The sequence below is a fragment of the Pauljensenia sp. UMB9872 genome, assembly GCF_030212665.1.
Lineage (GTDB): Bacteria > Actinomycetota > Actinomycetes > Actinomycetales > Actinomycetaceae > Pauljensenia > Pauljensenia turicensis_B.
In genome coordinates, this window is the sequence record NZ_JASOER010000004.1 from 1 (window position 1) to 57,671 (window position 57,671).

Annotated in this window: 49 protein-coding genes, 1 tRNA gene and 1 pseudogene (1 of these 51 running past the window's edge); 36 read left to right on the forward strand and 15 right to left on the reverse strand. The window is 56.0% G+C overall.

The window, feature by feature from the left end; all coding sequences use genetic code 11:
• Positions 1–78: 78 nt before the first annotated feature.
• From QP109_RS02400 to QP109_RS02435, 8 genes are all read right to left on the reverse strand, one after another.
• The gene (locus tag QP109_RS02400) at positions 79–1,212 is read right to left on the reverse strand and encodes a GIY-YIG nuclease family protein (RefSeq protein WP_285023093.1); all 1,134 of its coding nucleotides are present in this window, start codon (positions 1,210–1,212) and stop codon (positions 79–81) included.
• Positions 1,213–1,607: 395 nt separating this feature from the next.
• Complete coding sequence (locus QP109_RS02405; RefSeq protein WP_285023094.1) at positions 1,608–3,545, reverse strand: Rib/alpha-like domain-containing protein; 1,938 nt, start codon at positions 3,543–3,545, stop codon at positions 1,608–1,610.
• An 879-nt stretch (positions 3,546–4,424) separates the two neighbouring features.
• Entirely contained in the window at positions 4,425–7,067 is a 2,643-nt protein-coding gene (locus tag QP109_RS02410) for a DEAD/DEAH box helicase (protein ID WP_285023095.1), read from the reverse strand.
• A complete protein-coding gene (locus QP109_RS02415; RefSeq protein WP_285023097.1) occupies positions 7,060–7,995 on the reverse strand; it encodes a HamA C-terminal domain-containing protein in 936 nt (311 codons plus the stop codon). Before QP109_RS02415 ends, QP109_RS02410 begins: the two co-directional genes overlap by 8 nt.
• Positions 7,996–8,011: 16 nt before the next feature.
• On the reverse strand, positions 8,012–10,654 hold the full coding sequence (locus QP109_RS02420; RefSeq protein ID WP_285023099.1) for a DEAD/DEAH box helicase family protein: 2,643 nt from the start codon (positions 10,652–10,654) through the stop codon (positions 8,012–8,014).
• Between the two features lie 12 nt (positions 10,655–10,666).
• Positions 10,667–12,319: a site-specific DNA-methyltransferase gene (locus tag QP109_RS02425; protein WP_285023101.1), complete on the reverse strand. Its 1,653-nt coding sequence runs from the start codon at positions 12,317–12,319 to the stop codon at positions 10,667–10,669.
• Complete coding sequence (locus QP109_RS02430; RefSeq protein ID WP_058237393.1) at positions 12,319–12,549, reverse strand: helix-turn-helix domain-containing protein; 231 nt, start codon at positions 12,547–12,549, stop codon at positions 12,319–12,321. Before QP109_RS02430 ends, QP109_RS02425 begins: the two co-directional genes overlap by 1 nt.
• Positions 12,546–13,403 carry an NBR1-Ig-like domain-containing protein gene (locus QP109_RS02435; protein ID WP_058237394.1) on the reverse strand — a complete coding sequence of 286 codons (858 nt, stop codon included), beginning with the start codon at positions 13,401–13,403 and terminating at the stop codon, positions 12,546–12,548. The genes QP109_RS02430 and QP109_RS02435 overlap by 4 nt, the downstream gene beginning before the upstream one ends.
• 234 nt (positions 13,404–13,637) lie before the next feature.
• On the opposite strand from QP109_RS02435, the gene QP109_RS02440 reads away from it, so the two are divergent.
• From QP109_RS02440 to QP109_RS02470, 7 genes are all read left to right on the forward strand, one after another.
• A complete protein-coding gene (locus QP109_RS02440) occupies positions 13,638–13,781 on the forward strand; it encodes a hypothetical protein (RefSeq protein ID WP_257525579.1) in 144 nt (47 codons plus the stop codon).
• Positions 13,782–14,132: 351 nt separating this feature from the next.
• Positions 14,133–14,822 (forward strand): sigma factor-like helix-turn-helix DNA-binding protein, encoded by a 690-nt coding sequence (locus tag QP109_RS02445; protein ID WP_285023103.1) that lies wholly within the window; start codon positions 14,133–14,135, stop codon positions 14,820–14,822.
• A gap of 5 nt (positions 14,823–14,827) precedes the next feature.
• Complete coding sequence (locus tag QP109_RS02450) at positions 14,828–15,064, forward strand: hypothetical protein (protein WP_024330645.1); 237 nt, start codon at positions 14,828–14,830, stop codon at positions 15,062–15,064.
• Positions 15,061–15,474: a hypothetical protein gene (locus QP109_RS02455; RefSeq protein WP_024330644.1), complete on the forward strand. Its 414-nt coding sequence runs from the start codon at positions 15,061–15,063 to the stop codon at positions 15,472–15,474. Before QP109_RS02450 ends, QP109_RS02455 begins: the two co-directional genes overlap by 4 nt.
• Positions 15,461–16,597 (forward strand): DUF2800 domain-containing protein, encoded by a 1,137-nt coding sequence (locus tag QP109_RS02460; RefSeq protein ID WP_024330643.1) that lies wholly within the window; start codon positions 15,461–15,463, stop codon positions 16,595–16,597. Before QP109_RS02455 ends, QP109_RS02460 begins: the two co-directional genes overlap by 14 nt.
• 15 nt (positions 16,598–16,612) lie before the next feature.
• Positions 16,613–17,170, forward strand: coding sequence for a DUF2815 family protein (locus tag QP109_RS02465; RefSeq protein ID WP_081638866.1), 558 nt, complete (start codon positions 16,613–16,615; stop codon positions 17,168–17,170).
• 77 nt (positions 17,171–17,247) lie between these two features.
• Positions 17,248–19,215: a DNA polymerase gene (locus QP109_RS02470; RefSeq protein WP_285023107.1), complete on the forward strand. Its 1,968-nt coding sequence runs from the start codon at positions 17,248–17,250 to the stop codon at positions 19,213–19,215.
• Between the two features lie 3 nt (positions 19,216–19,218).
• Here the strand turns inward: QP109_RS02470 and QP109_RS02475 are convergent, their stop codons facing one another.
• Complete coding sequence (locus tag QP109_RS02475) at positions 19,219–19,401, reverse strand: hypothetical protein (RefSeq protein WP_256756088.1); 183 nt, start codon at positions 19,399–19,401, stop codon at positions 19,219–19,221.
• A gap of 156 nt (positions 19,402–19,557) precedes the next feature.
• Here QP109_RS02475 and QP109_RS02480 point away from each other — a divergent pair, with 156 nt between their 5' ends.
• From QP109_RS02480 to QP109_RS02515, 9 genes are all read left to right on the forward strand, one after another.
• Entirely contained in the window at positions 19,558–20,322 is a 765-nt protein-coding gene (locus QP109_RS02480; protein WP_285023110.1) for a phage antirepressor, read from the forward strand.
• On the forward strand, positions 20,319–20,573 hold the full coding sequence (locus QP109_RS09380; protein WP_502929268.1) for a DUF7768 domain-containing protein: 255 nt from the start codon (positions 20,319–20,321) through the stop codon (positions 20,571–20,573). The genes QP109_RS02480 and QP109_RS09380 overlap by 4 nt, the downstream gene beginning before the upstream one ends.
• The gene (locus QP109_RS09385; protein WP_502929269.1) at positions 20,566–20,757 is read left to right on the forward strand and encodes a DUF7768 domain-containing protein; all 192 of its coding nucleotides are present in this window, start codon (positions 20,566–20,568) and stop codon (positions 20,755–20,757) included. The genes QP109_RS09380 and QP109_RS09385 overlap by 8 nt, the downstream gene beginning before the upstream one ends.
• Complete coding sequence (locus QP109_RS02490; protein ID WP_062613126.1) at positions 20,754–23,015, forward strand: phage/plasmid primase, P4 family; 2,262 nt, start codon at positions 20,754–20,756, stop codon at positions 23,013–23,015. Before QP109_RS09385 ends, QP109_RS02490 begins: the two co-directional genes overlap by 4 nt.
• A gap of 135 nt (positions 23,016–23,150) precedes the next feature.
• Positions 23,151–23,429, forward strand: coding sequence for a VRR-NUC domain-containing protein (locus QP109_RS02495; protein WP_285023112.1), 279 nt, complete (start codon positions 23,151–23,153; stop codon positions 23,427–23,429).
• Positions 23,410–24,786, forward strand: a complete 1,377-nt coding sequence (locus tag QP109_RS02500; RefSeq protein ID WP_071129493.1) for an SNF2-related protein — start codon at positions 23,410–23,412, stop codon at positions 24,784–24,786. The genes QP109_RS02495 and QP109_RS02500 overlap by 20 nt, the downstream gene beginning before the upstream one ends.
• Positions 24,777–25,235, forward strand: a complete 459-nt coding sequence (locus QP109_RS02505) for a hypothetical protein (protein WP_062613131.1) — start codon at positions 24,777–24,779, stop codon at positions 25,233–25,235. Before QP109_RS02500 ends, QP109_RS02505 begins: the two co-directional genes overlap by 10 nt.
• A 136-nt stretch (positions 25,236–25,371) precedes the next feature.
• The gene (locus QP109_RS02510) at positions 25,372–25,749 is read left to right on the forward strand and encodes an HNH endonuclease (protein WP_285023113.1); all 378 of its coding nucleotides are present in this window, start codon (positions 25,372–25,374) and stop codon (positions 25,747–25,749) included.
• A gap of 404 nt (positions 25,750–26,153) precedes the next feature.
• Positions 26,154–28,640 carry a glycoside hydrolase domain-containing protein gene (locus tag QP109_RS02515; RefSeq protein ID WP_285023114.1) on the forward strand — a complete coding sequence of 829 codons (2,487 nt, stop codon included), beginning with the start codon at positions 26,154–26,156 and terminating at the stop codon, positions 28,638–28,640.
• Here the strand turns inward: QP109_RS02515 and QP109_RS02520 are convergent.
• Complete coding sequence (locus tag QP109_RS02520) at positions 28,634–29,068, reverse strand: hypothetical protein (protein WP_285023116.1); 435 nt, start codon at positions 29,066–29,068, stop codon at positions 28,634–28,636. The two genes, QP109_RS02515 and QP109_RS02520, sit on opposite strands and share 7 nt — an antisense overlap.
• Before the next feature lie 310 nt (positions 29,069–29,378).
• Here QP109_RS02520 and QP109_RS02525 point away from each other — a divergent pair.
• A pseudogene (locus tag QP109_RS02525) lies at positions 29,379–30,275 on the forward strand (terminase TerL endonuclease subunit); the annotation flags it as partial.
• On the opposite strand, the gene QP109_RS02530 reads toward QP109_RS02525, so the two are convergent.
• On the reverse strand, positions 30,261–30,890 hold the full coding sequence (locus QP109_RS02530; protein ID WP_285023121.1) for a DUF1643 domain-containing protein: 630 nt from the start codon (positions 30,888–30,890) through the stop codon (positions 30,261–30,263). The pseudogene QP109_RS02525 and the gene QP109_RS02530 sit on opposite strands and share 15 nt — an antisense overlap.
• A gap of 29 nt (positions 30,891–30,919) precedes the next feature.
• Here QP109_RS02530 and QP109_RS02535 point away from each other — a divergent pair, with 29 nt between their 5' ends.
• The 6 genes from QP109_RS02535 (at position 30,920) to QP109_RS02560 (ending at position 37,576) form a co-directional block, all read left to right on the forward strand.
• Entirely contained in the window at positions 30,920–31,258 is a 339-nt protein-coding gene (locus tag QP109_RS02535) for a phage portal protein (RefSeq protein WP_285023123.1), read from the forward strand.
• 100 nt (positions 31,259–31,358) lie between these two features.
• Complete coding sequence (locus tag QP109_RS02540; RefSeq protein WP_285023124.1) at positions 31,359–33,131, forward strand: ABC transporter ATP-binding protein; 1,773 nt, start codon at positions 31,359–31,361, stop codon at positions 33,129–33,131.
• Entirely contained in the window at positions 33,128–34,876 is a 1,749-nt protein-coding gene (locus tag QP109_RS02545) for an ABC transporter ATP-binding protein (protein WP_285023126.1), read from the forward strand. The genes QP109_RS02540 and QP109_RS02545 overlap by 4 nt, the downstream gene beginning before the upstream one ends.
• Positions 34,877–34,912: 36 nt before the next feature.
• Entirely contained in the window at positions 34,913–35,509 is a 597-nt protein-coding gene (locus tag QP109_RS02550) for an MptD family putative ECF transporter S component (RefSeq protein ID WP_285023128.1), read from the forward strand.
• A complete protein-coding gene (locus QP109_RS02555; RefSeq protein ID WP_005395771.1) occupies positions 35,502–36,188 on the forward strand; it encodes an energy-coupling factor transporter transmembrane component T family protein in 687 nt (228 codons plus the stop codon). The genes QP109_RS02550 and QP109_RS02555 overlap by 8 nt, the downstream gene beginning before the upstream one ends.
• Positions 36,185–37,576: an ABC transporter ATP-binding protein gene (locus QP109_RS02560; protein ID WP_048707901.1), complete on the forward strand. Its 1,392-nt coding sequence runs from the start codon at positions 36,185–36,187 to the stop codon at positions 37,574–37,576. Before QP109_RS02555 ends, QP109_RS02560 begins: the two co-directional genes overlap by 4 nt.
• A 149-nt stretch (positions 37,577–37,725) precedes the next feature.
• On the opposite strand, the gene QP109_RS02565 is transcribed toward QP109_RS02560, so the two are convergent.
• Positions 37,726–37,799 (reverse strand) — tRNA-Gly (locus tag QP109_RS02565).
• Positions 37,800–37,962: 163 nt separating this feature from the next.
• Positions 37,963–40,755, reverse strand: a complete 2,793-nt coding sequence (locus tag QP109_RS02570; RefSeq protein WP_285023133.1) for an Ig-like domain-containing protein — start codon at positions 40,753–40,755, stop codon at positions 37,963–37,965.
• Positions 40,756–40,960: 205 nt separating this feature from the next.
• Here QP109_RS02570 and QP109_RS02575 point away from each other — a divergent pair, with 205 nt between their 5' ends.
• The 8 genes from QP109_RS02575 to QP109_RS02610 all read left to right on the forward strand — a co-directional run bounded on the left by QP109_RS02575 (position 40,961) and on the right by QP109_RS02610 (position 49,635).
• Positions 40,961–41,395 carry an NUDIX domain-containing protein gene (locus QP109_RS02575; protein WP_195225126.1) on the forward strand — a complete coding sequence of 145 codons (435 nt, stop codon included), beginning with the start codon at positions 40,961–40,963 and terminating at the stop codon, positions 41,393–41,395.
• Between the two features lie 70 nt (positions 41,396–41,465).
• Entirely contained in the window at positions 41,466–42,152 is a 687-nt protein-coding gene (locus tag QP109_RS02580; RefSeq protein WP_285023136.1) for a TetR/AcrR family transcriptional regulator, read from the forward strand.
• 212 nt (positions 42,153–42,364) lie between these two features.
• A complete protein-coding gene (trxA, locus tag QP109_RS02585; protein ID WP_195225124.1) occupies positions 42,365–42,727 on the forward strand; it encodes a thioredoxin in 363 nt (120 codons plus the stop codon).
• Positions 42,728–42,787: 60 nt separating this feature from the next.
• The gene (locus tag QP109_RS02590; protein ID WP_243381288.1) at positions 42,788–43,612 is read left to right on the forward strand and encodes a sensor histidine kinase; all 825 of its coding nucleotides are present in this window, start codon (positions 42,788–42,790) and stop codon (positions 43,610–43,612) included.
• Positions 43,612–44,304 carry a response regulator transcription factor gene (locus tag QP109_RS02595; protein WP_101628521.1) on the forward strand — a complete coding sequence of 231 codons (693 nt, stop codon included), beginning with the start codon at positions 43,612–43,614 and terminating at the stop codon, positions 44,302–44,304. The genes QP109_RS02590 and QP109_RS02595 overlap by 1 nt, the downstream gene beginning before the upstream one ends.
• A gap of 210 nt (positions 44,305–44,514) precedes the next feature.
• Positions 44,515–45,897, forward strand: coding sequence for an MFS transporter (locus QP109_RS02600; protein WP_285023138.1), 1,383 nt, complete (start codon positions 44,515–44,517; stop codon positions 45,895–45,897).
• 82 nt (positions 45,898–45,979) lie between these two features.
• Complete coding sequence (locus tag QP109_RS02605; protein ID WP_285023140.1) at positions 45,980–48,526, forward strand: extracellular solute-binding protein; 2,547 nt, start codon at positions 45,980–45,982, stop codon at positions 48,524–48,526.
• On the forward strand, positions 48,523–49,635 hold the full coding sequence (locus QP109_RS02610; protein WP_285023141.1) for an ABC transporter ATP-binding protein: 1,113 nt from the start codon (positions 48,523–48,525) through the stop codon (positions 49,633–49,635). The genes QP109_RS02605 and QP109_RS02610 overlap by 4 nt, the downstream gene beginning before the upstream one ends.
• Before the next feature lie 67 nt (positions 49,636–49,702).
• Here QP109_RS02610 and QP109_RS02615 read toward each other — a convergent pair whose 3' ends face one another.
• Positions 49,703–50,752: an aspartate-semialdehyde dehydrogenase gene (locus tag QP109_RS02615; protein ID WP_285023143.1), complete on the reverse strand. Its 1,050-nt coding sequence runs from the start codon at positions 50,750–50,752 to the stop codon at positions 49,703–49,705.
• A gap of 152 nt (positions 50,753–50,904) precedes the next feature.
• Positions 50,905–52,221, reverse strand: a complete 1,317-nt coding sequence (locus tag QP109_RS02620) for an aspartate kinase (protein ID WP_285023145.1) — start codon at positions 52,219–52,221, stop codon at positions 50,905–50,907.
• 238 nt (positions 52,222–52,459) lie between these two features.
• Between QP109_RS02620 and ptsP the strand changes: the two genes are divergently transcribed.
• The 5 genes from ptsP to QP109_RS02645 form a co-directional block, all read left to right on the forward strand.
• The gene (ptsP, locus tag QP109_RS02625; protein WP_285023147.1) at positions 52,460–54,154 is read left to right on the forward strand and encodes a phosphoenolpyruvate--protein phosphotransferase; all 1,695 of its coding nucleotides are present in this window, start codon (positions 52,460–52,462) and stop codon (positions 54,152–54,154) included.
• A 141-nt stretch (positions 54,155–54,295) separates the two neighbouring features.
• On the forward strand, positions 54,296–55,381 hold the full coding sequence (locus QP109_RS02630; protein ID WP_285023148.1) for an ABC transporter substrate-binding protein: 1,086 nt from the start codon (positions 54,296–54,298) through the stop codon (positions 55,379–55,381).
• A 98-nt stretch (positions 55,382–55,479) separates the two neighbouring features.
• Complete coding sequence (locus QP109_RS02635) at positions 55,480–56,427, forward strand: ABC transporter permease (RefSeq protein ID WP_285023149.1); 948 nt, start codon at positions 55,480–55,482, stop codon at positions 56,425–56,427.
• Positions 56,427–57,227 carry an ABC transporter ATP-binding protein gene (locus QP109_RS02640; RefSeq protein ID WP_285023151.1) on the forward strand — a complete coding sequence of 267 codons (801 nt, stop codon included), beginning with the start codon at positions 56,427–56,429 and terminating at the stop codon, positions 57,225–57,227. The genes QP109_RS02635 and QP109_RS02640 overlap by 1 nt, the downstream gene beginning before the upstream one ends.
• Before the next feature lie 367 nt (positions 57,228–57,594).
• Positions 57,595–57,671, forward strand: partial view of a TM2 domain-containing protein gene (locus QP109_RS02645; RefSeq protein WP_243381284.1) — the 5' end (the start) only. 283 nt of this gene lie beyond the right edge of the window; the window shows 77 of its 360 coding nt (coding positions 1–77); the start codon lies at positions 57,595–57,597; the stop codon falls past the right edge of the window.

Sequence of the window (57,671 nt, forward strand, 5' to 3'; positions counted from 1 at the left end):
CTAGGCCAGCAAGTTCTCAGACGACCAGTTCAGCGCGAGCTCGCCCCATGAAACATCTACGGATAAGTAGCGCTACGCTTACAGCTGTCCCTTGAATCCCCCACTTTGTTGATTAATCGCGTATTGGTAAACATCGCGAACCAGCGGCTTAGAATGCCAGCGCTTGAACATTCCTGAAGTATTTTGCCGCATAGCTTGCAACGCGAATTTTCTAGCTCCTTCAAGAACCTCGGGATATTGGTTACAAAACTGTTCGAGGTCTCCTACCGCGTAGCTAATCGCATCCGAATTCGCTGACGGATACGTAGCGGTGAACGCCCAGGCATCCAAGAACCCTCTATACGAAGACTCATATTCAAACGCCCAAAAACCGGTTGTCTTGCCTTGCAAGATCGTTCCTGGAACCGTGTTCAACCAGCCGACACCCTCAACGGATTCCAGCTTTATCGCCTTCTGGTCTGGAATCTCACAAGTGCGAGGGAAGAACAAGAGCTCAATAAAGCCCGTACTCAACGTGGCCCAACGGCCCCCACTTGTGCTTGGACAATCCGTTAGAGTCCAGTACTTCCCCTCAAGCTCAACAGCGCTTGGAACTAGCTCCTTCAAGGCAAAAGCAATATCACGCAAAATTGGCTCCTGATACTCGTTAGGAACTAGCCTGGCGAATTTCGTGGGTTCACTCCCGAAGCCTTCCAAACGTTGCCGCGCCCCTCGTAAATCATAAGGACCATCACCTAGGGCCCAGGCCTGCTGATCTTCAACAGGAATCTCCAGATCTAGACTGGAAGGCTGGTCATGCCCGACATTCCCCAGACGGTTGCGCAAGCGTTTAGCATCTGCGCGGAAGCGTTGGATCTCTTGATACTCAATCGAGTCCAAACTCATCACCGCAGGCACCGGCATAAACCAAAGCTTCTCCACGTCTGTCCACGGATCCACATGATTAGTATTTCCATGTCGATGCTGAGCAAAACGCGTCACCACATTCTTTGCCTGGCCAACATAGAACTCGCCGTTAGAAAACTCGAGCACGTAAATTCCTCGCCGGTTATGCGGGATAAGAGCTGAAATGGAATCCAGTTCTCTTACTGGAAACCGAGCGTATTTGAGTTCGGAGGATGTCTTGTTAACGTCCGAAGCGACCTTGGCAATCGGCATTGTTTCAAGCTCTTCCAAAGACGTGCGCGAAGCACTCTCCCGCTCGGGTTCCATCTTGTTTTACCTTTATAACGCTAAATAAACCAAACAACTCCCGTATTTGAAAGCACTGTAACCCATTTTTGCCACAAGCTAGGCAGGTTTCAAAAGGTTGCGCATATTTCGCGATCCTTGCGCACATCGCAGATAGTATTTGCCAGAACATCAATTGAGGTGCCCGCTTACAAGACTGCCTGCTTCAGCGTTACGGGGACGCTGGCATTGGCTGCCAAAATGGTCTGACGCAACCTATCAGCAGAAGCAGAACACCTACGGTAGCACGGTGAGGAAGAGGCTCACGCAACGGCCCCTTGTGAATTCTTCAGTGTCTGGGATTAAATACGCGCGCGCCGTACCTCATCATGAGATTGAGGCACGGCGCGCTATGTGATGACACGTTACATGCGATTTTACATGTGACGACGTTTGAGCAAGTAGCCACCCGCCAGCAGAAGCAGGGCACTAGCACCAAGCAGAGTCATATCCGCTGAACCTGTCTTGGATAGCCCACCGTGACCGTGCTGTGCCTTTGACGTAGCTGACGGCTTCTTCGAAGGCTCTGCCCCCCTCGGCTCCTCCGAAGGCCCTGGCTCCCCCGGCTCGTCAGGGGACTCTGGCTTGGGCTTGAATGCTAGATCAACTGTGAACACTACGTTCCCGTCGCCATTCACCTCACAAGCAGCACCCTCTGGACACTTAAGTGACGTGTAGCTTTCCTTACCTTTGTCGGTAAGCGACACAGTCACAACAGCTTTCTTCCCGCGACTAACAGGATCATCCGGGTTGAAGGGCTCGCCATCATTGTTCACATACGTCACATCATATTTAAACACCCCATCAAACGGGTTAGGAGTACCAGCCCCATCCGGACCGTAAGACGGAATCACCACCTCTTGCCAAGAGCCTTCCGGGACGTCTTTCATATCTTGCACGGTTGGTGGCTGCGGAGCAGCAGTCGCTTCAGATATAACAACCGGTGCGATAGCTTCACGCGTCTTTACTTTGGAATCAGCTTGATAATAAGTCACAGTAACTGGAATCTCGGCCCTATCCCCCTTGACTGCATCAGCAGCTGGAGTCACCGTCAGCTGGCCAGTGGAAGCGTCAATCCCTACCTGCCACGTCTTTCCGTTAACCGTAACCGTTTCCGGGGCTGAGTACTCGTGTCGGATGCCTTGTTTCACGTACTCTTCACCCTTCATAGGCGACTCCACTGCCTTAGCAGGAGATGTTTCAACCAACTCATAGAGTGGTTTCAAAATGGACAACTGCCATTCGTTTACTCTCTCGCCGTCAGCGTTAATGACGCCAGGATTATTCACCTTGCCAGATTCGGGCGCAAAAACACCATAGCCCTTAGCCATAGTTACGTCGCCGGCGGCTTGCAATGACAACTCCGGGTTGCCCTCGCCGTTTACGTCGCCGGGACCTTCAAATATTGCTGCACCTCCAGCGCGCAAAACGCGCCCACCAGGAGCCTTGATATTGGCATCTTCAGTTGAAGAGAACTTCAAGTTCCTATCCGCTCGAACACCATTCAGTAGTTGCTTATCCGCCGATACTGCCTGCACATTCAGGGTAGCCTGCTCAGTTACGGCAATATCCTTACGGCTATACATGCCCATAGCCCAGCCACGAGTAGCACCTTGCACATCGATATTGAGATGGGAGTTGCCCGCAAGTACGGCAGATCCATATGTGCCTAGGACGCCGAACTCCGTTGATGTTGTCTCGGGATTGGCTATTTGACTCTTAATGTTGACTTTTACATCATCTGTGATGGTGAAAGGGCTGGCAGAAATACCCATAGCACCAGTAAATCCTTTATCACCGCTATATCCGGGGTTAAGGTTGATCGTCCCTTGCCCGCCGATTGTGAGCGCGCCACCCCAGCTTTCAATAGCCGTTGAGTAGTTAGGGTCGGAGTTGGAGATATCTGTATTAATTGTGAGAGTCGCATCGGCAGACTCACCAATCAAATTAACCTTCGGATTAAGACCATCTTGCTTGCTATTAACTCCGCCGCTCTTCATAGTAAACGTCAGAGCGAGTGCATCTGAGTGTCCCTTTGACTGTTGATCGATGACATTGTTACCACGGAATTTGACATTCAGTTCTTCCACGCCAACTTTTGAGCGATCGAATACCACCTCAACGAATGTGCCTGCACCGTAAGATCCGGTAAAGTCCTTGCGCTCGAGGACAAAATTATCGAACGTAAGAGTTTTCTCTGCATCATTCCAATACCATGATCCAGAATCGCCTTTACCTTTGACGTTGCCGTCCAAGCAATAGGTCCACTCCGCAACATGGATGTAATGCAAATTCGGACACGTGTCCCAATCCATATGCCTAAGCTGAGGGGCATCAGCGTAACTATCCTCGGGCGCAGCCTGAGCGCTAGGGACAGTAGCGAACCCGGCCACTACGGCCGCTGCTACCGTAAGCGTTGAAAGCGCGACCCTCACAATTCTTTGCATGGTAATCCAATCAATCGTTAATGGGACTTCAGCTACATGCGTGCAGTACAGAAGCTATGCGTACATTATACTATGCGTACATTATATATATTTTTCCCGTAATTACTGAGAAATGAGATCCTTCCTATTTGCAGGACTAAGAAATGGGCTATCGCCAGTGAGGGGTGGTTTGCGCGAGTCTTGTAGTTCGTTGAGTCACATTTATCGTGAGCAATCAGTTGCTCTTTTCGAACTGGAAACCAACGATGCGACGACATCCATTCGAGATTAAAGAAGAGGCACAACAGTATGTTCCAATCACCGGCCACACCGCGCTCAACACCTTCTTATAAGAGCACCAAGAACACCAATTAGCAGTAGCCCAAATACCCTAACAACCCGCCCGGCATCAATCATGCTCCGGGCTGCTACTTCTAGCTAAAACTAAATGGAGCGGGCGACGGGATCCCCCGTGCCACACCGTGGCACAGTGGGCCCATTTCGATTCCCGGCCCGACACTAAAACCGACCACAAGGGAACAACCTTGTGGCCGGTTACAAGATACTTAGACGTCGAAAATGATAAAAGCCGCTTGAGCCCTTGAACCCCTTTTGAACAGGGGTTTTGCTGTTTCTGGGGCTGCTCGCTACTTCGCTGGAGGTTTGGCGATCCGACGGTCGTCGCTGTAACGCCCACTGGGGTGGCGTCCGTTTGAAGCCAAGGGGGTCTGGGCGAGTGCTTGCGTTAGCGGGTACCTAGTGCGGGGGCTAGAACATAGAATCTGGCATCGAGAAGGCTTCTGGCACGTTGTATCTGATTTCGTTGGCTTCTTTGCGGACGTTGATGTTCGAGCTTTCGAGAAGAATCGGGTTCAGGTGGGGCTTTCCTTCGTGAAGGAAGATTGCATTGGAAACGTTGGTTCGAATGTAGGTGGCGCTCTCGCGGGTGAATCCCAGCCGTTGGAGAAGGATGGTTTTCTGTTTCGTCGTGCCGTACTCGACGTATTCGTACCAGTCGTTGTCGAACTGCTCTACTCCGTGGACCTTCTTGTATTCGTTGGAGAATTTGAGGAAGTAGTTCGACAGGCTGAAGAGGATGACGTCTTCAAGAACTTTCAGGATTTCACTGATGACGATGTTGCGGTGCTGGAGCGTGTTCTCGTAACGGATCTCTCCTTGCCCTTTGATGTAGAGCGTTCCTTGTTGCAGGCGGTACTGGAGGGCACGGTTCATGATCGAACGGAGTCCGTGACCTTCCATCCATTGTGTAAGCAATACGGTGTACCAGCGCAGCATCGTGAGCTGGTTGCCGTACTTATCTGTTTTTCCGAGTGTTTCGGGGTCGTAGACGCGCCATTTGAAGATTGAGGCGAGCCTTTCGAGAAACGCGAGAGTTTCGTCGTAGTTGAACTTCCCGTCTGGAGAGATGCGCGGGTATTTGAGTCCGGCTCGGACAGCTTGAGTTAAGGATTCTGCTTGGTCGACAGATACGTTGATGTCGTCGTCTTGTTGCCCTTCTCTTTGCGCGAAGGACTCTCGGATTCGGCTGATGGTTTGGTCGTCGAGGTAGTCGGAGAATTCTTCACGCACCAGGCTTTGACGTCCTGTGGTGATGTCGCGTAAGAGCATGAGTCCGAATTTGCGCTTCATGTTGTAGCGCTCGTAGCTTTCATCTCCCTTGGCGAACTCGATCTGTCCTTCTTGAAGATCAGCAACGACTCCTTGCTTCATTTTCTTGCTGATAATTTGTGAGTCGGTTTGCACGGATAGCGTCTGTGCAGGAACGTTCGCTTGCAGGAGTTCCTTTGCCTTTTGCTCGGATGCAAGTTGGTTGCCCACGATGATGAATACGTTGCCGTAGAGGTTGAACTCGATACGTCCGACTCGGCCGATCAGGTTCTTGAAGTCGACTGTTGTCATTCCTGCTCTGCCGATTTTGTTGGTTGTGATGACGAGGTTGTCGGCGGGAAGGTTGACTCCTTCTAGAAGCGTGCTGGTACAAAATAGTGTCGAGATTTTGCCTTCGCGGAACAGACCTTCGATGCGTTCGCGGATTGCTGGTGGAAGGTAGCCGATATGGTAGCTGACGCCTCTACGGATGAGACCGCTAAGGTAGTAGTCCTCGTGGACGTCGCGTTCTATATCTTTTGCGAGAGCGTCCAAGTCTTTATCGTTGAGGTCTGCCAAACCCTGGGCATAGTCACGCGCCGCTTGCACTGCGTGATGTCGGGCAGCATGAAACACGATGGTTTGCCCACGATGATCTGAACCTCGTGATGATTCACTAACAAATCGGGTTACATCCTGTGCGGTAGCGTCCTGAGCTTGAAGCGAGGCTAGGTGCGTGAATTCTTGGGTGTGGTCGTTGTAACTGGAAATGGTGTTCTCGTGCAGGTTGACGAGGTATTTGAACTGCGCGACTGGCGAATACTGCGTTGCGACCGCGTTGGTCTCATTCTCGTCAGAGTTAGGATCAACCAGCCTTAGGAATACCTCTGGGTTGGGAATGTTGGGTGAAGCGAAGACGAAGTGCGGTGGCCTGTGGCGGTGTTGAAGGATTGTCACGGTTTGGTAGTAGAACGGGGCGCGGCTGTTCTTGCATGAGAGTTTGTGTGATTCGTCGAAAAAGACGTACTCGAATTCGATCGCAGGTTTGCCGATCAGAAGGTAAAGCAGACGTTCTGGGGTGAGTACGAAGATGAAGTTGTGATCGCCTTCGAGCACGATGTCACCGGCGGCACTGACGATTCGGTAGTCGTGTCGTTCTAGGTCTTCGCCAAGGTCAGCGATCAGTTTCGATCGGGTCTCGTTAATCAGCGCTTTTGACGGCACGATGATCGCAAAGTTGGCTGTCACCCCGGATTTGATCTGGTTGGTGATGAAGGTGCGCATGATGAAGGACTTGCCCAAGGATGTTGGGGCTGAGAAGGAAAACTTGCCGTCGGTGAGGCGGTCGTAGATTTTCTTTTGCGGCGCGAAGAACTTCATCGTTTTGTCACCGGGCACGGTGAGGTATTCGGCTTGGTAGGCGTTGAATGCGGCGTCGAGGATGCCTGCATCGGAAGTCACGCCCAACTGCTTCAGGCCTGGGTAGTTGCCTAGTGTGGTGAAGATTGCAGGAACGTATGCTTTCGTTTGTGCATCTTGTGGGTAGAGAATGTGGCAGAGGAGTGCGATTTCTTGCGCCCATACCCTATGCTGGTCACGGTTGGTGGGGTGGGTTGATTTCGAGAGCAGGTCTGCGAACCGCAGGGCGGCTTCAAGATCCACGTCGTATGGTTGACGATTCGCCAGCCCTAATCGATGTAAGCCGTAGTTGTAGAGCAGGTTTGCGTACAGCTGTTTGAGGAATTCGTTGGAGTCGATATCGGCAAATACGAGATCGCCGACTGTTACTTGCTTGTCAGACATGGCTACCACCTGGCTCGCCCACGAGCCCATCCATGATTGCGACCGCGTCAACGTCTACTTCATTGAGGGGCAAAACGTAAATGTAGAACGAGTAGTTATCCAAGTTTCGGGTGTTGATCTCGTTGGCGATCATTTGGGCGTGCGCGGCGATATCACCCTGCATTTTCTGATCGAGCGCAGACCGATACTGCTGGTTGCTGTAGTTCTTCGGATCGAGACCGATGTCATAGCCCAGAAACATCGAATAAGCGGTATCAAACTCGGGTGCCCCACCCGGCTTCGGGATTAGCAGATCTTTGACGTAGTTTGCTGTTGCTGGGTCGAGGGTCTTGGTGAACACAGTTTGCTCGGCGAGCTGAACCTCGTCTGAGCGATTCTGTTCTATATCTACGACGCGGTCGAATGCTGCAGTGATGGCATCCCCAATGTTGCCGACCACGCTGGAGGTTCCAAACACGATGCTGCTGGTGGTTCGCTGACCGTCTGGTGTGAGTAGGTGGATGGCGTCGCAGCGGCTGTGGATCTGGCCTCGGGCCTGGTTGAGCTCGATCTTGCTCATCACTTTGGGTGCTTCGAGGATTTGTTCGAGCAGGACGTAGAGCAAGATTTCGCCCAGCCCCATGCCGTCTTGTTGTGAACGCATCCGGTTTACCGCGTCGAGAGCGACTTCTTCGAGATCGTCTCGCTGTTTGTAGCCTTCGTATTCGGCGCGGGAGAAGACGTAGCGTCCAACGTTGCGTTTGAGGAACTTGATGAGGGCTGTGTGGTCGAAGCGGTTGTTTTGGATAGACAGATGGAACAGGCGTAACTGTTCGTCGTTTCGAAGACCTAACGTGTTCGAATGGGCCACTTCGGTGAACGTGGACGCGAATGTGTCGCCGCGCAGCGTTGATGTGATTGTCGCCTGTGCCATCTCGTCTTCTCCCAAGAGGTGTCCTTCCCGCCTACAGCTTTTCGAGGATACGTACGAGCTCCGACAAAGTGACCGCCCCGTCAGGTGGAGTGACGCCATCTTCGAAGACCATGTAGTAGCGGTAGTCATTGCCGGACATGTTCGCCCACGCCCGCCCGAGCCTGATCTTGCGGTTAGAATCGTCGTTCTTCAAATGCTCGCCCTTGGTCTCGACAACCACGATGGTGCCGCTGGTGGTCATCACGACGAAATCTGGGTAGTGGTTGAACGGACCGTTGAGGCAAAAGCCCTTGCGTTCAATGACGCGGTGCCACCAGCGAACGTTGTTCATGCCGGAGAAGCGACCAGCGAGTTCGAGCTCAAAGCCGTTCATCTTGTCTTCGGCCTCATACAGGGAGCCACCAATGAGGGAGGAGGCATGAATGGGCTGGATCGCTTTCGGGAACGCATAGAGTTGTTGAACATCAACGCGGCGGGTCTCGATGTCCTCATAGAATCTCTTGATTTTGTGCGCTTCTAAAAGACCGTCAATTTTCTGTTTGACCTTGCTTGCTACCGCATGTGGGTGTTCTTGATAGGTCAGCAGTTGCTCGGTGCCGAAGGTTTCAACCGTCCGCACGATGTATGCGCGCAGGTCAGAGTCAGTGATCGAATTGATCGGTTTGATCCGTTGGTAGATCGCTTCAGCCGTGTTACGTTTTTGTCCTTCGATGCTCAGTTTCGAGAAGTGTTCGCGCATGAATTTCTGGTCGGTACTCGACATCCGGAAGGCTTTAGGAACCTCTGAGTCTTTTCGCACGTCAATCTTGTACATCTGCTCATCGGCCGTCGACAAGTCGATATCGATGTCTTTCGTAGCCAAGTCGAAGTCACCGGCTAGTGCCTCGTGCTTGAGCTCGTTGTATCCCTCATGAGCTGTCGGGAACAATGCTGATCCAGGCTCTTGGATGACGAATTGGGGAAGGCGAAGGGTTTCGATCTCGTCAGCGAATTCGGGGTTCACGAAGCTCGTGTCCACAGCATCCTCCAAATCCGAAGGCACGAAGCCCTCACCCATCTGGGCGGCTTCTTCGGCCTCCTGCTCATAGTCCGCACCCTGCTGAGCCGCCTGCTCGATCATCGAAGCAACCGTCAGATCCGGCGAAGGCTCTGGTGAACTAGCGGATTCTTCTCGCGCATCTAAATCCGCTGCAACCTGTTCTTCATCGAACTCCAGAAACTCTTCAACGTCCATACCTTCCACTGAGTCTGACGACGTAGGGGCAGGTTTGCTGGACTGGTTCGCACCAGTGAAGTCGAAAGCTACTTGATCGGCTGTACGGAAGTCGCGCTTGGAGAATCCGGCACTGTTGAGCCCTGCAACGATCTGTTTGAGCGTGACGCCGAAATCGTTCGAGGAGGTCAACACGTAACTCATGTTTAACAACGTATTCGGCTGCTTCTTCGCGTGGGGTTGGCGCAGAACACGGCCAAGGATCTGTTCAACATCAACCTGGCTGGTTTTGTTCGCCAACGACGCCAGAATGTAGGCGAAGGGGCAGTCCCAACCTTCCTTCAACGCGTTCACGGTGATGATGAACCTGATCGGACACTCCTCGCTGAGCAGATCCACGCCCTTGAGCTCGTTTACGTCGGCGGTCTTGATCGCGATCTGCTCTGCAGGAATACCAGCCTTAACCAGCTTGTCACGCAGCCGCTCAAACGAAGTCGCATCCTCGCTCGTCTTCGGCTGAGCCTGGAACAACACGATCGGGCGAATATAAGCGCCACCATTCTCATACTGCTGTGTAGCGGCGACCTCTAGAGAACGGCGAAGATCGATCGCATCCGTAACAACATCCTTTTGCGAGGACCGGTTATACGCAATGACCGGAAGTTTAACCATGCTCTCGTTCTTGAGCGAGAGCGCATCCACATACGAGATCACGTTCGCTTGCCGCTTCGGGGTCGCGGTCAAATCAAGAATGAACGCTGGGTTAAAATTCGTGAGCATCTCTTGGCTTAACGTGCTCGTCGCGTGATGCGACTCATCCACGATCACCACCGGATTCAACTGGTTAATCACCTGAAACAAAGCCGTCTCATCCGCGTTCTCGATCAGCTGCTCCGGGGCACCAAACGCAGTCGAGAACGACGCCAGATTCCCATTGGCCTGGTATGCCTTGCGCCCGTCCTTTGTCCGTGAGCGGAACGAGTCATACGAGAGCACCATCACCGACAACTGCTCAGCCACCGTCGACGGGCTGAAATTCTGCCCCGCCAGCAGCTCTTCCTTCGAATACACCTCAACCCGGCCACCAAAATCAGTATTCAACTTCTGCCGATACGGGTGCGAGGAATTCTTCAACGCCGCCAACGTCTGCGTCAAAATCGAATCCGACGGCACCAGCCACACCACAGCCTGTTTCCGCGTCGGCGGCAAAGCCTCAAAAATCGGCTTCACCGACGCACACGCCAAAAACGTCTTCCCACCACCAGTTGGGACCTTGTAACACACGTGCGGAACACCATCGATCACATTCTGGTAGCCCGGCATCTGCAGGGTGCCAACCTCAATCTGGCGAGACTCCCAAAACATCTTGAAAGCCTCGCTCAGAGTGGGCTGCTCGTTAAGCTGGGTGAGGTAATCCTCCAGATCGGCAATCACCCGGTTTTGATACTTCTTCAACTCCATGACCAACACTCCTTAGAGACGGGTGATATCCCGAGGGATCTTCTTGAACGTGATATTCAGCGAGCGCAGCTCCTCATCCGACAACAAACAGGTATCGGCATAAATCACATACGAACTAGCCGCACACTCGATCGGGATAGAAGCCAGATAGCCACGATCCAAACTCGTCACACGATCCGGCTCATACACGAAAAACAACGACGCATCCTCATGCCGACCCAGGAAATACGGATGGGCACTGGGCGGATTCGAAAACGGCTGCCCCGTTTCGGTGAACCACACATACTCACGGACCCGCTCAAGAGGAACATTGGGATTCAAATCGCCCTCAACAAGAAGCGGCGCGCCAAGCTCATAGAAGGAGAAGTCACCTCCCGTACCTCCTGTCCTATTCTTGCCAGAGCCGTACCCCTCGATGGCTCGCTTTACGCGTTCAGCTGTGACTTCGTTTGCGTAGTCTCCAAGTTCGACCAGAATAAACTTTCGGCTTCCATTGTCTGCTTGATTTGTGGCAAGCACTGCATGGGCGGTTGTTCCCGATCCAGCAAAGGAATCCAAGACTATGGAATCTTTGTTTGTTGCCTGTTCGAGGCAAAGCTGAATCAGCTCAATTGGCTTAGGTGTGTCAAAATCACGCCGCCCAAATATCTTTTTGACCTGAAGTGTGCCGGTCTCTGCCGAAAACTCGGAACCCATCCAAACAGATTTAGGCTTGGCGCGTCTCACTCCACCAAGATCTAGATAATCCTTTTGGAAAACGTCGAACTCGTCACGACCGCGAACCTTCTTTACCGTCAACTCGCCGATTCGTTCTCGGGCAGTTTCCCGACCCCAGCGCCATCGCCCGTCGGTTCCATCGGACAAGCGTGGATAAATTTCGATTTCTTCTTTTGACTGCGAGTTACCCAATTTGAGTTCACCAGTTTTGCGGTTATATGAAAACGGGTAGTACATGTTGGGTCGATCTTCGCGTTTTGCCCCTGCGCCGCGTTTCCTGAGACCTAGTTCACGATACCTTCCATGTTCATCTTCATGCCGGTAATCCTTGACGTACTCCTCGGGCAATGGAACGCCACGAGTGATGAAATCGACTCCACGATAGAAGAGGAGATGTTCATGGGCGGTAGCGACATACTTAGCGTCGCTACGACCCTTCCAGTTGTTCACCACGGCTATATCGGCAACAAAGCATGCGAGACCAAAGATCTCGTCGCAGATGAGGCGGAGGTTGGCTGCTTCATTGTCATCGACCGAGATGAAGATGGCTCCGGTTGGTGCGAGCAGGCGTTGGAGCAGGCGAAGCCTTGGATACATCATGCATAGCCATTTGTCATGGCGGGAGAGGTCTTCGCCTTCTTTGCCGACGACTTCGCCAAGCCATTTCTTGATTCGTGGGTCGTTGACGGCGTCGTTGTAGATCCAGCCTTCGTTGCCTGTGTTATAGGGAGGATCGATATAAATGCAGTCAACCTTGCCTTCGTACTTTGGTAGTAGAGCTTTGAGGGCTTCGAGGTTGTCACCATGAATAATCATGTTCTGTGAGCCGTTGTCCCCATCGTGTTGGCCGTGCTCGTCATATGAGTATTGGCGGTCGAGGACGCGGTAGGGAACGTCGAGGTGGTGGGTGATCACCTTGTCTTTGCCGACCCAGTTCAGTTCTGGCATTAGCGTTCCTCCTTAGGCTCGTGAGGGTTGTTGGGATGTGGTTCTTCTGCGGCTTGACCGGTGCGGACCCATTCGTCGATTTCTGAGAGTTTGAACTTCCAGACCCTGCCGACTTTATAGGCAGGGAGATTATGGGTTGTTATCCATTTCGTGATGGTTTCCCGGCGCACCCCGAGGTGAGTTTGCGCTTCTTTCATGGTGACCCAGTTTTCTAATTCAGCTTCGCTCATCGTTCCTGCCTTATCGCTTGAAGATCCGGGTTAATAACTGTGACATCGACATTGAAGGTCGCGCTTTCACGAGGGAAGCAGTTCTCGCCTTCCTGGTTGCGCATTTCCCAGTGGCTTGAGGCTGCTCCTTCGTAGCCTTGCGCCCGAAACGTGCAAGAAATCTTGATGAACCTCGCTGTCGCTGGTGGGCTGTCAGGAATGGCGATCTGTGTGGTGCCGACGGGTCGTAGTCGCGGGTCTGTTGGATTCGTACAGACGAGTGTCCGACTGGTCCAGTCGATGCTGCCCACGTTGCGCAGTGTCCAGGTGTGAGTGAACTCGGCCCAAAATCCTGGCTTGTGTTTTTGCAGTGCGGGCGGTTCCGTGACGTCGACGCGATCTCCTTGATAGAGCGGCTGCGGCACGGGGTTTATTTCTTCTGGTTCCTGGTCTTCAAGGCGAAGTCGGTAGCAGTGTTCAAGGACATCGCAATGGTTTGGATCGTGGATGATCGCGTCGAACCAATCTGTGAGTGCCCAAATGAATGCTTCTGGTTCGATAGTGAGGGTTGAGGGCAGTCCGGTGTCTTTGCCGACTTCTTGGCAGCGGTCGTCCAATGTGGCCCGTGTGCTTGGGAGGGGCGTCAGGTGGGTAAGAAGGAAATCATGCAACGATTTCTTGCTCACCTGTGTAGGAAATGATTCGTATTGCGGTTCGGAGATCGGTTTCGCTCCGGTAAAGATCTTTCGCGCGTACTCGTCGTCTAACCGCTCTGCACTGCCAGCGTGTTGGAATACGGCTTGGACAAATTTTGCCTGGTTAGTGATGGGACTCTTCCGCTTGTAAACAGCGCGACAAAACTCGGGCAAACCCATGTGCGTCACGCTCCTCTATGCCGAGTCCCAAACTAGTCCCAGAAGTCCCAGTTTTTGCTTCTCTCAACGATCTGAAGTCCCAAAACCACAGCGTTTGATGAGTATGTGAGCAAAACACGAGCCGACGAGACGAACAACTTCTATCTCATTATCGCACGCCGACTCGCGCTAACGCTCATGAACACGCATCAAGTGATGGTGGGTGTCGTAGCAAGAGCGAAGGAGGTGAAGCACATGGGGAGGAACCGTAAGCAGACGTCCGCGAAGGTGGCGTCCAAGGCGTCGAAGATTCTGACCAATGGCCGTTATGGCAAGGACTCGAAGTCTGTTGCCGCTTCGGCGTTGGCGCAGACTAAGCCGCTCAAGCGCGGCAAGTAGCCGTACACAGCCCACTCGGTTTCGACACAGTGCGGGCCGGGTGGGTGGGGACGGTAGCGCTGGTGGCCACCGGTACTGACGTTCTCCAAGCCTGAGCGTGATTGTTCGGGAGCTCATCTGGCGGATGAGCAAGCCCTATGGCGGGTGCAGGCCGTGGGGTTAGACAAACAAATCACTAGTGAGACCTGCTCTGGGAGCGCTCGGCGGGTCACCTCACCCAACCCTTCTTCACTGAGGGGTATGTGGGGTGGCTCGCCTTTGTCGTCTTCCAAGTAGTTCTCACCAGTGATCTGAGCCAAACAGATCAGGTCTCCAAATCACCGGGATTCCCGGAGAAATGGAGATCCTTCGATGAAGGTCACCTTCAGGCACGAAGCAGATAACAACAAGAACGAGTCCATCACTGACACTTTCGACATTGACCCTGGCGAGTTCGCTCTCATGATCGCAACCGACCGCCAGCAACGCGGCGCCGCTACTGGTGTTCCGCTCGACCAGGTTAAGCCCTGCACGCCGCAGAAGATTCTGGACGAGTTGTGGAACGCAGAGGAAGCGGCCACGCATCAGGCGGTTCGCGCCGATCGCGGCAAGGGTAAGAAGAAATGTACGTGTGGGGCTGGGTGCGGTCCTCGACGTGGATGCCGCGTCCCGAATAACAAGCCGTTTTCGTATGAGCAGATGCTCGAGATCGATCTTGACCCTGCTTCACCGGGTATCAGCGCTGAAGACCAGGTCATCGAACGCGAGGACAGTGTCGAGCGTGCCTGTGATCTCGAGGTGATGCGTGACGTCATCGCTGGTTTGGATTCGCAGCATCGTGAGGTGATGACGCGTCTGCTTGCAACCGACAAGCTCAATCAGGCGCAGGTGGCGCGCGATATGGGGTTGACCCGTGCTCGGGTATCGCAGCTGGTGGCAGAGGTAAAACCGCTGATCCGGCAGGCGGTTGAGGAGGCCCGATTTAACACTTCGAGCGGTGTCGGCAGTGGGGTGAAGGGAGAAGCCAACCGGGCTGCTCCCGCAAATGAGGAAGAAAGGTAAGCCCGATGGCTCGACATAGTCTCAAGCTTCATATTGCCCGGCATATCCCTGACAACCCCGGAATCGTCGCCACCAAGAATGTGACGCTGCGTGAACGGCTCATGCGCCTACTGCTTGGTACCCCACGCAAAGTCATGATTCTCGTTCCCGGTGACTCGGTCAAGCAGATCGACATCACCGAAAACACCGATGACGACCTCATGGCCCTGGCCGATGCTCTCAAGGCGGGTGAATCCAAATGATGATGCCGGAAATTAACGCCTTCATTCGTGATGGAAACCAGACGATGCGATCGCTCGCCGATTTGCTTGCGCGGGCTCAGCAGATCGTTGAGGAGAGCTTCGAAGACCACGCAGGAATGCCTGGTGAACGCCCGGAGCTTGCCCTGCAGATCAAGGAACCCTTCGAAACCATCCCAGCCACGCACGCCCAGCCAGAACTACTTGCGGACGAGCCAGAGGTTGAACCTGAACCGACGGTGACGTTGGAAGAAGTACGTGCTTTTCTTTCCGAGCTCTCAGCGCAAGGTCACACGGCAAAGGTTCGTGAGCTGATCGTCGAGGCTGGTGCGGACAAGCTCTCAGCGGTGGATCCGGCGAAGTTCGGCTGGCTGCTGGATCGAGCGAAGGAGATTGCTGATGGCACCGTCTGATCACGCACTCCTCTCAGCTTCTGGTGCTTACAGGTGGCTCAACTGCACACCCTCAGCGTGCCTCGAATCCGATGAGCCAGAATCCACGTCTGCGGCTGCCGAGCAAGGCACCGCCGCCCATGCACTGGCTGAGCACAAGCTCCGTCGCGCTTTGAAGCAGCGCTCGAAGCGGCCAGTCTCAACTTGGGTTGATGACGAGATGGAAATCCTCACGGACGACTATGTGGCGTTCGTCCAAGAACGCATCTCCATCGCCCAAGAATCCTGTGGTGATCCGCAGGTGCTGATCGAGCAACGCCTAGATTTCAGCCATGTGGTTCCGGGAGGTTTTGGCACCGGGGATTGCGTGATCATCGCCGAACCCACCTTGCAGATCATTGATCTCAAATACGGGCAAGGTGTGTTGGTTGAGGCTGAGCGTAATCCCCAGTTGATGCTCTACGCTCTCGGAGCCCTTCACACTTTCGGCGACCTGTACGACATCGAGCGCGTAGCGGTGACGATCTACCAACCGCGCCGGGGCAACGTCGACACCTGGGAAATCCCCGTCGCCGACCTCGAAGCGTGGGCTGAGGCAGAGGTGAAGCCGAAGGCTGAGCTGGCAGCGGCTGGCGAGGGCGAGTTTTGTCCGGGCTCGTGGTGTCAGTTCTGCAAGATTGCACCCACGTGTCGGGCGCGAGCGGAAGCCAACCTCGCCCTTGCAAAGCACGAGTTCGTCCCACCAGCAGAACTGTCCGACAGCGAGATTGCCGACGTGCTCACGCGGATTCCACAGCTCAAAACCTGGGCGTCGGACGTGGAAGCCTACGCCCTTTCCAAGGCCGTCAACCAGGGCGTGGTCTTTGAGGGGTTCAAGCTCGTAGCCGGACGGTCGATACGCAAATACACCTCCGAAACCGATGTCGCTGCAGCGGCTGAGGCGGCTGGCTATAGGGACATCTATGACCGCAAGCTCATCACCCTCACAGCGATGGAACGCCTCATGGGTAAACCCGCCTTCAACGAGATCCTCGGTGACCTCGTGACCAAGCCTGCAGGAAAACCCACGTTGGTTCCTGCATCCGATAAGCGGCCAGCGCTTGACCTGGTGAGTGCGGCCACCGATTTTCAACCAAACAAGTAACTAGTAGAAAGAAGAATGATTATGTCAACGACTAACACAACTCGTATTGTGACCGGCGAAGTCCGGCTGTCCTACGCACACGTGTGGGAGCCGAACTCCATCCAGGGAGGCAAACCGAAGTACTCCGTCTCCCTAATTATCCCGAAGTCCGATACTGCCACGATTGCGGCGATCGAGAAGGCCGTGGATGTAGCCATCGAAGCAGGTATCGGGAAGTTTGGTGGCAAGCGCCCCAACAAGGCCGCCCTCAAGTTGCCGCTGCGCGATGGGGATATTGAGCGTGACGACGAAGCCTACAAGGGTGCCTACTTCCTCAACGCCAACTCCCTGACCGCTCCGCAGATCGTCGATCAGAGCGTCGCCCCGATCCTCGACCGCGCCGAAGTGTACTCGGGCTGCTACGCACGCGTATCCCTGTCCTTCTATGCGTTCAACACAAACGGCAACCGAGGCATCGCCTGCGCACTGGGCAATATCCAAAAGACCCGTGACGGCGAGAGCCTTGGCGGTGGACGAGTTTCCGCTGAGACCGACTTCGGTGTCTTCGCCGCTGATGACGATTTCCTGAACTAACCATCCCCACACGTGGAGGGAATCAGCACATCTTGTTGGTTCCCTCCACTTTTCCTCTATGTGAAAGGAACCTCGTCATGCGAACACTCTTCTGCGATATTGAATCTTTCAGTCCCGTCCAGCTCGCTAAGACGGGTCTTTACCCGTATGCCGAGCACCCAGACTTCGAGCTGCTCCTGTTCGGCTATTCGATTGACGGCGGTCCAGTCGAAATGGTGGATCTCGCCAACGGACAATCAATGCCCGACGAGGTTCTGGCGGCTTTAGTTGATCCATCCGTCGTGAAGTGGGCGCATAACGCCGCCTTCGAACGAGTCTGCCTGTCCGCTTGGCTACGAGCGCATCATCCAGAGCTTCTCGCTGATGGGTTTCTTGGCCCAAGGCAGTGGCGCTGCACCATGATCTGGTCGGCTTATCTCGGTCTGCCGATGAGCCTCGACGCAGTAGCCACCGTCCTCAAACTCGACGTCCAAAAAGACACAGTAGGCAAGAAGCTGATCAAGCAGTTCTGCACACCCGCCACACCCTCAGTTCTGAACGGCGGCAAACACAGGAATCCACCATCAGCTGACCCAACCGGGTGGGCACGGTTCATCGACTACAACCGGCGTGACGTCGAAGTCGAGCTCGCCATCCACGACAGACTGGCGTCTTTTCCGATGCCCGAGGCCGAATGGGACACCTACGCTCTTGACCAACGCATTAATGATGCCGGGATTCTTCTCGACCACACGCTCGTCGATAATGCCGTTGCCGTGGACGAGCACCACCGCAACGCCACACTCGCTCGGGCACAGACATTGACTGGGTTGGAGAATCCGAACTCGCCCATCCAACTCAAACAATGGCTCGCATCGCGCGGCTGCGAACTCGAATCACTAGCGAAAGCCGAGGTCGATGCCGCCCTCGATACCGCCACTGGCGAGGTGAAAGAAGTCCTCGAACTGCGCGGCGATCTAGCAAAATCAAGCGTCAAGAAATACCAAGCCATGCAAAACGTCGCCGGAACCGATGGCCGTGCGCGCGGTCTTATCCAGTTCTACGGAGCAGGACGCACCGGACGCTTCGCCGGACGCCTCGTCCAAGTCCAAAACCTCCCAAGAAACTATCTATCTGACCTCGACCAAGCACGAACGCTCGTCAGAACAGGCAACCTCGACGCACTTGAGCTGCTCTACGAATCTGTACCAGACACCTTGAGTCAGTTGATTCGCACGGCGTTCATTCCCAGCCCTGAGTGCCGGTTTATTGTGGCGGACTTTTCTGCGATTGAGGCGCGCGTCATCGCCTGGCTAGCAGGAGAAACAACCACCCTCCAGGCCTTCCGCGCGGGCAAAGACCTCTATTGCGAAACCGCTTCCCGCATGTTCGGCGTCCCAGTAGAGAAGCACGGCGTTAATGGTGAGCTTCGTCAGAAGGGGAAGATTGCGGTGCTCGCCTGTGGTTATGGCGGATCTGTTGGTGCGCTGAAAGCCATGGGAGCACTGGGTATGGGACTCGCAGAACACGAGCTCAAACCCATCGTTGACGCATGGCGAGCCGCGAACCCACACATCGTCCAGCTCTGGGCAGATGTTGAAGAAGCCGTGATTGCTGCGATCATGTCGCGCCAGCCGCTTCGCCTGCGGAACCTGCGCTTTAGCGTTGAGTCTGGGATTCTCTTCATCGAACTGCCCTCCGGTAGACGGCTTGCCTACGTCCAGCCGCGTCTGGGTGAGAACAGGTGGGGTGGCACATCCATCACCTACACAGGCACCACCGCAGCCAGACGTTGGGGACAGTTAGAAACCTACGGTGGAAAACTTGTCGAGAATATCGTGCAGGCGATCGCTCGTGATCTGCTCGTCACCGGCATGCACGCCGTCGCTAAGGCTGGGCATCGGATTGTGATGCATGTGCACGACGAGATCGTTATCGACGAGCCCTTGGGCTCGGGCTTCACTGTTACGGACGCCTGCCAGCTCATGTCCACACTCCCTACCTGGGCTGAAGGTCTACCGCTGGATGCGGACGGCTACGAATGCGGCTACTACCGCAAGGACTAACCCTTATTGGTCGCCGAGAAGAACGTTCGGATCGGTTGTCATGAACTCCCGAAGATACGCAGCAATTTGCTGATCCGCAGCGCTCGGAGCCGGGTCGTTATCGAGGTCGCGCAGATATTCCATGAAGGCGAATAGGCGCATGTTTTTCGCCATCGCCCACACCGTTCCCTTATCAATCTCACTCATGCCATCCATGCTCGCTCGCGCAGCACTGTTTGTCTGCGGGGTATACGCGGGACGGATTTAACACTTTCGGGTTCGTCGGCAGTGGGGTGAGGCCCTTAACCCTTGTGCCGACCGGCACGACTTTTTCTCGACGGGGTCTCGGGAAGGAACCCCGCCATGGGAAACCAGATTCAAACATTCACCAACGACGTGTTCGGCACGATCCGAACCATCACCAATGATGGTCAGATCCTTTTCTGCGGGAAGGATGTCGCCGTCGCGCTCGGCTACCAGGATCCGACGAACGCGGTGAAGCTGCACTGCAAGGGGGTGGCAAATTACCACCCCCTTGAGACCGCTGGTGGAATCCAGCAGGTCCGCTTCATTACCGAAGGTGACCTCTATCGCCTCATCATCTCCTCAAAGCTCCCGGCAGCGCAGAAGTTCGAAGCCTGGGTGTTCGATGAAGTGCTACCGACGATTCGCCGCCACGGCCTGTACGCATACGACGAGCTGCTGGCTGACGATGAATTCTTGGAGCATGCCATCGCCACGCTGCGGGCCGAGCGAGTCAAGCGCCTCGCCGCAGAGCAAGCCTTGCTCGAAGCGGCACCGAAAGTCTCGTACTACGACGTCGTGTTGCAGTCCGATTCGTTGTTGACGACGACGGCGATTGCGAAGGACTACGGACTCTCCGCGAAGAAGCTCAACCGGATCCTGCGTGATGCTCACGTGCAGTTCCATCAGTCGGGCCGGTGGTTCCTCTACGCCCGCTTCGCCGAGCAGGGATACACCCAGTCCAAGACTCACGAATACGGCGAAGGCCAGACCCGCACCCACATGTACTGGACCCAGAAGGGACGTCTGTTCATCTACGACCTACTCAAGAACAAGCTCGGCATCCTCCCGGTCATTGAGCGTGAAGGTCAGGTGCAAGCATGAGCGCCACGATACTCGATATTGGGTTTTCGAAGAAAAATACCGAAGGCTATCTGGACCTGACGAGCTATCACGCGCTCAAGAAGCTGCAGCGCGAACAGTTTGGCTACCGGCCCTTGGTTTATATCTGCTCGCCCTACTCGGGCGACACGGAAGCGAACGTTGAGCTCGCCCGCCAATTCTGTGGATTTGCAGTGGGCGCGGGCAAGATCCCCTTCGCCCCCACACCTGCTGTTCCCGCAGTTTATGGATGACGCCAATCCCGATCAGCGGGAGCTGGCGATGTTTTTCAACCGAGTGCTGCTCGCCAAATGCGAAGCCCTATGGGCATACGTCGGACACGTATCTCCCGGTATGCGCCTAGAAATCGGCTGGGCACGCGACCTCGAGTTGCCGATTAAGTTTTTCGATTCTGATTTCAAGGAGGTCACCCCATGACCACGCCCTTCACTCTGTTTGCTGCCACGGTTACCGGCGTGCAGAACAATAACCACTACCCAAACAGGCACCGGGTTACTGACGCGGCCTTGCTATCGGCAGCCGCTGCCTTTGATCATGTGGCCGCAACCTATGCGAATGATCGCCGCTCAACTGCAGCCTTCATAGCCTCGGACTGCGTGGTGATGGATATCGACAACGATCACACCGAAACTCCGGCCGAGTGGGTCACGCCTGAGAAGCTTGGCGAGGTGATGGCGGGTGTGGAGTTCATGGCCGCCACGTCTCGTAATCACATGAAGGCGAAGGGTGTGTTGTCTGCGCGGCCGCGTTTCCACGTTTATTTCCCAATCCGAGAAGTACAAGGCGCAGACGAATACGCAGGATTGAAACACCGCCTCGCGTCGCGGTTTGCTTTCTTCGATCGCAACGCTCTTGACGCAGGACGCTTCATCTACGGCACCTCTAACCCACAAGTTACGGTGCATGAGGGCGATCAGCTCCTCAATGCATGGTTGGACGACGCTGACGAGATCGACGTGTTCGCCGCATTTGATGCCTCCACACTCGTGATTGGTGAAGGCTCGCGCAACGCTACGTTGTCGCGCTTCGCAGGCAGGGTCCTCATCCGCTACGGCGATACCGACCAAGCACGAGACCTCTTCGATCGCAAAGCCAACCTTTGCGAACCACCGCTCAGCGAGGGCGAATTACAGGCGATTTGGAATAGCGCGTGCAGGTTTGCTTCGAAGGTCGCTGCTGATCCAGGCTATCTGCCGCCAGAGGCTTATGAGGCGTTGGCGGGTTTGCGTCCGGATGATTTTTCCGATGTCGGTCAGGCAGACACATTAGCTGGCGAGTATGCGAACAAGATCCGCTACTCGCTCGCCACCAAGTGGCTCGTCTACGACCATGGCGTGTGGGACGAGAACGACTTATCCGCACAAGGCGTCGTTCAAGAACTGACCTCCCGCCAGCTCGAGGAAGCCGACCGCTTGATCGCGTCCACGTGGGAGACCATGACAGCAACCGGCGCAGATATCGTCATGGCCTCCGCCTCGTCGAAAGCACGCGGCATCGCCAAGCTCACGCCTGTGCAAGCGACCGCGTTCCGGGCGTGGGATGAGGCAAAGAACTACCACAAGTTCGTTCTATCTCGGCGTTTGTCACGCAACATCACGGCCACGTTGAAAGAAGCCGGGCCGATCTTGCAGGTGCGTATCCGTGACCTTGACGTCGACCCCTACCTGCTCAACACCCCGGCAGGTACCTGGGATCTGCGCGACGGTAGTAGTCACAGGCACAACCCAGCCGATCTGCTGACCAAGCAGACCGCTGTCAGCCCCGGCGATGAGGGCGCACAGATTTGGGCCGACGCGCTCGACGTGTTCTTCCAAGGAGATCCTGAGTTGATTGGTTATGTGCAGCGCATTGTGGGGTTGGCGGCTATCGGTCAGGTTTTCGTCGAAGCCCTCGTCATCGCCTACGGGGACGGACGAAACGGCAAATCCACGTTTTGGAACACGATCGCCCGCGTGTTGGGGACGTATTCGGGCACGATCTCAGCTGACGCGCTCACGGTCGGGGTACGCCGCAACGTCAAACCCGAACTCGCAGAAGCCAGAGGCAAACGTCTCTTGATCGCGGCTGAAACCGAAGAAGGCATGCGCCTATCAACCTCGAACGTCAAACAGCTGGCCTCAACCGATCAGATCTCGGCAGAGAAAAAGTTCAAGGACCCCTTCGCCTTCACCCCCTCCCACACGCTCGTGCTCTACACGAACCATCTACCGCGTGTGGGAGCCATGGACGCAGGCATCTGGCGCAGGCTCATCGTCATCCCGTTCAACGCCACCATCGAAGGCGATACGGACGTGAAGAACTACGCCGACCACCTCTACGAACACGCTGGCGGGGCGATCCTTTCCTGGATCATGGAGGGAGCGCACCTCATTCACAGTGAGGGCTACAAGCTCACTCCGCCGCCTCAGGTCGTTCAAGCCTCACAGGCCTATAAGGAAGACAACGACTGGTTCTCCCAGTTCCTTGAAGACTCATGCGACGTCGAGAACGGCTTATCAGAGCGTGCCGGTGACCTCTACCAGACGTATCGAGCGTGGGCACAAAACACCTCAGGATGGGCGCGCCCGATGGTCGACTTCAACGCTGCTGTCGAACAAGCCGGATTCGTGCGGAAAAAGACCAAACACGGCATGTACGTCTACGGGCTCGCGATCGCATCCGAGTTCGGCAGCTAACCCCATGATGACGAGCTGTGACGAGCCATTCCCTACCTTACGCATGTGAAATTACATTGTGTTTTTCTCTATATAAAAGGTTAGGAACGACTCGTCACATGCCGTCACCCCTACAAGCGAACTCAAGGAGTGACCATGAACGAACGAACCATAGAACACCAACTGAAGAAAGCCGTCGAAGCCTCTGGCGGCTTGTGCTGGAAGCTCGTCTGCCCTGGAACCAGCGGCGTACCTGACCGGATATGCCTGATGGACAGCCGGGCTGTTTTCGTCGAGCTCAAAGCAGCAGGCAAACAACCCAGGCCAATCCAGCAGCGTCGGATGAACCAACTGCGCGAGCAAGGCTTCACCGCATTGGTTGTCGATTCGGTGGACGGCATACAGGAGGCGCTTGATGCACTATCAGCCGCATAACTACCAAACCACCGCAACCCAATACATCATCGACCACGACGAGGCAGCAATCTTTCTCGGGATGGGCTTGGGCAAATCGGTGATCACGTTGACGGCGATCTGGCAGCTCATGCTCGACTACTTCACCATCCACCGCGTATTGGTCGTCGCTCCGTTGCGAGTTGCCCGCGATACGTGGCCTGCAGAAGTAGCCAAGTGGGATCACCTTGAAGGGCTCACCGTAGCAGTCGCTGTCGGAACCAAGCGAGATCGGCTGAACGCTCTTGCGGCGTCTGCGATGGTGACCGTCATCAACCGGGAAAACATTCCATGGTTGGTGAACCAACTCGGGGGTAGCTGGCCGTTCGACATGGTCATCATCGACGAACTCTCCAGCTTCAAAAACCACCGGGCGAAGCGGTTCACGGCGCTGGTGAAAATGCGGCCGCACGTTAAGCGCTGGGTTGGCCTGACCGGCACGCCTGCAGCAAATGGACTGATGGATGTGTGGGCGCAGTTCCGGCTCCTCGACGGCGGTCAGCGTTTGGGCCGGTTTATCACTCGTTATCGCGAGCGTTGGTTCGTGCCCGATAAGCGCAACGGGATGCAGGTGTTCACCTATAAGCCCCGCGCGGGCGCTGAGGATGAGATCTACGGTGCGATTGGTGACATGACGTTGTCGATGCGAACCACCGACCACCTTCAGCTACCGGAATTGACGGTGACGACAATGCCTGTGGTGCTGGAGCCGAAAGAACGACGCGTGTATGAGCAGTTGAAATCTGATCTTGTCCTCGACCTTGATGGGGCGACGATTGACGCTGCGAACGCTGCTGCGTTGTCGGGCAAGCTCCTGCAGTTAGCGTCGGGCGCGATCTACACCAGCGACGGTCAATGGACTGCGGCTCATGATCGCAAGCTCGACGCTCTCGAAGACCTTGTTGAGGCAGCCAACGGCAGCCCGTTGCTGGCGGCGTACTGGTTCGCCCATGACCGCGAGCGTATCACCGCCCGCTTCCCGCAGGCTCGCGAACTGAAAACAAGCGCGGAGATCGAGGCATGGAACAAAGGTGAGATCACCCTCGGCTTGATCCACCCCGCGAGCGCTGGCCACGGATTGAACCTCCAGTCAGGTGGGCATCTGTTGGTGTGGTTCTCACTGACCTGGAGCCTGGAGCTCTATCAACAGACGAACGCTCGCTTGTATCGGCAAGGACAGTTAGAGCCGGTCACGATCACGCATCTTGTTGCGGAAGGGACGCTCGATGAAGCCGTGCTCAAAGCCCTTGATACGAAAGATGCTACGCAGGCTGCGTTGATTGACGCGGTCGCACAAGAAATCCAAACAACCACTGAAAGGACACGCTCATGCATGTGATGACGAAATACCTCGACACAAGGAAAGCTGCGATCGCTGCGCTGCAGGATTATGCGGTGATGGAACAGATCATCGAGAGTACCGACGAGCAGATCAAGGCGGCTTATGCTGATGCAGCTAGCCCCGCATCACCGCGCATGGACGGCACACCGCCCTCGGGTGATCTGCACGCGTCCGAGAACAGGATCGTGGCAACGATCGAGCGAATAGATGCGTACAAGGCTCGCTACCTGCAGGCTCGCCAGTACATGGACTGGTTCTTGCCTGCGTGGGAAGTCATCGCTGAAGACGACCGCTTCATCCTCGAAGGCTTCTTCCTCAGCGAGGGGACGCAAGATGAGAAGGTGTCGATGATCGCCGATCATTTCTACGTCGAGCGTGACACGGTCTATCGGCGCAAGAACCGGGCCCTCGACAGGTTCGCCACCGCCTTGTATGGACAGCTCTAGCGTTAGCGGGTATCCGAAACATGCGATAGAAAACCGCATATCAGTGTGAGAACATATAAGTGGTTGAAAAGTAGGTGAAGCCCCAAGAACCCACACGGGAACTTGGGGCTTCACCATGTTCGGGAAGGAGCTAGCGATGCCGGTCAAACCAGCGTCCCCGTGCTCCCACCCTGGTTGTCCTGAGCTCACCCGCGAGCGCTACTGCGACGCCCACGCCAAGGCTGAGGATGCTCGGTATCGGAAGTATCAGCGGAATCCGAAGATCAATCGTAGATATGGTTCACGCTGGCGTAAAATCCGTGCCGCCTACGTCGCCGCCCACCCGCTCTGCGAAGACTGCCTAGAGGCCGGATGCTACACACCCGTACAAGAGGTTCACCACATTCTCCCGCTCGAACACGGCGGCACCCACGACTTTGATAACCTCCGAAGCCTGTGCAAGCCCTGCCACTCGCGCCAGAGCGCGCTCGATGATGACCGATGGAGGCAACAACCTCGGGTCTACACCTACTAGATTTTTGAAAATCGCGACATAACCACTAAGCACTTCCCCACCCTAAAAATATTGACCTTGTTCCAGCGCCAAGTTACGGAACAAGTCGAGGATTCGGTTAGGGGTTGGGGGCGTCGAATCTCTACGACTCGCTGAGGGGTCAGCGGGCGGGGCCCACCGCGCGCAAAGTCCCCGAATCAAACAAGGTATTAACACTTCGGGCTTCGTCGGCAGTACCAGTGAGGGGTTAAATCCCGCTGAGTGTTGCTCGGTTTTCTTGCGCTTTGTCCGTCCGGATTTGGGTTTCCCAGGGACGTACAGGTGAGGGCAAAAACTCGGAGCTTCTCATCCGGTGTTCTGGATCCCTCCCTGGCAGGTGTTCGCCTGTCTTGAATTAACAAACTGGTTTCTAAAAAGGAGGAATCATGACAGATCAAATGGTGCTAAAAACACAGCAATGGCTCAATCGCACCTATAGGAGCAAGGCTGGATTCGGTTCAGTCGTAGAGGACGGATATACCGGCTGGGGCACTATCAACGCTTTGATTCGAGCTCTGCAAATCGAGCTGGGTATTACGACAACGGCGAACAATTTCGGACCGGGAACTATCAGTCGCTTCCAGTCTCGGTGGCCTAACGGCATCCACCAACAGGATGACGGTGCACAGGAGACTTCTAATGTGTACGGCATTATCCAAGGCGCCTTGTGGTGCAAGGGATACTCTGCCGGTGCCAGCGATATCACGACTCACTTCTATAGCGGAACTGGAAAGGCCATCAAACAGCTTAAGAGCGACATGGGCATTGGTGGAGATTCCACTGTGACGCTCGACGTCATGAAAGCGCTGTTGTCAATGCAGCAATTCGTCCTGCTTCGCTCTTATGGGGGCATTTCAGCGATCCGCCAAGCACAGCAACAAATCAATCAACAGTATCGCGCTTATACCGGAATCATCCCAACCGATGGACTCTACGGTCGGGAAATGAACACTGCTCTGATTCAGGTTTTGCAAGCCATTGAAGGATTTAGCCCTGCGGAAGCCACAGGTAATTTCGGCAATGGCACCAAAGCGCGTCTAACAATAGTTACACCCAGCAATGCGGCAAGTTTACCGAAGTGGGCTTGGCTAGCTCAGGTTGCTCTAGTGTGTAACCGGATTTCTCCCGATATCTATCCTTCTGCACAAACCGCACTGTCAACGTTCGTTCCGCAATTCCAAGCAAAGTATCAGCTCCCACGAAGTGGGGTGGTCGACTCGACTACATGGATGAGCCTGCTCACCTCGAAAGGTGATCCGAATCGCGCCTGCAAAGCATGCGATACACGCTTCGAGATTACGGCTGAGCGACTCAACCTACTTAAGGCGAACGGCTATGAGATCGTAGGACGTTACCTGACTGAGCCGAATCAGGATTCAAAAGATCCGTCTGACTATTTCAAAGCAATTCGCCCCGGAGAACTTGAACGCATCACCAACGGAGGGATGAAGTTCTTCCCGATTTTCCAGGAGTACTCAACCAAGCTTCGACACTTCACGCGGGAAAACGGCGCTCGGCACGCGACGCTTGCAAGGCAAGCCGCCCAAAGACTTGGCATTCCGGGAACGTATATCTATTTCGCTGTTGATTTCGATGCGACCGACCCCGAGGTCACAAGTCACATTCTTCCGTATTTCCAGGGTGTGCGTGGAAGCCTGGGAGGCGGATACAAAGTGGGTATCTACGCATCACGCAATATTTGTAGCCGCATCATTAAAGCCGGATACGCTGGAAGCGCGTTCGTCTCGGACATGTCCACAGGATTTTCTGGCAACCTCGGCTTCCCTATTCCTGATAGTTGGAACTATGATCAGTTCACTGAAATCAGTGACTACAAGGGTGCTGGTTTTGACCTAGACAGGGTCGCCTATTCAGGACAAGCAGCGGCAGTTGATCATGTTGCTCCTTCGAGTGCCGGTGACGCTGCGCCCGACACCAGCATCGATTACAACAAGCTGGCTCCGATTGATCTGATCTGGCATTTAGAGAAGCGCTTTGAGGAATTACGTGCTGATAGCAAAGTTGGTGAGGACTACGTTGCGGGTTCTCATGGTGCGGGAACGTGGATTGCCGTTCCGACTTGGCGTTGCATCCTCAACTATTTAGCAAAAGCCTACCTGCGTGACGGTGGTAGTGGATCTGCGGTGAATTGGTCCGTGTCTGCCGAAAGTTTCAGGAGTGCTGACGCGAGCGTACTCGAGAAGGACGCTGTAGGCAAGAAGATCATCGCTGCCTTGAATCGCTATATTGATAACACTTGGCGGCAATCCATGACTGACAAGACCGGAGAATCAGTTGATCTGGCGCATCTGGCGGCAACAACACTTGGATACACCAACTGGAATGTTATCCCTGATGCATGGACTGGCTGGGCTGGAGATCTAGCCACAGCGATGGAAAATATTCAGAAAACGCTTGAGTGGAATCCCAGTGCGAACCTGGATCAGGTGGCCACAGCTCTAGTCGGTCAAGGTAACGATTACCGTCAGCATCCTGGCTTGAAGGGGCTAGTACTTGACAAGAAAAACGACAAGGGAGAATGGGAATCGGTAGGAAACAACTGTAACCGTGACGACCTCTGCTGTGACGGAGACGCCATCGTTATCGCTAACACGCTAGAAAACGGCAATGATTCCAACGCTCATCTTTTGTCAGCAACATTGCGAGAGTACTACAACAATTCCAGCAAACTAGCCAACAGATTCAAGCAGATTGGCTGGAGCTTGGGGGCGAATAATTCCACTGAGGCGTATCAGAAAATAAGTGAATATGCCGACTTGGATAGCGCCGTTTTAGGATGGTTCCTGGCTGGATACGTCAAGGAAGAGATTCGTTTAACAGCTTGCCGAAAGCTAGCTGAATTCATCTACTGATAATTGATTTGGTCTTTTCCTTGGTGGGGCGCTTGGGTAAAAACGCTAAACCCAAGCGCTACACCACCAACAACAAGAGCGCCGATGGCGGGAACGGAAAACTGGCTCAGCAGTTGAGAAAAAGAATCACTATGAACTAACGAGCCAACACCATCGAGTGAAAATAGAAAAGCTGAGAGTCCAATAAAGGCTCCTGCTGAAAGTTGCAACGCGCGGGCAGATTGAATACCGATGATATGTTTATTGAAAAGCAGAAGAAGAATCGTGAAACACACATACATGATTGGCATCAATAAGAAGACCACAAAAAATCTCTGATCCTGATCCTTGCACCGTTGAAAGATGGCGGCGAAAAGCCACGCGCCGACAAAATATGCCAGAGCGGATACAAGAAACACAGATATTTTTTTGATGACCAGTCCCTTCAACTTTTCGCTACACATTTTGATAGGGCAACGGCATCAGGAGTTGTATCCCCAATAGGTTTTCATTCTACAAGAAGGGTTTCCCTGCATTGCTAAGGGTAGTGCTGATCGGGCGGATGTCGCGTGAATGCGGGCACGAGGCCTGGTGCGTTGAACCCGACAGTCACGAAAAGGCGCACGGGAGCGCCTATACCAGAGGCTCCCGAGTATCTGTCTGACGCTTCATTAGTGACCCAAAATCACCAACCAAAACCCCGCCAACAGCACAAACACCACAGAAAAACCAGAAAACTAAAAAGTTGCACGACTCAGGTTCTACCCGGTGATTTACGGGGTGGATCGGGACGACGACTGGACCGACGAAGCACTGTGGGCGAAAGCCAACCCGTCCCTGAGCATCACTGTCCCGATCGAAAAGGTCAGGGCAGCAGCTAACTCGGCGAAGCAGAATCCGGCCGAGGAAAACACGTTCAGGCAGCTGAGGTTGAACCAGTGGGTGAAGCAGTCTGTGCGGTGGATGTCCATGCACGTCTGGAACCAAAACTCAGCACCCATTGACCTTTCTGATCGCGAGGGGCGGGTGTGTTACAGCGGGCTCGATCTTGCCTCGACGACAGATATCACAGCGTTCGCGCTCGTCTTCCCACCGCAAACTGGTGATGAAGCGTATGTGATTGCGCCGTGGTTCTGGATCCCCGAAGACAACCTCAAACTAAGGGTTGCCCGTGATCACGTGCCCTACGACCTGTGGCAACAGCAAGGCTTCCTGCAGACCACGGAGGGCAACGTGGTGCACTACGGGTATATCGAGAAGTTCATTGAGGATCTTGGCACCCGGTTTAATATCCGACAGATTGCTTTCGACCGGTGGGGTGCTGTCCAAATGAACCAAAACCTCGAAGGTCTCGGTTTCACCGTGGTCCCGTTCGGGCAGAGATTCAAGGATATGAGCCCGCCGTCGAAGGAGCTGATGAAACTTGCCTTAGAGGGCAAGCTCGCCCACGGAGGACATCCAGTGTTGTCGTGGATGGTCGATAACATTCACGTGCGCACCGACCCAGCAGGCAACATCAAGCCAGATAAGCAAAAGAGCACGGAGAAGATCGACGGCGTGGTGGCCATCATTATGGCCCTCGACCGCGCCATCCGCTGTGGCACAGGGACATCAACAGGATCGGTCTACGATCAGCGCGGGTTACTGGTGTTGTAGTAGGTGGTATGCGTCGTGGGGTTGTTTGCCTCGCCAATGGGCAAGCCCGCCGAACCCTGGATGCAGTGGATGTTCCTTCTTGGATAGGTACGCCTGAACCTGGTGATCGGCAGAAATAAGCAAGTCGATCTCGGGTATTAGTTGTTTGAGCACTGTGTTTTTCCACGGGAACTTCTTTTTATTGGGGGTACCCCACATCAGATGAACACAGTGGCATTTCGGGAGAATCACTCTCAGTATCTGACGGGTAATGTCGATGGAATCCAGAATCTTCTGGCGGCCAGAACCGCTATCCCAACAAGGCAGATCACGATGCTGCCCAATCAAAGGGAGCAGGTTTAGGATCGTCATTGAACGCCAATCGAGCGGAGAACCATCTTCGCCGACAGGGAAATACTTCAGAACCATTTTGGTCGTTGGATCACCACCCGGTTTCCGAGCAGCAAATTGCGTCGCACTCGATGGGTTAATCCCAATAAACACAAGGTCTCGACTATTCGCTGGATTCACCGGCGTACGTAGAAACCAGCGTTTTTGTTCGGCGTGTGGGTCTTTCGGGAATACGAGTTCGCCATCATCCCACGCGGCTTGAAATTCATTGATGAGCGTAGTCATTTATCCATTGTCTCAAGAAAGAATTGAATATGGGGTTTCTAAATTGGTTGCGTGGCGACACCGTCCAGACCGCTGATAATCATGCGATCAATTCTGGTTATAGCTTTTTCTTCGGAGCCACGAGTTCGGGACGTCCGGTGACCGAACGTAGCGCAATGCAACTGACTGCCGTGTATTCGTGCGTGCGTATTCTGGCCGAGGCGATTGTTGGTTTGCCGTTGCACGTCTACCAGCAATCCAGTGACGGGGCGAAGGTGAAGGCGTTCGATCATCCGTTGTATCGGCTGCTTCATGATGAGCCGAATCCGGAGATGACATCATTCATATTCCGCACCGGTGAACAGGTGAGCATGGCCCTGCAAGGGTGATGTTGTAGCGGTTGACGTGCACGGTTAGGCACCCCCCCCCAGAAATAAAGTAAGGTTATTCTTACCTAAGAAGGATGGTGTTTGCGTGGACGATAGTGTAATGGATCAGGTTGTTGACGGTGAGTATGGGTCCGCGAAGGAAAAATCTGTCGCTGGTCAGAACGCGATCCGTCAGCTATCGCAGCCGGTGAAAGGCAAACTGTTTATCGCGCAGGTCTTAGCGTTCGCCTCCGGGGTGTTGGCCATTGCCCCGTATGTGGCTCTGGTGGAGCTTGGCAGAGAACTTATGCAAGACCAGGTGGACCCGGCGCGGGTGAACTGGATCGTCATGCTCCTCGTCAGCGCATACATGGCCCGGTTGACCTTATATTTTGTCGCATTGGGCGTGACGCATTTTATTGACCTGTCGTTGCGTAACCAGATGCGCCGCCAGATCGCTGCCCGCATGGCGTCTGCCCCGTTGTCGTGGTTTACCCGCGAGGGTGAGGGGAAGATCCGCAAGACCATTCAGGATGATACGACCACGGTGCACACAGTGATCGCGCACGGGCCGATCGAGAAACTGAACGCGATCGTATCCCCGCTCGCCTTGTTAATGTATGCGTTTGTGGTGGATTGGCGACTCGCGTTGCTGTCGATTGCGACGATTCCGATTTATGTGGGCATGTATGGCATGTCGATGCGTGGGATGAATGAGAAGACCGCGCAAATGGACACCAAGCTCGCTCAGGTTTCGGCAACGATGGCCGAGTTCGTTGCCGGTATCTCAGTGGTGAAAGCGTTCGGCAAGGTCGGCCAAGCACATAAAGCCTATTTAGATGCAGCTAACGAGTTTTCTAAGTTCTATCGGGCGTGGTGTATGCCGCTGGTGTCGATGTCGGTCGCCTCATTTTCGTGGGTGTCGATCCCGGTGTTGTTGATCGTGAACCTTAGCGGCGGCGCGTTGATGATGAACGCCGGTTGGGTGAGCATCTACGAGGTGATAACGACGACGTTGATCGCCTTGGTGCTGCCGGGAGCGTTGATGACGGTTGCAACGATCGCCTGGTCGTACCAGCTCGCAGGGTCTGCGGCAGTGAGGCTGGTGAACGTCATGGAGCTACCGGCGTTGAGTCAGCCCGATGTGCCACAGACACCACACGGTCATGATATCGAGATTCGGGGTGTGTCGTATGCCTATGACGGCACCCAGGCATTAGACGACGTGAGTTTGAGTATTCCGGCGGGGACGGTGACTGCGCTGGTTGGCCCGTCGGGTGCGGGCAAGTCGACGTTGGCGAGTTTGATAGCCCGCTTCGATGACCCGGACGCTGGCACGATCACCATCGGCGGGGTTGATCTAAAGAGCATTTCCCAGGATGTGTTGTATTCGACGGTCGCATTCGTTCTGCAAGATGCACAGCTTATTCGCGACACCATCCACAACAACATTGCCCTGGGCGCGCCAGACGCAACCTTGGATCAGGTGCGGCAGGCGGCGAGAGCAGCGCAGATCGACGAGTTCATCATGAGCCTGCCAGCAGGCTATGACACTGTGTTGGGGGAGGACACCCACGTTTCGGGCGGGCAGGCAGCACGTATCGCAATCGCCCGGGCGCTCATGGTTGATGCCCCAGTGTTGGTGCTGGACGAGGCGACGGCGATGGCAGACCCAGAATCGGAATCGAAAATCCAACAAGCTCTCTCGACTCTTGCCAAAGGCAGAACCGTGATTGTGATCGCCCACCGACTGGCCTCGATCAGAGGGGCAGACCAAATCGTCGTCATGGAACGCGGGCGCATTGCTGTGGTCGGTAAACACGACGAGTTGTTGGGTAATGCGCACTATCAGGCACTTCTTGCCCAAGGTGCATGCGAGGAGATGACACGATGAATCAACTATTGCTGCCACGCTTTAAGCGTTTGATGGAACCCGCCTCGTGGCGAGACCTTTCGGTTGGTCAAGCGTGGGGTGCGGTCTCAGGACTGTGTCACGGCTTTGCCCTGCTGACTCTGCTTCCCGCAGCAAGTGCCCTAGCAACCGGAATGCCGGTGTGGGGGCTGTCGTTTTCGGGCTGGCTCATCGCCTTGGCGGTGATCGCGATGCTGGGCGTGGGCACGGAGTTTTATGGCATGCGCACCGGCTATATCGGCGCGCTCGGATTCATTCACGACGTCCACCAAGCGGTCGGCAACAAGGTAGCCCGCCTACCGTTGGGAGTGTTCGATTCGGGTAGCTCTGGCCGACTGTCGCGCATGGTCACCCAGGAAATGATGAACCTGGGCGAGTCGGCGGCACATTTCATTTTCTCCCTCGTCCAAAAACTCTCAGCCGTGCTCGTAGTGACTGTGGGAACCTGGTTCTGGGATTGGCGACTGGGACTGACCTTGACGATCGCCTTCCCGATCATGCTCGCCTTCCTCCATATCTCCCGCGTGCTTCTTGATAAAGGTAAGCAGATTTCCGAACCAGCCGAATCAGAGTTGGCGGCTCGCATGGTCGAATTCGCCACCTGCCAAGGCGCGCTGCGCTCCTGCCATGTCGCCGACGACTACCCGGCCCTTGATCGGGCATTCAAACAGGCTGACCGCAAAAGCCGCAAAGCATTGTGGATCGAAACATTAGCGAACCTGATTAATGGGATGTTCGTCCAAGCGCTCATTGTGGTGATGATCTGGCTCACCGCCCAACTCGCCCTCGGCGGGCAGATGAATGCGCTGAACGCCGTGGTCACAATCGGCATGTGCCTGCGGTTCACTACCATGCTCCAAGACATCGGTGGCTGCATGACCGGGCTGGAAGAACGCCGCCAGCAGATGAACCACGTCGACAAGGTCATGGACGCTCCCGAACTGTCCGAACCTGTCACCTCCACATCGGTGAGCGCTCCTGGTGATGTTCGCTTCGATGATGTGACCTTCGGCTACGATCCGGACACCCCGGTTCTCCGTGATATTTCCTTCCATGTCCCGCAAGGCGGCATGTGTGCCCTGGTTGGCCCTTCCGGCTGCGGAAAAACCACAATCGCGAGGTTGGTTGCACGTTTCTGGGATGTGCAGTCCGGCAGCGTACGCGTTGGCGGGGTTGATGTGCGCGAGCAGACCACCGAAGATTTGATGCGCCAGATATCCCTGGTCTTCCAAGACGTCTATTTATTCAATGACACGCTCGAGGCCAACATTCGCCTTGGCAACCCTAAAGCTACCGATGAAGAAATCAGGTGGGCCGCTGACCTGTCGGGCGTGACGGAAATCGTCAACCGCCTCCCAGACGGCTGGAATTCATTGGCGGGTTCTGGCGGGCGTGCACTGTCAGGTGGGGAACGCCAACGAGTGTCCATCGCTCGCGCCTTGGTGAAGAAAGCTCCGATTGTGCTGTTCGATGAGGCCACCAGCGCGTTGGACGCGGAAAATGAAGCCAACATTGTTGCGGCGATGAATGAGCTACGCAAACACTCCACACTTATTGTCATCGCCCACAAACTGGAAACCATTCGGTCAGCTGACCAAATCATTGTGCTCTCCCACGGTGGGCGTATCGCCCAGCGCGGGTGCCACGACGAGCTGGTCAACCAGCCAGGTCAATACCGCGATTTCTGGCAAGAACGCATCAACGCCGCCGGATGGCAACTCGTCTAAAACACAGCACTGTTCACAATCATGAAAGGAAAAACTATGTCCACACCCACATCCTCGCGCCTCAACGCGCGCGACTTCATCAATATCGGCGTCTTCACCGCTTTGATGTTTGTCATCGTGTTTGCATTCGGAATGCTCGGGTTCATCCCCGCCGCCATGTATGCCGGTTTCTTACTCTCCATTCTCGTCAACGGCACCGTGTTCGCGCTGTTTACTGCCCGCACTCCGAAGATGGGGGCATTGACCATCATGCTGATCCTCATCGAAGCCCTCTTCTTCGTAACGGGTCATTGGGTGGGAGGAATCGCGATCGCCGCTGTGTTCGGCCTGCTCGCTGACCTAGTCATCACCAAGGGACCGAAGAACGTTAAGGTTCGCGTTCCGCTGGCATATGCACTGTTTATCCTGCCGATCTATGTTTCCCCGTGGATTCCGCTATTTATGAACCAAGACGCATATATGTCGCAGATCGCCGAACAAATGGGTGCCGAGTATGCCGCGAAGATGGCGCAGGTTGTCACGATTCCGATTCTGTTGGGCTTCTTCGTCGTGATGCTCATCGTTGGCTGGCTTGCTGGTCTGTTGGGAACCCGAGTGGCGCGCAAACACTTTGAACGGGCCGGTCTTGTCTAAACTTCCCGACCCGCGCACGATTATCGTAGCGCTCGTCATCGTCTCCACCACGATCTACAGTGCCTACTCGCCGTGGTTCGTGTGTGCTCTGGGCGGATTCGCCGCCGTGATGCTGGCGAGCGCTACGATCAACCCCAACACGCTCGTGCGCCCGAGCTGGGTGGCCGTCTACCTGGCCACGTTTGCGGCTCTCGGCACACTCGTCTTCGTGATACCACTGGTGTGGAAGTCAACGGCCAGCGCGTTCCTCGTGCTGTTTTTGCAGTGGATGTGGCGATTCAGTGTCAGCGCAGGAATGGGAGCCTACGCGATCGGCGTGATCCGACCTGCCACCTTGCAAAAAGCACTCGCCAGCTCACGGATCCCGACTTGTTTCACGATCCCGATCTCAGTCGCGTTACGTGTGCTGCCCGTGATCGGCCACGAGGTTAAAGCGATCTCAGATGCCATGAAACTACGCGGCATGTCCGCGCTTTCCCTGCGTTCGGCCCAGTACTTCACAATCCCGCTGCTATCGACCGTGGTACGCAGCGGAGACGAACTGGCATCGGCCGCCCTTGTACGCGGACTGGGCGGAACCGCAAAGCCCACCTCAGTCACGGTCGTGAAATTCCGTGTGATCGACGCGGTCATTCTGCTCATCGTTATCAGCTTCGCGATATGGAGAATCACCCTATGACAACAGCCCAAGCAACTGGGGTCACCTTCACCTATCGGGGAGCAGACCACCCCTCAATCAATGACGCAACCATCACCATCACACCTGGAACCGTCACCTTGCTGTGTGGCGCGTCAGGGTCGGGGAAAACCACCGCGCTACGGCTGTTTAACGGGCTCATCCCGCACTTCCACGACGGCGACCTCACCGGAACCGTCACAGTCGACGACATTGACGTGGCACGAGCAGACCTATCAGAGCTTGCCCACCACTGTTCGACAGTGTTTCAAAACCCGCGCACCCAGTTCTACACCACCCACGTGCGCCAAGAACTCGCCTTCGGCCCAGAAAACCTCGGCCGCGACCCTCAAGAGATTTGTGTGCGCATTGACGAGGTTGCAGCCGAGTTAGGTATCGCTGACCTGCTGGAATCCCGCGTCACACAACTGTCGGGTGGGCAGATGCAACGCGTGGCCTGCGCCGTCGCCATGTGCAACAACACGTCGCTGATCGTGTTCGACGAACCGACCGCGAACTTGTCCGCTGACGTTATCGACCAACTCGCCACACTCATCGCCATGCTCAAAACCGATGGACACACCATCATCATTGCTGAACACCGGCTAAGTTTCCTTTCCGAGATTGCTGACCGTGTCTACTGCTTCGACAAAGGCAACATCGCCCTCACCGCAACCGGCGAGGAGTTTTATGCCATGCCAGATGAGGAGCGTAAACAGCTTGGGCTGCGATCCCTAGTGACTGTGCCTATGCCACAACTTCCGGAACCGGCAGGAGATGGGCTTGAGATTGACAACCTCACCTTCGCCTACCGCCACGGAAACCCGGTTCTCAACATCGGCCATCTGCTCTTCCCGGCAGGGAAAATCACCGCACTGTTAGGCCCGTGCGGGTCAGGAAAATCAACACTGGCACGCATCATCTGCGGACTCGAAAAAGCCAAAGGTGCATCCATCACACTCAATGGGCAAAAATTCGCCAGCCGGGACGCATACCTTGTCATGCAAGACCCCACCCGGCAGCTATTCTCAGACACAGTCATTGACGAAGTTACGCTCGGGGCAACCAGAGTCGAAAAACAACACATCGACGCCCACGCGATCCTTAAAGAACTCGACCTCACCGACCACGAGTCCGATCATCCGCAAGCGCTGTCTGGTGGGCAACGCCAACGCCTTGTCATCGCCACAGCACTTGCTGCGAACAAGAAGGTCTACATTTTCGACGAGCCGACATCAGGTGTGGGCTACAAGCACCTCGTCGCGATCTCACAAGTGATGCGCAAACTCGCTGACACTGGTGCCGTCGTCATCGTCATCACCCACGACGCTGAACTCGTTACCGAAGCCGCCAACCATAGCGTCCGCCTCGACCAAATCAACGCCTGCTAACGCAAACGCTCACTCAGTCGAAAGAGAGGAAAGCGTTTCTGCAGGTCAGGGCAAACGCGCTACACACTCGCTAACGCAAGCGATTTTCTTGACCCCCTTGGGGCGTACGCGCTAACGCAAACGCCTACTTATCATTTTCGACGTCCAAGTGGAGCGGGCGACGGGAATCGAACCCGCCTCTGAAGCTTGGGAAGCTTCCATTCTACCGATGAACTACGCCCGCAATTCATCGCCATTGGCAACAGGTCAAATCATACCAGAGGCCAAACACACTGGTCAGCCAAGGCGACAGACAAAGAGAGGAGGGGCGCTATCCCACAAGGAATCACGCCCCTCCTCTTCATCAACGCTTGACAGGCCGACAGCATCAGCCTGGCGCACGCAGATCAGTGTCGTTTGCGGCTCACTGCCAGCGCGCCGGCTCCGGCGAACGCCAAAGCAAGAATGCCAGTAGCGCCACCAGCAAAACCGGTGGATGCAAGGCGCTTCTTCAGGGTCTTCGCCGCACCAGTAGCAGTCGGAGCCTTTGCCTTGACGGTGAGGGGCTGTTCAACCGATCCGCTACGACCGCTTGCAATGACGGTGTGTTCACCGGCGAAGTTGTCTGGGACAGTCCACTTGGTGCTTGCCACACCATTCGCATCCGCATCGACAGTCGCGACAGTAATCGGATCCGAGTGAACGGTGAAGGTAACAGCCTCTCCGGCTTTGAAGCCAGTGGCGGTGAACGTGACCTGATCACCTTCCGTGACAGTTTGAGCCGACAGCGCAAGCTTCAATTCGGCAGGCTTTTCTGTCACGTCCACGAGGGCGGTCACGTCCTGCTTAAGGGCGGTAACCGTTCCTGGAACTTGAATTCCCTCGGCAGGGGTATCCCACGTCAGGCCCTCCATGTTCCACTCGACAGCTTCATCGGTGACGTCGCCATTGCTCCACGTGACCTTGAGGGTATTGGGGAGTTGCGGAGCAGTACCAACAGTCGTCGTAGCCCGCAGTTCTTCCACCTTGACGACCTTTGCCGGCTTCACGGTGACCTTGACGCTCACGGTCTTTGCTCCGTTAAGGACGGTGCCAGCCTGATCGTACGATCCGCCTTCACGAACCGTGTAGCCATTGTTGTCAGCCCACGCGATAGTTTCGCTGGTGCTTTCACCGTTCGACCATGCGACAGTGGCCGTCTCGGGGAGCTTCGGCGCAGTGCCAGATTCGGTTTCCACTTGGGTGGGATCCACGGTGACGAGACCGATCATCGCAGGATTCACCTTCACCTGAACGGTGATCGATTCACCAGCAACTGTGCCCTTGACAGTGAATGATCCACCTTCACGAGGCGAATACTGTTCAGGTGTGATCGCATCCCACGCGATGTTCTCCGTGGTCTTCTGACCGTTCGACCATGTCACCTCAGTGGATGCCGGAAGCGTAGGAGCAACGCCCGATTCAGTGGTGACCTCAGAAACAGGAGCAACATTGGTCACCGTCGCCGTAACAACGTTGACCTTTACGGTGACTTTCTGGTTCAGCGCGGTACCGTTCACCGTGAAAGTGCCCGCTGACGCATATTGCGTTTCAGGAATCGTTTCCCAGGTGATTGTTTCCTTTGACTTATCACCATTCGACCAAGTGAAGTCCGCCTGAGACGGTAGGGTCGGGGCCTTCTTCTCAATCGTGGTGACATCGGCAAGTGGTTCAACCTTCGTGACGGTTGCGGGGGTGACAGTCACAGTCACAGAAAGGGGCTTGTCCCAACCTTCAGCAGTACCGTTCAGGGTGTACTCGCCACCTTCACGCGCCTTGTACTTGTCAGACGCCGGGAACGAAAGCGAGGCCTCGGTTGTGTCCCCATTCGACCACGTCAACGTCGCCTTCGTCGGCAAAGTCGGAGCAGTACCGGCAGGAGTCGTCACATGATCCGAACCCTTCACCGCAGCATCAGTGACAGTCGCGGGAGTGACGTTCACGGTAATCATGACCGGCTTGTTCCAACCTGCAACATGACCCTCAACGGTAAAGGAACCACCGGCACGTGCCTTGTACTTGTCAGCCGGAATAGCATCCCAGGTAACAGCGACATCCATGGTCTTACCGCTCTCGTATGTTGCCGAAACAGTCTTCGGCAAGGTCGGAGCAGTACCCGATGCGACAGTCACGGCCTCAGGATTCGTCACGGCAGTGATAGCATCGCCGGCGACTGTCACCGGGAAGGTCAGCGAACGCCCATTAGCAGTGAGTTTGAAGGTCGTAGAACCGGCCTTCACAGCTTTAAAGGCACCGTCCGCAGTAACGGTTGCAATTGCAGGATCGTCCGAAGACCATGTACCTGCTGCTGAGTAGCGCTTCTGGAAGTAGTTGTATTTGACAGTGGGCATGGAGCCGGCGTCACCAGTGGACCAACTGAACCTATCCGGTGAGTAGCCTTCCTTCACTCGGTCTTCTGTCAAAGTCGTGACAAAACTGTAGGTCCCGCTGAGATTGAGCTCATCCTGATTCGCTTGAATCGAAAAATTCGCCTCACCCGCCCACACGGCGCCATAATCAACTTCCGGGTCAACATACCCTGCTATTCCATACGACTTCAGCTTTGGATTAATGAGGTAGAGGTAGTGTCCCGTTACAGAGCCGTTGTTCGTTAAGTAGTTCTTCTTCTCACACTGTGTCGGGCTATCTTCGTCCGTACAAGCCCACTGATCAACAGCGGCCGAGACGGTGCGCCGACCCCACGCAAGTACCTCCGCGTGGGTTTCGACTCCGTTGGATTTCAGATCAAACCAATGAGATCCATCAGGACGGTTGTGGCCAAGATCTGAATCGGCAGCTTCAACGGCTCGTTGAAGGGCAATCTTTTCAAGTTCCTTTGACCACTTTGGGTGAAGATAATCAGTCTCAGAAATACCGTTCTGCGCTAAGTACTGCCTCATCGTGGTCTGGGAGTCATACTTTGGCCATGGAACGTTCGTATCCAGAGCATCTTGACGCCACTTCTTCACTGCAGCAAGCGCTTCCGTTTTGACAGCGCCACTGAGCTTCACATCCGTGGTCGCTACATATCCTGAACCGCTATCTAGCTGAAAGTCAGAAGGCAGTTCAGCCGCTTGGGCGCTGCCCCCCCATGTCGGCATCATTGCCGCCACAAGACCGCAAGCGCCGAGTAACGCCATCAGTCTGTTTCGCGTCTTCATTTTCCGTCCTGTCGATGATAGGGAAGCTGACGATGAGAGCGTCTCTGATGAGACCGCACACATCCATTATCCAACAAGCCTGCGAAGGCGAGCAATACATAGTACAGAAATTGAACAGGCTTTCAACGTTACCCATGTCGACGCTCAGCACAATTTTCGACACCTATGTATTATCTTCGTCCCACACACTGCCTACACTGCAGTCATGCCTCGCTTAGTTGTTGCCGCCGCCATCGTCGACTCGCTCGACAACCCAACGCAGTTGCTCTGCGCCGCACGCTCATACCCACCCGAACTGGCAGGAAAATTTGAGCTTCCCGGCGGAAAGATCGATCTCGACGAGGCCCCTCTTCAGGCACTTCACCGCGAGATACGCGAAGAAATGAACACCGTCATCCGCGTGGGCGCTCAGGTAATGACGGAAGAGGGCACGTGGTGGCCGATTCTGCAGGGGCGCACAATGGGAGTCTGGTTAGCTGAACTATCGCCGGACGCGCCCGCCCCCACTTTGAATGGTTCCCATAGTGAGTTCCGCTGGACTCCTTTAGATAAGGTCGACACCCTTGACTGGATTGGCCACGATCTTGAGATTGCACTGGCCGTTGCACGCACATGCGGTTTCGAGCCAGCGGACCGCTAAGAGCGTGAATATATGACCAAATACCTAGATAATTTGGCGACACATGGGGTACATCTGTCAGAATAGCCCTATGCCTAAGATCATCGGAGACTCCCTAGAGAACCACCGCGCTCTAACTCGCCACAAGCTTTTCGACGCGCTCGGAGGGCTCCTCGCCGAACAGTCTTTCGACACGATCACCATGTCGCAGATCGCGTCGCGCGCCAACGTCGGACGCACCGCTGTGTACAACCACTTCGAAGACAAAGAAGTTCTGCTCCTTGCCTACATGAACGAGGCAACCGCAAAATTCTCGGCACTTCTTCACGAATCAATCGACGCAGAATCCGACCCGATTGAGCGCCTCCGCATCTACGTGCACGCACACTTGGAGATGACCAGTCGCTACCATCTGGCAAGTCGTGTTCACCTGCGCGATCAGATGTCGACGGAAAAGTCCGAACATCTTCACGAACATGCAGGCGTGATCGGCAACCTCCTTCTCACCATCCTCGTCGATGCAATGAAGAGCGAAGCAATCCCCGTGCAGGACCCGCACATTCTGGTCGCACTGATCCACGCCTGTCTGTCCGGGCAACGCCTGCCCTCGGATCCTGACAAGCGACGCGCACTCTACGCAGCATCGGAAGCGTTCGTCTTGCGCGCAGTCGGAGCCTCGTCAGAGAAAATCCACGCACTCCCCTCGCCGAAAAAGCGCGCCGAAGCCGAAGAGCACAATACCCAGGCCTCTTTCATGCGGTGCCCGGTCGCGCACTGACGCGCAGGTACGAGCCCTCCTGAAACCGTCAAAGACGTGCGACGCACACCACACCCCTGTAACAATCGCAGGGAATAGATTCACTGCTAACGCCGTTGAACTCTACGAAACGGGAAACAGCAACGAAATAATCAAAGCGATTCCCAGCAATAGACCACGCGAAAACAATCGCACCCAGGGTTCACTCGAACCTCGCACATAAGGAGACCGCATTGGCCACCGTCACGCTTCACAACGACAACTTTGAAACCACCATCGCCGAAAACGCCATCGTCTTGGTTGACTTCTGGGCAACGTGGTGCGGCCCGTGCCGCCAGTTCGGCCCGGTCTACGAAGAAGCCTCCAACAAGCACACCGACATCGTCTTCGGCAAGGTCGATACCGACGCAGAGCAGAATCTTGCTCGCGCAGCTCAGATCTCGTCCATCCCGACGATCATGGCGTTCCGCGATGGCATCGCCGTCTTCCGTCAGTCCGGCGCCCTTCCGGGTGCTGCACTCGACGATCTGATCCAGCAGATCCGCGACCTCGACATGGATCAGGTTCGCGCATCCATTGCCGAATCCCAGAAGTGAGCCGGCAGAAACCCACCTTCTCAGTTTGGCAAGTCGCACCATTAGCGACACACTTGAACCATGAGCCACCCGACGATGATCTTCACAATCGTCGGGTGGCTTTTGTTTATTGCAACCGCAATCGCCCTAATTTACGTCATTTCACGGGCGCGCAACGGTGAAAAAACGCGGGGTGCCACCCCACTGAAAAAGAAGAATCACGCTGACGAAACGGGCAACGATCTGCTGACATACCGACCCGCCATCATCGCCCACGAGATCCGTACTCCGCTGGCACTCATCCGCGGGGCCGGCGAACTGCTCGAAGAAGGTCTTGCTGGCGACCTGACCGAACAGCAACGCCACTTCGTTCGCACCATGACAACGAACACTCAGCAGGTCATCGACCTGACCGAGTCAATCATCACCGACCTCAAACTCTCACGTGGCGAAACACTGTCAACCGAGCTCGTCGACGTCCGAGACATCGTTACCTCAACCGCCCGAGAAATGCGACGTATCACCAGCACCCCCATCCATGTGAACGCGGTCGGGGGAGTCCTCAACATCCACGCGAACGCCACCATGCTCCGGCAAGTCATGTGGAACCTCATCAACAACTCACTCCGCCACGGAGACGGCACCTCGCCGATCACGATCAGCGTCGCCTCAACCGAAGATGGCGGAGCGCAAATCACCGTCGAGGACTCCGGCCCGGGAATTACCCCTGAAACCCAAGAAAAAATGTTCGACGCTTTCACGTCGGACACCACCAGTGGCCAGGGATCCGGAATCGGACTGATGGTCTCCCAACGAATAATCGAGGCGCACGGTGGCAGAATTATGGTGGACTCGTTGCCTGAGTGTGGCACGGTCATCCACGTTGTACTGCCGAAGGGGAAGTGATGGGACAGCACGCGCTTGTCGTCGACGACGAACCCCAGATGCTCTCAATCATCGCCTTCGCGCTGGAAACCCAAGGCTTCACTTGCGAAACGAAACCCAACACCACAAAAGCCTGGCAATACCTTCAGGATCGCAGTGTTGATCTGGTTGTCCTTGACGTCATGACGCCGACCGGATCAGGCGTTGACCTGACCCGAAGAATCCGTGGCGCCGGCATGGCGGTTCCGATCATTTTGCTTACTGCCCTTGGTGATGAGGAAGACCGTATCGTTGGCCTCGAGGCAGGCGCCGACGACTACGTGACCAAACCCTTCAGTCCCCGCGAGCTCGCATTGCGCGCCCAAGCAATCGTCAGGCGAACCCAGCCTGTACGTCAACAAGAATCCGTACACCTCGGGCCCATCACCATCGATGCTGATATGCAACGCATGACCTGGGACGGAGTCGTCATTCCACTCAGCCCCACCGAACAGCGTGTCCTGACAATCCTGGCCTCGCGACCAAACCAGGACATCCCCTGGCGAGACCTCCTGAGCGAAGGCTGGTCCACAACCGACCAAGTCGGCGCACACGACATGATCAAAACGACGATGTACCGCCTTCGCCGTCAGCTAGAACGCGCGGGCATCGACTCTTCGTGTATCCAGTCGGTCAGGGGACGAGGCTACCGTTTCGTCATCGACGCCTCATGACGCTGATTTTAATCACTCGCGCTTGATAAGGAGCCTCGCGCTCCCCATTGTGTCCGCAGACTGCGCGCACGCACCTAGCCCGCACGCTCTGGAACGTAGCCCGCACACTTTGGTAACAGCACTGTTTCCAAGCGCCACCAAAACCCGCCCAAGTTGTCACCAACCAGAAGACACAATCGTTAAGTCTTAACTCTTCAACATAAGGAGACAATGTTGTCTTCCCAGTCAAACTCTTTGGGTTTCCTTTCGGCACCACCGGCAGCATCGCCCGTCAGCCCCGAACGCGTTGACTCGATGTACCGCTCATGGCGCTTCAAGGTGTTCATGGGAATCTTCCTCGGATACGCCGGCTTTTACCTGATCCGTAACAATGTGTCACTGGTGTCGGCAATCCTGAAGGAACACGACATCATGAACGCTGCCGGCATCGGCATCGTCGCCAACGCGGTGCTCTTCGCATACGGCCTGTCGAAATTCTTCATGGCCATGCTGTCCGACCGTGCAAACGCACGCTACTTCATGCCGATCGGCCTGGCACTCTCGGCAATCATGAACCTGCTGATCGCATTCGTGCCCGTTCTTTCCGCATCAGTCGGCCTCTTCGCGATCATGATGTTCATCAACGGCTGGTTCCAGGGCATGGGCTGGCCTCCCTCGGGTCGCGTCCTGGTCCACTGGTTCTCCACCACCGAACGTGGCTGGATGACCTCGATCTGGAACTGTGCACACAACGTTGGTGGCGCGGGCGTCGGCCTGCTCTCCGCTTGGGCACTCGACACCTTCGCAACCTCCGATGCTGACTGGCGTCCCGCCTTCTGGGCACCGGCAATTGCAGCGCTCATCGTCGCCCTCATTGCACTGATCCTTGTCCGCGACCGCCCCGAAGCCCTCGGTCTTCCACCGATCGAGGAATACCGCAACGACCCGGCAAAGGTGAAGGAAACCTCGGATATGCCGTGGAAGGAAATGCTGTTCAAGCACGTCCTGACCAACCGCGTCGTCGTCCTCCTGGCCATCACCAACGTCTTCGTCTACACGCTCCGCTACGGAGTCCTCAACTGGATCCCGATCTACCTGACCGAACAGGTTCACGGAGTCAACGTCAAAGAAGGCATCCTTGGCTTCGCAATCTACGAAGGCGCCGGCATCGCCGGCACCCTGCTCTGTGGCTGGGTTTCCGACAAGATCTTCAAGGGCTGGCGTTCAGGCGCAGGCATACTCTTCCTGGCAGGCGTTGGCATTGCTCTTCTCGCCTACTGGCTCATGCCTTACAGCGCCCCCATCTGGGTCTTCTACCTGCTCATCGCCATTATCGGTGGCCTGATCTACGGCCCGGTCATGCTGATCGGTCTTCAAGCAATTGACCTTTCACCCACGAATGTTGCGGGCACCGCAGCTGGCTTCACCGGCCTCTTCGGATACCTGCTCGGCGCAACCCTGGCATCGTCCGGCGTTGGTCTGCTGATCCACAACTTCGGCTGGAACATCGCCTATGGCTTCCTTATTGTCGTTGCCGTCATCGCCGTCATCTTGATGATGATCGTCGGCAAGGATGAACGAGCCCTCATGGAGCGTCACGTAGCCAATAAGTGACCTTCTTCCCCGATGTGTATCGCCGGCGACTTCCCAATCTTGGTCGCCGGCGATACTGCATCCTCGCACTAGTCTGGTTCCTATGAAATCCCTACGCCACAGCCGCCTCAATTCCCTGATCGCGGTGGCAATCGTGGGGATCATCAGCATCTCGCCGCTCTGTCTTCTTTTCGCAGACTCAAAGCCGGACCTAAGAATCCTGTGCTCCAACACGTCAAAGGTGTGCGAAGCTCTCGCTAGGCGCTACGAGCAACGCGAAGGAACAAGCGTCGACGTCGTACGAGTACCAACGTCAGAAGCCCTTGCTCGCCTGATATCAACCCGTGGCCACTCAGAATTCGACGTCTGGGTTGGTGGTCCAGCCGAAGCGCACGCCCAAGCCGAAAACCTCGGACTACTTCGCCGTGCCCCAGACGTTGACACCAGTGGGCTACCCGATGCTTTCCACTCTCAATCGTGGTTCGGGATTTACGGTGGCATCTTGTCCTTCTGCCAGTCACGAACGGTCACACAATCCCCTCAGGGTCTTCGAAGCTGGCAGGACCTGTCATCAACTTCGCTCTCCCTGATCGTCCCTTCTCCCCTGACCTCGGGAACAGCAGCAACATTCTTGAACGTGCAGGAAGAACGCTTCGCCAGCGCCTCGCAAGCAATCCAATTCCTGCGCCAAGTCGACGCTCACACCTTGACCTACGTGAACTCAGGAACCGACCCCGCACACCTTGTCGCAATCGGACGCTCACCCGCATCTATCACTTTCGACAACTACTGTCGCCTTGAAGCACAACATGGCGCCGACGTCATGGTCACCTACCCGCTTGACGGAACCGGCTTCGAAATCGGAGCGGCATCTCTTCCCCGACGCACTCACGAATCAGAGGACGCACAAAAGTTCCTGCAGTGGGTTGTCAGCGACGAAGGACAGGCGCTTGGTGCCGAGGTCGCAGACCAATCCCCCGTCAGCACACGCCTCCCCGAACATATTTCACGACGCCTTGAAACACTCGGAATATCAATCTTCGGCGATGACCCCAGCGCGGCCTCCCTTCACCGCGCAACCCTGATTAGGCGATGGACGAAAGAGGTCTACCTTCCATCGCCCACCCAGGACGCACCCGCCCCCATTGGCGCGACCAGCGCCAACCACCACGTGTCAGACACTGAATCTTTACCCCTAGGCGATGAATTGTCATGGAGTGACCTCGTCCCCACTGCCATTCGCACGTTGAAAATTAGCACGCTAGCCGGACTGGGCGCGACAATCCTCGGAATCGCAATCGCACTCCCCCTGTACCTGCGCTCCCGACGAACATTCATCTGGATTCTTCCAGCACTCTTGCCTGCACTGATCCCACCGGCAGTCATCGCTCAAGCACTGATCTGGATGGGCACCCCACCCTACTCGCAGGCAACAATCGTCCTCGCACTTGCCATCAACGCAAGCCCCTTCGCTGTCCTCATGCTGAGCTTCATCCTGTCGTCCTTCAACCACGCTGAAGTCCAAACAGCAGTCGCATTCGGGAGCCCCGAGCGAAACATTTTTAAAAAGCTTCTTGCTCCACGCATCCGAGCAGCCCTGATCCCCGCGTTCGCATTGACCACATTCATGGCGGCTTCCGACGTGTCAGCAACAAGCACGAACGCGTCGGCCGAACCGTACCTACCGGTGTTGGCGCTCAACGCATTGAACTCAGGACTCGATTCTTCCGTCCCCACTCACATTGCACTCATCTATGTTGGAGTCGCGTCCGCGACCACGTTCGTCGTTTTGCATAGCTTGACGCTGACTCGTTACACAGCCCGGCAGATAACCTATCCAACCCCGCTGAAGGAATACCTTCCGACGCTGTCCGCAAGCATCATTCCCTTCGCGTTGATATCCGTAATTGTGAGTGCAGGAATCATCATCGTGATGCTCGTCGGAGCCTCCAATTGGTTTATTCACACCGCATCTGCGGAACTCTTGGAGCAGACCGTCAGAGAATCACTGTTGATCCTGGGCATCGTCCCGCTGAGCGCAACAATAGGATTCTTGATTGCCCGGCACCGCTGGGCATTCCCCCGCGCGATCAACGCCCTGTTCCTGACTGCCTTGCTGTCCGCCCCCATTGCCGGCGGAATTCTGATTCACTTAGTTTTCCAACACCCGATATCAATCGGCGACCACACGATCCTGCCACGCTTGTTGGGTGGCGGCTCGATTGCGGGTGGCATGCTGACGGTGGTTCTCACCAATCTTCTTCTTGCCCTACCGGCGTCATATTTCCTGATGTCGTTCTCACTGCTCTCTGTTCGCCAAGCGATGAGGATCGCGGAAGAACTGGGAGCAAGCACTACGCGCACCACTCTCACAGTGGTGATTCCCGCCTTGGCAGCTCGACTGATCGGTGTGTTTGCAGCACTCAGCGGGTTGCTCATGTGTATGAGTGCCCCCTCGGCGTTCGTTGTCCCCGTCGGTTCCGCGTTCCCCGCCGTTGCGCTTCTTCCACTTGGCATCCACGGCGATCACTGGTCAGTGTTAGCTCTTGGCACGCTCGCCGCATCATCTGCCCTGGTCATGATTAGTTTGGGCATCGCATTCATTACCTCAACAACACGTCACTCCGGATATGTCAGGAAGAGCCTATGACAACCTCTATTCACATGAACTCCGGACTGCATGTTCGTGGTCTGGACGTTCACCGTGGCTCACGCATCCTGAGCGACATTTCATTCGACGTTGCCTCTGCCGAGATCGTTGCCGTCGTTGGGCCGTCGGGGTGTGGCAAGACGACGCTCTTACATACCCTTGCGGGCATCGAAACAGCCAGAAGTGGTTCCATCGTCGTTGACGGCTCGGACATCACCACTCTTCCCGCAGGAAAACGCCCAACCGGCCTACTTTTTCAGACGCCCTCGTTGTTCAATCACATGAACGTCCACAAAAACATTGCTTTCGCGCTGGAGAGTACGGATGTTCCCACTGCTCAGCGCGAGTCTTTGATCGATTCGATCATGGTTCGCATGGGTATCGTCGGCCTGGCATCACGCTACCCCTACCAGCTGTCGGGCGGTCAGTCTCAACGCGTCGCTCTGGCACGGACACTTGTGCGACGACCCTCCGTCCTGCTGTTGGATGAGCCCCTCGCACACGTGGGTGCATCCGTTGCGTCAACAATCCGAGCCTCCCTGATTCGCGAGGTTCGACGCTTGGGCAGTGCAGTTCTCTACGTGACGCACGATGTGACCGAAGCGTGTCTGGTCGCCGATCGAATCATGCTGTTGGATTCGGGTCGATGCTTGCAGATCGACACCGCGCGAATGCTGTATACACAACCGAATTCCATCGAAGTTGCGCACCTGATGGGCATCCCCAACATCGTGTCGGGCACGGTCGAAAGTGTTGACAAGGTTCCCGCTTCATCGCTTCTGCTGGCAACGGTGACGTGTGGGACTGTGACCTATTCGATTCCTGCTCCCCACGGCACGAAGCCGGGAGACGCTCAGATCAGCATTCCGCCCGAGAATATTCATTTGACTCCCAGTGCTCCGTATTCGGTAATCGGGCGCCACGGGCAAATCATTTCCGCTTCGTTCGTCAGATCCCATATGTCCTATGACGTAGAAACCGAGATCGGGACGTTGGTTGTCCGCACGCCCAACACATCAACTCCCTTTGAAGTCGGTGCACTGGTTGAGTTTGATGTGACGTCGGGGTGGGTGCTTCCGAGCTCAGATACTGACAACGAAGTCGCGTAAAGGAATGGGGCGCTGGGGTTTCATTCCACCAGCGCCCCATTTCCTAGGCTTGGCTTGATGCGCCTGGTCAGGCAAGCAGTTCAGCTGCCACCAGTTCGGCGACCTGGATTGCGTTGAGGGCAGCGCCCTTACGCAGGTTGTCGCCGGCGACGACCAGAACCAGACCGCAGTTGTCATCGACAGCCTGATCCTGGCGGATACGACCGACCAGAACCTCGTCGCGCCCCGCGGCTTCAAGCGGAGTCGGAACGTTGACGACGCGGACACCGTCAGCGGTTCCCAGGACGGAACGCGCCTCATCGGGGGTGATCGCGCCGGAGAATTCGGCGTGGATCGAAAGGGTGTGGCCGGTGAAAACGGGGACGCGGACGCAGGTGCCCGACACCTTGAGGTCCGGAATGTGCAGGATTCGGCGGGACTCGTTGCGGAGTTTCTGCTCTTCATCGGTCTCTTCCGATCCATCGTCAACAATCGAACCGGCCAGGGCCACAACGTCGAATGCGATCGGGGCGACGTAGACCTGCGGATCGGGCAGAGTGACCGCGCGGCCATCCAGTGCAAGACCGGCAAGATTCTGAGTGACGCCGACTTCGGTCTGGCGCACGAGTTCTTCGACGCCCTTCAAGCCGGAACCGGAGACTGCCTGGTAGGACGAGACGAACAGGCGCTTCAGGCCACCCGCCTTGTCAACCAACGGGCGCAGAACCGGCATAGCTGCCATGGTCGTGCAGTTTGGGTTCGCGATGATGCCCTTGGGACGGTTCGTGATGTCCTCGGGATTGACCTCAGACACGACCAGTGGCACGTCCGGGTCCTTGCGCCATGCGGAAGAGTTGTCGACAACAACCGCGCCGGCCGCAACGAGCTTCGGCGCGTACTCAAGCGAGGCCGAGGCACCCGCAGAGAAAACAGCAATATCGATACCGTCGTAGTTCGCGGTGGCGACGTCTTCGACCGTAATCTCTTCACCCTTGAAAGTCAGGGTCGTGCCCGCCGAGCGAGCAGAAGAGAAGAAGCGAATCGACTTCACGGGGAAGTCGCGCTCTTCGAGCAGAGTGCGCATGACTCGGCCAACCTGTCCGGTTGCTCCGACGACTGCGACGTTCAGTCCGGTCATTGTTTTCTCCTTTGGTGTGGGCGCCCATACGGTGGGGCGACCGAGGGATCCGGCGTGGTTTTCACGTGGAAGTCTGCGATTTTAAACTGACGAGGCCGCCTAGCGCTTCTCTCATATCCCCCATAAGGGGCGAAGCGACGAGCGATGCGCCTTCAGCGCCCGGTGCCGCCGTAGACGACTGCCTCAGATTCGGTGGCGTCAAGCCCGAATGCCGTGTGGACGGCCTGGACTGCACGGTCAAGATCGTCGAGGCGGGTGACAACGGAGATACGAATTTCGGAAGTCGAAATCATCTCGATGTTGATGCCGGCATCAGACAGGGCTTCGAACAGCTTGGCGGACACACCCGGGTTGGTGCGCATGCCCGCTCCGACCAGCGAGAGCTTGCCGATGTTCGGGTTGTAACGCAACTGGTCGAAGCCGATTTCGTCGCGCGCAGCTTCAAGAGCGTTGAGCGTGCGCTGTGCATCGCCTTCGGGAAGCGTGAAGGTTACGTTCGCGCGGGTCGAGTCAGAGACTGGAACGTTCTGAACGATCATGTCGACGTTTGCGCCGACCTCGGCGCAGATGGAGAAGACGCGCGCTGCCATACCGGGGGTGTTCGGCAGGTTGGTGACGGTGATCTTGTCTTGGGAGCGGTCGTGGGCGATACCGGAGATGATTGGCTGTTCCATGGGGTCCTCCTGCGGATCGACAAGTGCGGCTGAGGGAACGAGTCCCTTAAGTTCTGGGTTTGCTGGACCGTCGAAAATCCAGGTGCCGTTCTTTTCTGAGAACGATGAGCGGACGTGAAGCGGTACCTTGTAGCGGCGCGCGAATTCGACGGCGCGCAGGTGCAGAATCTTTGCTCCATGCGCAGCGAGTTCGAGGGTTTCTTCCTGGGTGACACGACGCAGACGGTGCGCCTTGGGGACAATACGAGGATCTGCGGAGAACAGGCCGTCGACGTCGGTGTAGATTTCGCAGACGTCAGCGTGCAGGGCTGCCGCGAGCGCGACTGCGGTCGTATCCGATCCGCCACGGCCCAGCGTGGTGACGTCGTCATCTTCGGAGATTCCTTGGAATCCTGCGACGATGGCAATGTGACCGTCTTTGACGGTGCGGGCAATGCGTTCGGTTACCAGACCGACGATCTGGGCACGTCCATAGTTTGAAGTCGTTTTAATGCCGGCCTGAGCGCCGGTGAACGCCTGGGCGTGAACGCCGAGTTCGTTGACCGCCATGGACAGCAGGGACATGGAGATGCGCTCGCCGGCAGACAGCAGAATGTCCATCTCGCGTTCGGGAGCGTGCTGGGTGATTTGCGCGGCCGTGTCGAGCAGGTCGTCGGTAGTGTCGCCCATTGCGGATACGACGACAACGACTTGGTGTCCTGCCTGGTGAGTTTCGACGACTCGGCGGGCGACTCGTTTCATCGCTTCAACATCTGCGACGGATGAGCCACCATACTTCTGCACGATGAGTGCCACGGTTCCCCATTTCTTCTTTTACTACGCACCTTCGTGCGTCCTTTTATCCTAGAGATGCGCCCTATCTAGCGGGGGTGCGACCGCCATACGGGCAAAGGAAACACAATAGGCGGACAAACGAAACATCAATCGGGGCTCTTCTAGGTCACTTGTGCAGGCTCAGGACTGACAATCGCTTCTGTTCAAGTGAGCTTTTATGCTGGTCACAGCACGTAACCCGTTGAGCAAGGAGGCTCGCATGGCTGACCCGATCACAATCTATGGAACTCCTGTTGTTCAAGGTGTTGCCTACGCCCCGGCACTCTGGGTGCGCAGGCCTGAACTTCCGCCTGAGTCGGCTCCTGCTTTGCCAGATGATGTCCGCGAAGCCGAAGTAAGTCGCTTCCTTGATTGTGCAAATGCCGTGGCTGACTCACTCATGAATCGTGCTTCAAAAACCACCGGACAAGCGGCTGACGTTCTGATCGTGACCTCGTCGCTGGCCACTGACCGCGCGTGGACGAAGGACGTGTCGAAGCGCATCCGCGACGGCATCCCTGCAATTCAGGCGGTGATGAAGGCGACCGAGCGGTTCGTCGTCATGTTCGAGACTGCCGGCGGTGTGATGGCGGAGCGCACGACTGACTTGCGCGACGTTCGTGACCGCGTGATCGCGCACCTGCAGGGCGTGCCTGAGCCGGGTATCCCGCACTGCGATTACCCGTTTGTCCTGCTGGCGGATGATCTGTCGCCCGCCGACACCGCAAGCTTGGACCCGAATTTGTGCGTCGCGATCGTGACTCAGTTAGGTGGTCCAACCTCGCACACGTCGATCATTTCGCGCCAGTTGGCGATTCCGTGCATCGTGGCAGCACGTCAGGTGGACCAGATCGCGTCGGAGGTGCCCGTCTTGGTCGACGGTGGGACGGGTGCGATCACAACCGGGATCGACGAGGCCGCGGCACTCGAAAAGGTCCGGGCTGATGCAGCGCGACTGGAACTGATTCGTTCATGGACGGGCCCCGCGCAGACCTCGGATGGGGTGCATGTCCAACTGTTGGCGAACGTTCAGGACGGGCCCAGCGCTACTTCGGCTCACGAGTCTAGCTTCGCTGAGGGCGTCGGTTTGATGCGCACCGAGCTGGCATTCCTTGACCACCCGACTGAGCCCAGCGTTGAAGAGCAAGCGCGCTCCTACTCTCAGGCACTGCTGGCATGGAGCGGATCGAAGGTTGTGGTTCGTACTCTGGATGCAGGATCTGACAAGCCGGTTGCCTACGCGACGCTACGTGATGAGCCGAACCCCGCGCTGGGTGTTCGCGGTATCCGGATTAACGGCATTCACCCGAATGTTCTGGCTAATCAGCTGGACGCGATTGCCGTCGCAGCCATGACTGCCCCCGACACCGACGTGTGGGTGATGGCACCGATGATCGCTACTGCCGCTGAAGCACGCTGGTTTGCCGGGTTGATTAACGAACGTAACGACGTTTTTGGCGTGTCATTGAAGGCTGGGGTGATGGTCGAGGTCCCCGCGACCGCAATCCTGATCGACCAGATCATGGAGTACGTGGACTTTGTTTCTATCGGTACGAATGACTTGACCCAGTACACGATGGCCGCTGACCGTCTGTCAGCAAACCTGGCGGAGTACTCCGATCCGTGGCAGCCCGCACCGCTTGCGCTGATCCGTAAGGTCGTCGAAGCGGGGCTGCGGTTAGGCAAGCCCGTTGGTGTGTGCGGTGAAGCAGCCGCCGATCCGCTTCTGGCGTGTGTGCTTGTGGGCATGGGTGTGACATCGCTGTCGATGGCGTCAAGTGCGATTTCCGGTGTGGGCGCCCAGCTTGGTCAGGTTTCTCTTGAGCAGTGTCACGCGGCCGCCGATGCGGTTGTCGGCGCCTTCGATGGTGGAGATGGGCGCTATCGCGCGCGCCACGCTCTTGGACTTGAGTGAATTCTTTCGTTGAACACCGTTTTGCCTGATTTTAGTCGTTTTTGTTTCAACTCAGAATCAGCACGCTCAAAACGGAGTAGCTGATTTCATATTCTGAGATATTTTCGACCGCTCTATGTTCACCCACTGAACACCCACTCCTTGAAAACCACTTCACTCGTTAGCGTCATGGAAGAAGGTCAGCCCGGCTGGCCCTCCAACCGTAAACGTCAACACGTGGAGTTCACCATGAAACGCACCGCGCAGATCAGTGCCGTCACTGGCGCAGCGCTCGCCCTTGTCCTTGCTGGATGCTCCGGCTCAGCATCGACCGGATCCGAATCGGGAGCAGCCGGTGCGTTTGAGGAATACTCGATCGGCATCAGCCAGATCACCACTCACACCTCGCTCGATGCTGCACGCGAAGGCTTTAAGCAGGCGTTTACCGACGCTGGCTTAAACGTGAAGTTCGACGAACAGAACGCCCAAGGGGATCAGGCAACCGCAACCTCGATCGCTGCGAAGTTCGCAGAAGCAGATCACGACCTGATCTTGGCTATCGCAACCCCTTCAGCTCAGGCAATTGCGCAATCCATCGTTGACACTCCCGTCCTGTTCACGTCCGTCACCGACCCGGTTTCCGCTCAGCTCGTAGACTCGCTCGACGCCCCCGGCTCGAACCTAACAGGCACCACCGACATGAACCCAGTCGAAGAGCAGATCAAGCTGGTCAAGCAGTTCACACCCAAGGCGAAGAGCATTGGCATCATCTACTCCTCCGGTGAAGTGAACTCCGAAGTCCAGGTGAAACTTGCCAAGACGATAGCCGAATCCGAAGGTCTTTCTGTGAAGGAAACGACCATCACGAACTCCGCCGAAGTTCAGCAGGCAGCCCAGGATCTGGCGGGCACGGTCGACGCTATCTACGTCCCGACCGACAACACCGTCGTCTCTGCATTCGCTTCTGTCGTCCAGGCAGCTGAAGACGCAAAGATTCCGCTGATCGCAGGCGAAGCTGATTCCGTTGCTCACGGTGCGCTTGCCACATACGGCATCGACTACACCACACTCGGCTACCAGACCGGCCAGATGGCAATCAAAATCCTCACCGAAGGCGCCGATCCTGCCACCATGCCTGTCGAGTCCCAGACCGAATACGAACTGACCGTCAATAAGACGACCCTTGAAGCAATTGGTGTGACTCTTCCGGATGCTCTCAAGGACACCGCCGTCCTGGTCGGCGAATAATTCAACGCTCTGACGCGCAACCCACGCGCGGGTGCTCAGCGAACAACCGGTGTTCCTGAGCACCCGCGCGTGAAAACAAACCCTGAAAAGGAAAACCAGTGCTTACAGCTCTCGACCTTGGCCTGATCTACGGCCTCATGGCACTCGGCGTGTACCTGACGTTCCGAGTACTCGATATCGCTGACCTGACCGTCGACTCATCCTTTACAACGGGCGCAGCGGTTGCAGCAATCATGATCACCGCCGGCCAGAACCCGTGGCTTGCCTCGATCGCCGGCTTCTTTGCCGGTTGTATTGCGGGCTCAATTACCGGTTTCCTCCACGTCAAAGCAGGCATTCACCCCCTGCTTGCCGGAATTTTGACGCAGATCGGCCTGTACTCGATCAACCTGCGTATTCTCGGCAAAGCAAATGTTCCGCTTCTTCGTGGTGTAGAAACTGTCCTCACTCCCCTGCGCGACGCGGGCCTGAACGGCTCGTGGGTATCCGTCGCTATCTTCGCCGTCTTAATCGGCGTCGTCACCACCGCCTTCAACTGGTTCTTGTCGACCCAGATCGGTCTTGGCATGCGCTCGACCGGTGACAACGAAGGTATGGCTCGCGCCCAGGGTGTTCCCACGGGAACGATGAAGATTATCGGCCTTGCCCTTTCAAATGGCCTCGTTGCCGCCTCTGGCGCTCTTGTCGCTCAGTACCAGGGCTACGCCGACATTTCGATGGGCATCGGCTTGATTGTTGCCGGCCTGGCATCGGTCATTATCGGTACGGCACTGATCGGGTCGCGTGGCGTATGGATCACCTCGATGTTCGTCGTGATCGGCTCGATCGTCTACCGCGTCATCATCCAGCTTGCCCTCGGCATCGAGTTCCTTGAAGCAAATGACATGAAGCTGATCAGTGCGATCATCGTATTCCTCGCACTGATGATTCCTCGTGTCGGTTTCTTCTCAAAGATCCGCGAGCGCCGTCGCGCGCACACACTGGTTCCCGAGCCTGACATTACGCACACGCCTGAAGAGCGCGACAACGAAAAGGTGGTGCTCTGATGCTTGATATCGAAGCCGTCACTAAGACATTCTTCCGCGGTACCATCAACGAGCGCGCGGCGCTTCGCGATATTTCACTCCACCTTGACGAGGGTGACTTCGTCACGATCATCGGCTCAAACGGCGCCGGTAAGTCGACACTGCTGAATGTCATTTCTGGCCGTTACCAGGCTGACGTGGGTCGCGTGACGATCGACGATAAGGACGTCACGAAGCTTCCGGATTACGCGGTTGCGCGCTACGTTTCACGTGTCTTCCAGGATCCGATGGCTGGCACCGCACCCCACCTTTCGATCGAAGAGAATCTTGCGCTCGCATGGTCACGAGGCAACCGCCGAACCCTGGGGCCTGCTCTGACAGCGAAGAAGCGCGCCATGTTCCGCGACGTTCTGGCACCTCTCGAACAGGGCCTCGAAAATCGCCTGACTGCCAAGGTTGGTCTGCTGTCCGGTGGCCAGCGTCAGGCTCTGTCGCTGACGATGGCGACCTTCTCTCACCCGCGCGTCCTGCTTCTTGACGAGCACACCGCCGCTCTTGACCCGAAGCGTGCTGCTCTGATTACCGAGCTGACCCGAGATGCTGTCGCGTCGAAGAATCTGACGGCGCTGATGGTCACACACAACATGGAGCAAGCACTGTCCATGGGCAACCGCCTAATCATGATGCACGAAGGTCGCATCATGTTCGAGTTGGCGGGTGAAGAAAAGAAGAATGCAACTGTCGAATCCCTTCTTGCTCAGTTCGATACGCTGCGAGGCGAAGGTGGAGCGGGACTCTCTGACCGCACTCTCTTGGCCTAGCACCCGGTGACGCACTAAAGCGTTACCAACAGTGTTGGGGGAGTACGTCATCGACGTACTCCCCCCAACACTGCTTTTCACGATTAAACCACTAGGCAACAACGGCAAACGGCAAGCAAAGACTCTTCATCCACAACAAGGATGCGAGCGGGCGTGCCATCAGAGCGAACACATGACGATTCAGATGCTGGACTCACGCTCAGATCGTTTCACGCTAGCGCACTATCTGTCCCGCTCGCCTACTGTGGGTTCCCTGTGATCATTCACCGCACACATGGTCTGGTTCGTGACACTTCCTTGTGTCCGTAGTAAGTATTCACTAACCTTAGTTGCGTTAAACGTTCTCACAACGAAACGAGTTCATACGATGACAACACCGACTCCGCAGTTCAACGGCCAATCAGACCCGCAGTACACCAACCAAGAGCAAGGTTACGCCCAGCA

Bases quoted from the DNA above. Each gene is read 5' to 3' on its own strand.
- QP109_RS02640 (WP_285023151.1), top strand. From the start codon at position 56,427: ATGCTTGATATCGAAGCCGTCACTAAGACATTCTTCCGCGGTACCATC.
- QP109_RS09380 (WP_502929268.1), top strand. From the start codon at position 20,319: ATGAGCGCCACGATACTCGATATTGGGTTTTCGAAGAAAAATACCGAA.
- QP109_RS02420 (WP_285023099.1), bottom strand. From the start codon at position 10,654: ATGGAGTTGAAGAAGTATCAAAACCGGGTGATTGCCGATCTGGAGGAT.
- QP109_RS02495 (WP_285023112.1), top strand. From the start codon at position 23,151: ATGAACGAACGAACCATAGAACACCAACTGAAGAAAGCCGTCGAAGCC.
- QP109_RS02515 (WP_285023114.1), top strand. From the start codon at position 26,154: ATGACAGATCAAATGGTGCTAAAAACACAGCAATGGCTCAATCGCACC.
- QP109_RS02580 (WP_285023136.1), top strand. From the start codon at position 41,466: ATGCCTAAGATCATCGGAGACTCCCTAGAGAACCACCGCGCTCTAACT.
- QP109_RS02405 (WP_285023094.1), bottom strand. From the start codon at position 3,545: ATGGATTGGGACACGTGTCCGAATTTGCATTACATCCATGTTGCGGAG.
- QP109_RS02455 (WP_024330644.1), top strand. From the start codon at position 15,061: ATGATGATGCCGGAAATTAACGCCTTCATTCGTGATGGAAACCAGACG.
- QP109_RS02610 (WP_285023141.1), top strand. From the start codon at position 48,523: ATGACAACCTCTATTCACATGAACTCCGGACTGCATGTTCGTGGTCTG.
- QP109_RS02570 (WP_285023133.1), bottom strand. From the start codon at position 40,755: ATGAAGACGCGAAACAGACTGATGGCGTTACTCGGCGCTTGCGGTCTT.
- QP109_RS02615 (WP_285023143.1), bottom strand. From the start codon at position 50,752: ATGACCGGACTGAACGTCGCAGTCGTCGGAGCAACCGGACAGGTTGGC.
- QP109_RS02440 (WP_257525579.1), top strand. From the start codon at position 13,638: ATGGGGAGGAACCGTAAGCAGACGTCCGCGAAGGTGGCGTCCAAGGCG.
- QP109_RS02475 (WP_256756088.1), bottom strand. From the start codon at position 19,401: ATGAGTGAGATTGATAAGGGAACGGTGTGGGCGATGGCGAAAAACATG.
- QP109_RS02435 (WP_058237394.1), bottom strand. From the start codon at position 13,403: ATGGGTTTGCCCGAGTTTTGTCGCGCTGTTTACAAGCGGAAGAGTCCC.
- QP109_RS02560 (WP_048707901.1), top strand. From the start codon at position 36,185: ATGACAACAGCCCAAGCAACTGGGGTCACCTTCACCTATCGGGGAGCA.
- QP109_RS02410 (WP_285023095.1), bottom strand. From the start codon at position 7,067: ATGTCTGACAAGCAAGTAACAGTCGGCGATCTCGTATTTGCCGATATC.
- QP109_RS02480 (WP_285023110.1), top strand. From the start codon at position 19,558: ATGGGAAACCAGATTCAAACATTCACCAACGACGTGTTCGGCACGATC.
- QP109_RS09385 (WP_502929269.1), top strand. From the start codon at position 20,566: ATGGATGACGCCAATCCCGATCAGCGGGAGCTGGCGATGTTTTTCAAC.
- QP109_RS02550 (WP_285023128.1), top strand. From the start codon at position 34,913: ATGTCCACACCCACATCCTCGCGCCTCAACGCGCGCGACTTCATCAAT.
- ptsP (WP_285023147.1), top strand. From the start codon at position 52,460: ATGGCTGACCCGATCACAATCTATGGAACTCCTGTTGTTCAAGGTGTT.
- QP109_RS02460 (WP_024330643.1), top strand. From the start codon at position 15,461: ATGGCACCGTCTGATCACGCACTCCTCTCAGCTTCTGGTGCTTACAGG.
- QP109_RS02575 (WP_195225126.1), top strand. From the start codon at position 40,961: ATGCCTCGCTTAGTTGTTGCCGCCGCCATCGTCGACTCGCTCGACAAC.
- QP109_RS02425 (WP_285023101.1), bottom strand. From the start codon at position 12,319: ATGCCAGAACTGAACTGGGTCGGCAAAGACAAGGTGATCACCCACCAC.
- QP109_RS02400 (WP_285023093.1), bottom strand. From the start codon at position 1,212: ATGGAACCCGAGCGGGAGAGTGCTTCGCGCACGTCTTTGGAAGAGCTT.
- QP109_RS02540 (WP_285023124.1), top strand. From the start codon at position 31,359: ATGGATCAGGTTGTTGACGGTGAGTATGGGTCCGCGAAGGAAAAATCT.
- QP109_RS02535 (WP_285023123.1), top strand. From the start codon at position 30,920: ATGGGGTTTCTAAATTGGTTGCGTGGCGACACCGTCCAGACCGCTGAT.
- QP109_RS02445 (WP_285023103.1), top strand. From the start codon at position 14,133: ATGAAGGTCACCTTCAGGCACGAAGCAGATAACAACAAGAACGAGTCC.
- QP109_RS02450 (WP_024330645.1), top strand. From the start codon at position 14,828: ATGGCTCGACATAGTCTCAAGCTTCATATTGCCCGGCATATCCCTGAC.
- QP109_RS02430 (WP_058237393.1), bottom strand. From the start codon at position 12,549: ATGAGCGAAGCTGAATTAGAAAACTGGGTCACCATGAAAGAAGCGCAA.
- QP109_RS02490 (WP_062613126.1), top strand. From the start codon at position 20,754: ATGACCACGCCCTTCACTCTGTTTGCTGCCACGGTTACCGGCGTGCAG.
- QP109_RS02545 (WP_285023126.1), top strand. From the start codon at position 33,128: ATGAATCAACTATTGCTGCCACGCTTTAAGCGTTTGATGGAACCCGCC.
- QP109_RS02510 (WP_285023113.1), top strand. From the start codon at position 25,372: ATGCCGGTCAAACCAGCGTCCCCGTGCTCCCACCCTGGTTGTCCTGAG.
- QP109_RS02590 (WP_243381288.1), top strand. From the start codon at position 42,788: ATGAGCCACCCGACGATGATCTTCACAATCGTCGGGTGGCTTTTGTTT.
- QP109_RS02600 (WP_285023138.1), top strand. From the start codon at position 44,515: ATGTTGTCTTCCCAGTCAAACTCTTTGGGTTTCCTTTCGGCACCACCG.
- QP109_RS02605 (WP_285023140.1), top strand. From the start codon at position 45,980: ATGAAATCCCTACGCCACAGCCGCCTCAATTCCCTGATCGCGGTGGCA.
- QP109_RS02500 (WP_071129493.1), top strand. From the start codon at position 23,410: ATGCACTATCAGCCGCATAACTACCAAACCACCGCAACCCAATACATC.
- QP109_RS02505 (WP_062613131.1), top strand. From the start codon at position 24,777: ATGCATGTGATGACGAAATACCTCGACACAAGGAAAGCTGCGATCGCT.
- QP109_RS02530 (WP_285023121.1), bottom strand. From the start codon at position 30,890: ATGACTACGCTCATCAATGAATTTCAAGCCGCGTGGGATGATGGCGAA.
- QP109_RS02465 (WP_081638866.1), top strand. From the start codon at position 16,613: ATGATTATGTCAACGACTAACACAACTCGTATTGTGACCGGCGAAGTC.
- QP109_RS02470 (WP_285023107.1), top strand. From the start codon at position 17,248: ATGCGAACACTCTTCTGCGATATTGAATCTTTCAGTCCCGTCCAGCTC.
- QP109_RS02595 (WP_101628521.1), top strand. From the start codon at position 43,612: ATGGGACAGCACGCGCTTGTCGTCGACGACGAACCCCAGATGCTCTCA.